Annotated in this window: 65 protein-coding genes, 1 tRNA gene and 1 riboswitch (2 of these 67 cut by a window edge); of the genes, 31 read left to right on the top strand and 35 right to left on the bottom strand. The window is 64.6% G+C overall.

Annotated features, from left to right (window positions below; translation table 11 throughout):
* Together VGV07_RS22030 and VGV07_RS22025 are read left to right on the top strand one after the other, a co-directional pair.
* Positions 1–1,258, top strand: partial view of an NAD-glutamate dehydrogenase gene (locus VGV07_RS22030; protein ID WP_326870885.1) — the 3' end only. Its footprint begins 3,518 nt before the window's first position; the window shows 1,258 of its 4,776 coding nt (coding positions 3,519–4,776); its start codon lies beyond the left edge, outside the window; the stop codon is at positions 1,256–1,258.
* Positions 1,259–1,275: 17 nt separating this feature from the next.
* Positions 1,276–1,482: a hypothetical protein gene (locus VGV07_RS22025; RefSeq protein WP_326870884.1), complete on the top strand. Its 207-nt coding sequence runs from the start codon at positions 1,276–1,278 to the stop codon at positions 1,480–1,482.
* Here VGV07_RS22025 and purH read toward each other — a convergent pair.
* From purH to htpX, 4 genes are all read right to left on the bottom strand, one after another.
* Positions 1,479–3,065, bottom strand: a complete 1,587-nt coding sequence (purH, locus tag VGV07_RS22020; protein WP_326870883.1) for a bifunctional phosphoribosylaminoimidazolecarboxamide formyltransferase/IMP cyclohydrolase — start codon at positions 3,063–3,065, stop codon at positions 1,479–1,481. The two genes, VGV07_RS22025 and purH, sit on opposite strands and share 4 nt — an antisense overlap.
* Positions 3,066–3,083: 18 nt before the next feature.
* Positions 3,084–3,165: riboswitch (ZMP/ZTP riboswitch) on the bottom strand.
* Positions 3,166–3,205: 40 nt separating this feature from the next.
* Positions 3,206–4,840, bottom strand: a complete 1,635-nt coding sequence (locus VGV07_RS22015) for a heparinase II/III family protein (protein WP_326870882.1) — start codon at positions 4,838–4,840, stop codon at positions 3,206–3,208.
* 80 nt (positions 4,841–4,920) lie between these two features.
* The gene (locus VGV07_RS22010) at positions 4,921–6,219 is read right to left on the bottom strand and encodes an RsmB/NOP family class I SAM-dependent RNA methyltransferase (RefSeq protein ID WP_326870881.1); all 1,299 of its coding nucleotides are present in this window, start codon (positions 6,217–6,219) and stop codon (positions 4,921–4,923) included.
* A 5-nt stretch (positions 6,220–6,224) separates the two neighbouring features.
* Positions 6,225–7,211: a zinc metalloprotease HtpX gene (gene htpX, locus VGV07_RS22005; protein WP_326870880.1), complete on the bottom strand. Its 987-nt coding sequence runs from the start codon at positions 7,209–7,211 to the stop codon at positions 6,225–6,227.
* A gap of 95 nt (positions 7,212–7,306) precedes the next feature.
* On the opposite strand from htpX, the gene VGV07_RS22000 reads away from it, so the two are divergent.
* Together VGV07_RS22000 and VGV07_RS21995 are read left to right on the top strand one after the other, a co-directional pair.
* Positions 7,307–7,498 (top strand): DUF1674 domain-containing protein, encoded by a 192-nt coding sequence (locus VGV07_RS22000; RefSeq protein WP_326870879.1) that lies wholly within the window; start codon positions 7,307–7,309, stop codon positions 7,496–7,498.
* A 9-nt stretch (positions 7,499–7,507) separates the two neighbouring features.
* Positions 7,508–7,786: a hypothetical protein gene (locus VGV07_RS21995; protein WP_326870878.1), complete on the top strand. Its 279-nt coding sequence runs from the start codon at positions 7,508–7,510 to the stop codon at positions 7,784–7,786.
* A gap of 16 nt (positions 7,787–7,802) precedes the next feature.
* Here VGV07_RS21995 and VGV07_RS21990 read toward each other — a convergent pair whose 3' ends face one another.
* From VGV07_RS21990 to tsaD, 5 genes are all read right to left on the bottom strand, one after another.
* Complete coding sequence (locus VGV07_RS21990; protein WP_326870877.1) at positions 7,803–8,132, bottom strand: DUF1761 domain-containing protein; 330 nt, start codon at positions 8,130–8,132, stop codon at positions 7,803–7,805.
* A 97-nt stretch (positions 8,133–8,229) separates the two neighbouring features.
* On the bottom strand, positions 8,230–8,655 hold the full coding sequence (locus VGV07_RS21985) for an EVE domain-containing protein (protein WP_326870876.1): 426 nt from the start codon (positions 8,653–8,655) through the stop codon (positions 8,230–8,232).
* 7 nt (positions 8,656–8,662) lie between these two features.
* A complete protein-coding gene (locus tag VGV07_RS21980) occupies positions 8,663–8,956 on the bottom strand; it encodes a YciI family protein (RefSeq protein ID WP_326870875.1) in 294 nt (97 codons plus the stop codon).
* Positions 8,953–9,918 carry an NAD(P)H-dependent glycerol-3-phosphate dehydrogenase gene (locus VGV07_RS21975; protein ID WP_326870874.1) on the bottom strand — a complete coding sequence of 322 codons (966 nt, stop codon included), beginning with the start codon at positions 9,916–9,918 and terminating at the stop codon, positions 8,953–8,955. The genes VGV07_RS21980 and VGV07_RS21975 overlap by 4 nt, the downstream gene beginning before the upstream one ends.
* Positions 9,908–10,966, bottom strand: a complete 1,059-nt coding sequence (tsaD, locus tag VGV07_RS21970) for a tRNA (adenosine(37)-N6)-threonylcarbamoyltransferase complex transferase subunit TsaD (RefSeq protein ID WP_326870873.1) — start codon at positions 10,964–10,966, stop codon at positions 9,908–9,910. The genes VGV07_RS21975 and tsaD overlap by 11 nt, the downstream gene beginning before the upstream one ends.
* A 70-nt stretch (positions 10,967–11,036) precedes the next feature.
* Between tsaD and hemC the strand changes: the two genes are divergently transcribed.
* From hemC to VGV07_RS21945, 5 genes are all read left to right on the top strand, one after another.
* Positions 11,037–11,972, top strand: coding sequence for a hydroxymethylbilane synthase (gene hemC, locus VGV07_RS21965; protein ID WP_326870872.1), 936 nt, complete (start codon positions 11,037–11,039; stop codon positions 11,970–11,972).
* Between the two features lie 13 nt (positions 11,973–11,985).
* Positions 11,986–12,708 carry a uroporphyrinogen-III synthase gene (locus tag VGV07_RS21960; protein ID WP_326870892.1) on the top strand — a complete coding sequence of 241 codons (723 nt, stop codon included), beginning with the start codon at positions 11,986–11,988 and terminating at the stop codon, positions 12,706–12,708.
* A gap of 21 nt (positions 12,709–12,729) precedes the next feature.
* Positions 12,730–14,046 (top strand): hypothetical protein, encoded by a 1,317-nt coding sequence (locus tag VGV07_RS21955; protein ID WP_326870871.1) that lies wholly within the window; start codon positions 12,730–12,732, stop codon positions 14,044–14,046.
* Complete coding sequence (locus VGV07_RS21950; protein WP_326870870.1) at positions 14,043–15,437, top strand: heme biosynthesis protein HemY; 1,395 nt, start codon at positions 14,043–14,045, stop codon at positions 15,435–15,437. The genes VGV07_RS21955 and VGV07_RS21950 overlap by 4 nt, the downstream gene beginning before the upstream one ends.
* Positions 15,438–15,526: 89 nt before the next feature.
* Positions 15,527–15,602, top strand: a tRNA-Thr gene (locus VGV07_RS21945).
* Positions 15,603–15,716: 114 nt separating this feature from the next.
* Here VGV07_RS21945 and VGV07_RS21940 read toward each other — a convergent pair.
* On the bottom strand, positions 15,717–16,016 hold the full coding sequence (locus VGV07_RS21940; RefSeq protein ID WP_326870869.1) for a hypothetical protein: 300 nt from the start codon (positions 16,014–16,016) through the stop codon (positions 15,717–15,719).
* 680 nt (positions 16,017–16,696) lie between these two features.
* On the opposite strand from VGV07_RS21940, the gene VGV07_RS21935 reads away from it, so the two are divergent.
* Positions 16,697–17,350: a hypothetical protein gene (locus VGV07_RS21935; RefSeq protein ID WP_326870868.1), complete on the top strand. Its 654-nt coding sequence runs from the start codon at positions 16,697–16,699 to the stop codon at positions 17,348–17,350.
* Positions 17,351–17,463: 113 nt separating this feature from the next.
* Here VGV07_RS21935 and VGV07_RS21930 read toward each other — a convergent pair whose 3' ends face one another.
* Positions 17,464–18,189: a hypothetical protein gene (locus VGV07_RS21930; protein WP_326870867.1), complete on the bottom strand. Its 726-nt coding sequence runs from the start codon at positions 18,187–18,189 to the stop codon at positions 17,464–17,466.
* 773 nt (positions 18,190–18,962) lie between these two features.
* On the opposite strand from VGV07_RS21930, the gene VGV07_RS21925 reads away from it, so the two are divergent.
* Positions 18,963–19,148, top strand: a complete 186-nt coding sequence (locus VGV07_RS21925) for a hypothetical protein (protein WP_326870866.1) — start codon at positions 18,963–18,965, stop codon at positions 19,146–19,148.
* A gap of 10 nt (positions 19,149–19,158) precedes the next feature.
* On the top strand, positions 19,159–19,467 hold the full coding sequence (locus VGV07_RS21920) for a hypothetical protein (protein ID WP_326870865.1): 309 nt from the start codon (positions 19,159–19,161) through the stop codon (positions 19,465–19,467).
* Between the two features lie 380 nt (positions 19,468–19,847).
* On the opposite strand, the gene VGV07_RS21915 is transcribed toward VGV07_RS21920, so the two are convergent.
* From VGV07_RS21915 to VGV07_RS21895, 5 genes are all read right to left on the bottom strand, one after another.
* On the bottom strand, positions 19,848–20,300 hold the full coding sequence (locus VGV07_RS21915; RefSeq protein ID WP_326870864.1) for a hypothetical protein: 453 nt from the start codon (positions 20,298–20,300) through the stop codon (positions 19,848–19,850).
* Positions 20,297–20,722: a hypothetical protein gene (locus VGV07_RS21910; RefSeq protein ID WP_326870863.1), complete on the bottom strand. Its 426-nt coding sequence runs from the start codon at positions 20,720–20,722 to the stop codon at positions 20,297–20,299. The genes VGV07_RS21915 and VGV07_RS21910 overlap by 4 nt, the downstream gene beginning before the upstream one ends.
* A gap of 3 nt (positions 20,723–20,725) precedes the next feature.
* Positions 20,726–21,052: a hypothetical protein gene (locus tag VGV07_RS21905; RefSeq protein ID WP_326870862.1), complete on the bottom strand. Its 327-nt coding sequence runs from the start codon at positions 21,050–21,052 to the stop codon at positions 20,726–20,728.
* A gap of 71 nt (positions 21,053–21,123) precedes the next feature.
* Positions 21,124–21,915, bottom strand: a complete 792-nt coding sequence (locus VGV07_RS21900) for a hypothetical protein (RefSeq protein WP_326870861.1) — start codon at positions 21,913–21,915, stop codon at positions 21,124–21,126.
* Between the two features lie 73 nt (positions 21,916–21,988).
* A complete protein-coding gene (locus VGV07_RS21895) occupies positions 21,989–22,405 on the bottom strand; it encodes a hypothetical protein (protein ID WP_326870860.1) in 417 nt (138 codons plus the stop codon).
* 85 nt (positions 22,406–22,490) lie between these two features.
* Between VGV07_RS21895 and VGV07_RS21890 the strand changes: the two genes are divergently transcribed.
* From VGV07_RS21890 to VGV07_RS21880, 3 genes are read left to right on the top strand one after another with little or no spacing between them, the layout of a single operon-like run.
* Positions 22,491–22,760: a helix-turn-helix transcriptional regulator gene (locus VGV07_RS21890; protein ID WP_326870859.1), complete on the top strand. Its 270-nt coding sequence runs from the start codon at positions 22,491–22,493 to the stop codon at positions 22,758–22,760.
* Positions 22,757–23,350 (top strand): DUF3102 domain-containing protein, encoded by a 594-nt coding sequence (locus VGV07_RS21885; RefSeq protein ID WP_326870858.1) that lies wholly within the window; start codon positions 22,757–22,759, stop codon positions 23,348–23,350. Before VGV07_RS21890 ends, VGV07_RS21885 begins: the two co-directional genes overlap by 4 nt.
* A complete protein-coding gene (locus VGV07_RS21880; protein WP_326870857.1) occupies positions 23,343–23,873 on the top strand; it encodes a hypothetical protein in 531 nt (176 codons plus the stop codon). Before VGV07_RS21885 ends, VGV07_RS21880 begins: the two co-directional genes overlap by 8 nt.
* Before the next feature lie 235 nt (positions 23,874–24,108).
* On the opposite strand, the gene VGV07_RS21875 is transcribed toward VGV07_RS21880, so the two are convergent.
* Complete coding sequence (locus tag VGV07_RS21875) at positions 24,109–24,885, bottom strand: hypothetical protein (RefSeq protein WP_326870856.1); 777 nt, start codon at positions 24,883–24,885, stop codon at positions 24,109–24,111.
* Positions 24,885–25,157: a hypothetical protein gene (locus VGV07_RS21870; protein ID WP_326870855.1), complete on the bottom strand. Its 273-nt coding sequence runs from the start codon at positions 25,155–25,157 to the stop codon at positions 24,885–24,887. Before VGV07_RS21870 ends, VGV07_RS21875 begins: the two co-directional genes overlap by 1 nt.
* Before the next feature lie 47 nt (positions 25,158–25,204).
* Here VGV07_RS21870 and VGV07_RS21865 point away from each other — a divergent pair, with 47 nt between their 5' ends.
* Complete coding sequence (locus VGV07_RS21865; protein WP_326870854.1) at positions 25,205–25,480, top strand: hypothetical protein; 276 nt, start codon at positions 25,205–25,207, stop codon at positions 25,478–25,480.
* Here the strand turns inward: VGV07_RS21865 and VGV07_RS21860 are convergent.
* From VGV07_RS21860 to VGV07_RS21845, 4 genes are all read right to left on the bottom strand, one after another.
* Positions 25,473–27,254 carry a hypothetical protein gene (locus tag VGV07_RS21860; RefSeq protein WP_326870853.1) on the bottom strand — a complete coding sequence of 594 codons (1,782 nt, stop codon included), beginning with the start codon at positions 27,252–27,254 and terminating at the stop codon, positions 25,473–25,475. The two genes, VGV07_RS21865 and VGV07_RS21860, sit on opposite strands and share 8 nt — an antisense overlap.
* Positions 27,254–28,612: a hypothetical protein gene (locus VGV07_RS21855; protein WP_326870852.1), complete on the bottom strand. Its 1,359-nt coding sequence runs from the start codon at positions 28,610–28,612 to the stop codon at positions 27,254–27,256. The genes VGV07_RS21860 and VGV07_RS21855 overlap by 1 nt, the downstream gene beginning before the upstream one ends.
* A gap of 2 nt (positions 28,613–28,614) precedes the next feature.
* The gene (locus VGV07_RS21850) at positions 28,615–28,779 is read right to left on the bottom strand and encodes a hypothetical protein (RefSeq protein ID WP_326870851.1); all 165 of its coding nucleotides are present in this window, start codon (positions 28,777–28,779) and stop codon (positions 28,615–28,617) included.
* A gap of 143 nt (positions 28,780–28,922) precedes the next feature.
* Entirely contained in the window at positions 28,923–29,516 is a 594-nt protein-coding gene (locus VGV07_RS21845; RefSeq protein WP_326870850.1) for a hypothetical protein, read from the bottom strand.
* 92 nt (positions 29,517–29,608) lie between these two features.
* Between VGV07_RS21845 and VGV07_RS21840 the strand changes: the two genes are divergently transcribed.
* Entirely contained in the window at positions 29,609–30,421 is an 813-nt protein-coding gene (locus tag VGV07_RS21840; protein WP_326870849.1) for a hypothetical protein, read from the top strand.
* Between the two features lie 8 nt (positions 30,422–30,429).
* On the opposite strand, the gene VGV07_RS21835 is transcribed toward VGV07_RS21840, so the two are convergent.
* The 7 genes from VGV07_RS21835 to VGV07_RS21805 all read right to left on the bottom strand — a co-directional run bounded on the left by VGV07_RS21835 (position 30,430) and on the right by VGV07_RS21805 (position 34,713).
* Positions 30,430–31,104, bottom strand: coding sequence for a helix-turn-helix domain-containing protein (locus tag VGV07_RS21835; RefSeq protein WP_326870848.1), 675 nt, complete (start codon positions 31,102–31,104; stop codon positions 30,430–30,432).
* Positions 31,101–31,343 carry a hypothetical protein gene (locus VGV07_RS21830; RefSeq protein WP_326870847.1) on the bottom strand — a complete coding sequence of 81 codons (243 nt, stop codon included), beginning with the start codon at positions 31,341–31,343 and terminating at the stop codon, positions 31,101–31,103. Before VGV07_RS21830 ends, VGV07_RS21835 begins: the two co-directional genes overlap by 4 nt.
* Positions 31,340–31,618, bottom strand: coding sequence for a hypothetical protein (locus VGV07_RS21825; RefSeq protein WP_326870846.1), 279 nt, complete (start codon positions 31,616–31,618; stop codon positions 31,340–31,342). The genes VGV07_RS21830 and VGV07_RS21825 overlap by 4 nt, the downstream gene beginning before the upstream one ends.
* 239 nt (positions 31,619–31,857) lie before the next feature.
* Positions 31,858–32,076 carry a hypothetical protein gene (locus VGV07_RS21820; RefSeq protein WP_326870845.1) on the bottom strand — a complete coding sequence of 73 codons (219 nt, stop codon included), beginning with the start codon at positions 32,074–32,076 and terminating at the stop codon, positions 31,858–31,860.
* Positions 32,073–32,267, bottom strand: a complete 195-nt coding sequence (locus VGV07_RS21815; protein WP_326870844.1) for a DNA-binding protein — start codon at positions 32,265–32,267, stop codon at positions 32,073–32,075. Before VGV07_RS21815 ends, VGV07_RS21820 begins: the two co-directional genes overlap by 4 nt.
* 85 nt (positions 32,268–32,352) lie before the next feature.
* Positions 32,353–33,405 (bottom strand): hypothetical protein, encoded by a 1,053-nt coding sequence (locus VGV07_RS21810; protein ID WP_326870843.1) that lies wholly within the window; start codon positions 33,403–33,405, stop codon positions 32,353–32,355.
* A 90-nt stretch (positions 33,406–33,495) separates the two neighbouring features.
* Positions 33,496–34,713 (bottom strand): site-specific integrase, encoded by a 1,218-nt coding sequence (locus VGV07_RS21805; protein ID WP_326870842.1) that lies wholly within the window; start codon positions 34,711–34,713, stop codon positions 33,496–33,498.
* A gap of 559 nt (positions 34,714–35,272) precedes the next feature.
* Here VGV07_RS21805 and VGV07_RS21800 point away from each other — a divergent pair.
* The 4 genes from VGV07_RS21800 (at position 35,273) to VGV07_RS21785 (ending at position 37,475) form a co-directional block, all read left to right on the top strand.
* On the top strand, positions 35,273–35,635 hold the full coding sequence (locus VGV07_RS21800) for a hypothetical protein (protein WP_326870841.1): 363 nt from the start codon (positions 35,273–35,275) through the stop codon (positions 35,633–35,635).
* A 46-nt stretch (positions 35,636–35,681) separates the two neighbouring features.
* A complete protein-coding gene (locus VGV07_RS21795) occupies positions 35,682–35,837 on the top strand; it encodes a hypothetical protein (protein ID WP_326870840.1) in 156 nt (51 codons plus the stop codon).
* Positions 35,834–37,108: a DUF2254 domain-containing protein gene (locus VGV07_RS21790; RefSeq protein ID WP_326870839.1), complete on the top strand. Its 1,275-nt coding sequence runs from the start codon at positions 35,834–35,836 to the stop codon at positions 37,106–37,108. Before VGV07_RS21795 ends, VGV07_RS21790 begins: the two co-directional genes overlap by 4 nt.
* Before the next feature lie 184 nt (positions 37,109–37,292).
* On the top strand, positions 37,293–37,475 hold the full coding sequence (locus VGV07_RS21785) for a hypothetical protein (RefSeq protein ID WP_326870838.1): 183 nt from the start codon (positions 37,293–37,295) through the stop codon (positions 37,473–37,475).
* A gap of 15 nt (positions 37,476–37,490) precedes the next feature.
* Here the strand turns inward: VGV07_RS21785 and VGV07_RS21780 are convergent, their stop codons facing one another.
* On the bottom strand, positions 37,491–37,733 hold the full coding sequence (locus VGV07_RS21780; protein WP_326870837.1) for a DUF2188 domain-containing protein: 243 nt from the start codon (positions 37,731–37,733) through the stop codon (positions 37,491–37,493).
* 189 nt (positions 37,734–37,922) lie between these two features.
* Here VGV07_RS21780 and VGV07_RS21775 point away from each other — a divergent pair, with 189 nt between their 5' ends.
* Entirely contained in the window at positions 37,923–39,578 is a 1,656-nt protein-coding gene (locus tag VGV07_RS21775) for a Na/Pi cotransporter family protein (protein WP_326870836.1), read from the top strand.
* A 17-nt stretch (positions 39,579–39,595) separates the two neighbouring features.
* On the opposite strand, the gene VGV07_RS21770 is transcribed toward VGV07_RS21775, so the two are convergent.
* Positions 39,596–40,342, bottom strand: coding sequence for a GntR family transcriptional regulator (locus VGV07_RS21770; RefSeq protein WP_326870835.1), 747 nt, complete (start codon positions 40,340–40,342; stop codon positions 39,596–39,598).
* A gap of 163 nt (positions 40,343–40,505) precedes the next feature.
* Between VGV07_RS21770 and VGV07_RS21765 the strand changes: the two genes are divergently transcribed.
* Positions 40,506–41,066, top strand: a complete 561-nt coding sequence (locus VGV07_RS21765) for a hypothetical protein (RefSeq protein ID WP_326870834.1) — start codon at positions 40,506–40,508, stop codon at positions 41,064–41,066.
* Here the strand turns inward: VGV07_RS21765 and VGV07_RS21760 are convergent.
* Positions 41,035–41,208, bottom strand: coding sequence for a hypothetical protein (locus VGV07_RS21760; RefSeq protein WP_326870833.1), 174 nt, complete (start codon positions 41,206–41,208; stop codon positions 41,035–41,037). The genes VGV07_RS21765 and VGV07_RS21760 overlap by 32 nt on opposite strands.
* Before the next feature lie 218 nt (positions 41,209–41,426).
* On the opposite strand from VGV07_RS21760, the gene VGV07_RS21755 reads away from it, so the two are divergent.
* The 7 genes from VGV07_RS21755 (at position 41,427) to VGV07_RS21725 (ending at position 48,928) form a co-directional block, all read left to right on the top strand.
* Positions 41,427–41,588, top strand: coding sequence for a hypothetical protein (locus tag VGV07_RS21755; RefSeq protein ID WP_326870832.1), 162 nt, complete (start codon positions 41,427–41,429; stop codon positions 41,586–41,588).
* Positions 41,589–41,678: 90 nt separating this feature from the next.
* Positions 41,679–42,533 (top strand): aminoglycoside phosphotransferase family protein, encoded by an 855-nt coding sequence (locus VGV07_RS21750; RefSeq protein ID WP_326870831.1) that lies wholly within the window; start codon positions 41,679–41,681, stop codon positions 42,531–42,533.
* 282 nt (positions 42,534–42,815) lie between these two features.
* On the top strand, positions 42,816–44,078 hold the full coding sequence (locus VGV07_RS21745) for a sugar ABC transporter substrate-binding protein (protein WP_326870830.1): 1,263 nt from the start codon (positions 42,816–42,818) through the stop codon (positions 44,076–44,078).
* Positions 44,079–44,146: 68 nt separating this feature from the next.
* Positions 44,147–45,082, top strand: coding sequence for a sugar ABC transporter permease (locus tag VGV07_RS21740; RefSeq protein WP_326870829.1), 936 nt, complete (start codon positions 44,147–44,149; stop codon positions 45,080–45,082).
* A 2-nt stretch (positions 45,083–45,084) separates the two neighbouring features.
* Complete coding sequence (locus VGV07_RS21735) at positions 45,085–45,918, top strand: carbohydrate ABC transporter permease (RefSeq protein WP_326870828.1); 834 nt, start codon at positions 45,085–45,087, stop codon at positions 45,916–45,918.
* A 12-nt stretch (positions 45,919–45,930) separates the two neighbouring features.
* Positions 45,931–46,968 carry a LacI family DNA-binding transcriptional regulator gene (locus tag VGV07_RS21730; RefSeq protein ID WP_326870827.1) on the top strand — a complete coding sequence of 346 codons (1,038 nt, stop codon included), beginning with the start codon at positions 45,931–45,933 and terminating at the stop codon, positions 46,966–46,968.
* A 55-nt stretch (positions 46,969–47,023) separates the two neighbouring features.
* A complete protein-coding gene (locus VGV07_RS21725) occupies positions 47,024–48,928 on the top strand; it encodes a glycoside hydrolase family 127 protein (protein WP_326870826.1) in 1,905 nt (634 codons plus the stop codon).
* A gap of 178 nt (positions 48,929–49,106) precedes the next feature.
* On the opposite strand, the gene VGV07_RS21720 is transcribed toward VGV07_RS21725, so the two are convergent.
* From VGV07_RS21720 to VGV07_RS21710, 3 genes are all read right to left on the bottom strand, one after another.
* Positions 49,107–49,898 carry an N-acyl amino acid synthase FeeM domain-containing protein gene (locus tag VGV07_RS21720; RefSeq protein ID WP_326870825.1) on the bottom strand — a complete coding sequence of 264 codons (792 nt, stop codon included), beginning with the start codon at positions 49,896–49,898 and terminating at the stop codon, positions 49,107–49,109.
* A gap of 152 nt (positions 49,899–50,050) precedes the next feature.
* Positions 50,051–52,381: a putative bifunctional diguanylate cyclase/phosphodiesterase gene (locus VGV07_RS21715; protein WP_326870824.1), complete on the bottom strand. Its 2,331-nt coding sequence runs from the start codon at positions 52,379–52,381 to the stop codon at positions 50,051–50,053.
* A gap of 212 nt (positions 52,382–52,593) precedes the next feature.
* Positions 52,594–53,034 carry a MarR family winged helix-turn-helix transcriptional regulator gene (locus tag VGV07_RS21710; protein WP_326870823.1) on the bottom strand — a complete coding sequence of 147 codons (441 nt, stop codon included), beginning with the start codon at positions 53,032–53,034 and terminating at the stop codon, positions 52,594–52,596.
* Between the two features lie 85 nt (positions 53,035–53,119).
* On the opposite strand from VGV07_RS21710, the gene VGV07_RS21705 reads away from it, so the two are divergent.
* Positions 53,120–53,258 carry the 5' end (the start) of a hypothetical protein gene (locus tag VGV07_RS21705; RefSeq protein ID WP_326870822.1) on the top strand. 179 nt of this gene lie beyond the right edge of the window, so only the first 139 of its 318 coding nucleotides appear in the window; its start codon is at positions 53,120–53,122; its stop codon lies off the right edge, out of view.

Raw genomic sequence — 53,258 nt, 5'->3', positions numbered from 1 at the left:
GACGACGCAGGTGCGCAACGAGTTCCTCGCCTCGATGACCGACGAGGTCGCGGCGCTGTGCCTCAAGAACAACTACCTGCAGACGCTGGCGCTGAGCGTCGAGGAAGCCCGCGGGCTCGCAGCGTTTCCCGAACACGTGGCGCTGATCGAGGCGCTCGAAGCCTCGGGCGAGTTGCACCGGGCAGTGGAGTTTTTGCCCGACAATGCGGCGCTGCGGCATCGCGCTCAGGGCGGCAAGGGGCTGACCCGGCCGGAATTGGCGGTGCTGCTGGCCTATGCCAAGAACGTCGCCAATGCGGACCTCTCAAAGACCGGCGTGCCCGACGATCCCTATCTGGGGCGCGAACTCTATCGCTATTTCCCCGACCGGCTGATCGAGACGTTCGAAGACACGGTTACCAACCACCGGCTGCGCCGGGAGGTGATCGCCACGGTGCTCAGTAACGCCATGATCAATCGCGGCGGGCCGGGCTTCGTCAACGAGATGATGACGGCATCGAGCGCCGATGCGGGGCAGGTGGCGGCGGCCTATGCGGCGGCGCGCGATGTCTATGGCACGCCCGAACTCAACCGCGACATCGACGGGCTCGACGGTGCCGTGCCGGGCAAGACCCAGCTGACGCTCTACGCCGAGGTGCAGGCGCTGCTGAAGCGCGAAACGCTGTGGTTCCTGCGGAACGGCCGGTTCGATCATGGTCTACGCCCTTTGGTCGATCGCTATCAGGATGGCATCGCACAGGTACGCTCGATGATCGGCGGGCTGGTCGGCAGCTACTTCGAGACGACGATCGGCGAGCGGACAGCACGGCTTGAAACGGCAGGCGTCAGCCGAGACATGGCACGGCGTTTCGCCGAGCTGCCGGTATTGTCGCTCGGCACGGATATCGTCCTGGTAGCGGAACGGACCCGGACGCCAGTGGCGGATACCGCGATCGCCTTCTTCGGGGTGCTCGATACGTTCAAGCTCGGGCGAGTGATCGATGAAGGCAGTGCGATCGTCTTGGCCGACAAGTTCGATCGCATGGCGCTCGACCGGGCGCTGGCCAACCTGCTGCGGGCGCAGCGAGACCTCACCGCCGATGCGCTCGCCACCAATAGTGGCGCGGTGGACACCCGGCTCAAGGCGTGGCGCGCGGCACAGCCCGAGGCGATCGGCCGGGTGGCCGAGGCCGTGCAGGGGTTGACCGAAGGCGAGATGACGGTGTCGCGTTTGAGCGTGGCGGCGGGCTTGCTCGGGGATTTGGCGCGAGCAAGTTGAAGGCGCGATAGTATGGCATGGTGCCCATGCTTGACGATGCCGTAGCGCTAGCTGCGGCGCGCAACTGCCGTGGGCTGCGCCGCAGCGGCATCAGCGTGCGAAAGACCACCGACCTGATCATCGCGAGTTTCTGCATGCTGCATGGGCACCACCTGCTGCACCAAGATCGCGACTTCGATCACTTCGAGCAGCTACTCGGTCTGAAGGTCTTCCGGCCGCGCTAGTGCCGAAAGTGGCGCATCCCGGTCATGATCATGGCGATGCCGGCGGCGTCCGCCGCGTCGATCACTGCCTGGTCGTTCATCGAACCGCCGGGCTGGATCACCGCGGTGGCGCCGGCTTCGACCGCCGCCAGCATGCCGTCGGGGAAGGGGAAGAAGGCGTCCGACGCCACCACCGAGTTTGCGGTGAGCGCGCCCTCGAGGCCGGCAGCTTCGGCGGCGTCGATGGCCTTGCGGTGGGCGACACGGCTCGAATCGAGCCGGCTCATCTGGCCGGCGCCGATGCCGACGGTAGCGCCGTCCCTGACGTAGATGATGGCATTCGACTTGACGTGCTTGGCGACCTTCATGGCGATCTTCAGGTCGCGCAGCTCGGCTTCGGTCGGCTGCTTTTTGGTCACCACCTTGAACTCGGTGTCGTCGACATTACGGTCGTCTCGGCCCTGCACCAAGAGGCCGCCGGCGAGCGACTTGACCGTCAGGCCCGGTGACTTGGGATCGGCAAGTGCGCCGGTGAGCAGCAGGCGGAGGTTTTTCTTGGCGGCAATGATGCGGATCGCTTCCTCGGTGGCGTCGGGGGAGACGATCACCTCGGTGAACACCTTGACGATCTCGGTGGCGGTCGGCCCGTCAATGGTCTGGTTCAGCGCCACGATGCCGCCGAAGGCACTGACGGGGTCGGTGCGGTGGGCCAGCTGGTAGGCCTCGATCAGCGTCTTGCCGATGGCGAAGCCGCAGGGGTTGGCGTGCTTGATGATGGCGACGGCGGGAACGGCCGGGTCGAATTCCGAGACCAGCTCGAAGGCGGCGTCGGTGTCGTTGAGGTTGTTGTAGCTCAGCGCCTTGCCCTGCACCTGGCGCGCGGTGGCGACGCCTGGGCGCTGTTCGCCGGTGGTGTAGAAGGCGGCCCACTGGTGTGGGTTCTCGCCGTAGCGCATCACTTCCTTCAGGTGGCCGGCAAAGGAGCGGTAGGGCATTTCGGCATAGCCGAGGGTGTTGGCAAACCAGCCTGAAATCACCGAGTCGTAGGCAGCGGTGCGGGCATAGGCCTTGGCGGCCAGCCGCTGGCGCAGCTCATACGGCACGCCACCCGAAGTGCGGATGTGCTCGAGCACGGCGTCATAGTCTGATGGGTCGACGATGACGGTGACATAGGCGTGGTTCTTGGCCGCCGAGCGGATCATCGCCGGGCCGCCGATATCGATGTTCTCGATGGTCTCGTCGTAGGACGCGCCCTTGGCGATGGTTTCCTCGAACGGGTAGAGGTTGACCACCACGAGATCGATGGCGCCGATCTGGTGCTCGTCCATCGAGGCTTTGTGAGTAGGGTTGTCGCGCACCGAGAGCAGGCCGCCATGCACCTTGGGGTGCAGGGTCTTCACCCGGCCATCCATCATCTCGGGGAAGCCGGTGAGATCGGAGATGTCGCGCACCGCGGCGCCGGTTCCGGCGATCAGCTTGTGGGTGCCGCCGGTCGACACCAGCTCGACCCCGAGCTCCGCCAGCCCCTTGGCGAAATCAGCCATCCCGGTCTTGTCGAACACACTGAGAAGGGCGCGCTTGATGGGAATGATGGCGTTGGACATGAGGGCTCCGTCAGGGGTTAAGGGGGCCCAGGCGAGCGGCAGCTGACGTTCGCGTTCCCCGATGGTGGCCCATCTCTTCTCGCCAGTCGCGCGAACGGGGGCCTTATTGCAGAAACGGCCGAGCTTGGAAAGATGGCCGGTCAGTTCTCTTCGAGCGTAAAAATCCAGCTGACTTCGCTGGCGTCAGAGACCAGGGTGTCGAGCACCAGCTGCTTGGTGCGGTGGAAGCCGAAATAGGCGGATTGGCGCACGCTGTCCTCCACCCGCATCTCGGCCCCTTCCCACAGAAAAGTCCAGACGGCGCCAGAGTTGAGGCGCAGCCGGACGAGGTCGTCGGTCAGTTGCACCTCGGTCTGGTGGGCGAGGTGGAAGCGGATGGCAGCAGCGCCGGAGACGCGGCTGCGGTGGCGCACGAAGCGATCCTGCCCGACCAGAGTCTTGCCCTCGGCGAGCAGTGTCAGATGCCGCTCGAGGGTGACGCCGAAGCGCTCGGCATAGCCGTGCGAGGTGATGATCAGCGTGGCGTCGGCGCTGCGCGCCTCGATTTCACTGGGGCGGCCGAGCTGGATCAGGCGTCCGGCCAGCGGTCCGGACGGCGCGATCGCCGCCGCGGACTGGGCGTTGATGGTGGGCGCGGAATGGGCGATGCCCTGCCGGAACAGCAGCGCGTCGTCATAATCGGACGGGGCCGGCCCGCAATTGCAGACCACCAGGTCGCGGCCATGGCTGAACTCGAAGGCCATGGCGCTGGCATGGGCGTGGGCGGTGAACTCAGGATCGGCGACGAGCCCGGAATCGGCGACGACGATGGAGCGGCCGGCGATCAGGCGGCCATAGCCGCCGGCGGTGCCGGTCTGGCGGGCACGAGCCGCGCTTTGCGCCTGGATCGCGACGATCAGATCGTGCGGCATCTGGCCGGTGCCGTTGAAATAGGCGGGCTCGCCGGTGCCAAGCGAGATGGCGTCGAGCGCCCGATGCATGCTCTCGGTCAGCTCTTCGAGGTCGCGCGAGGCCTGCTCGTGATCGCGTCGCAGCGCCAGCTTGATGGTGATGAGCTCGATCAGGAGCTGAATCTGGATCTTGGCCGAGCGGGTGCGGTGCAGCCCATCCTCGTCGATCTGGGTGTCGACGAGGTTGAGTACGTGGCGAACCCGCGCTTCGACCTCGGCGTTGGAACGGTCGGAGCAGAGTGCGACGCCGACCAGGGCGATGGCGACCAGCAGCGCATCCACCGGATCGGTTGCCAGCAGGGCGCGGATTTTCAGGGACGAGATCTGGGTGGAGAGCGAGCGGGCGATCTGCTGGGTCTGCTCGGGCGAGGCGCCCTCGACCAGCAGGTTGTAGTGGCGCAGCCAGTTGAGCACGCGGCGCGCAGTGAGCGCCGGCCCCCAGCTGTCGCGGTTGAAATGGCCCTCGCGCCCGATCCAGTCGAGCGTCATGGTGCGGGCGAAGCGCCGCTCCTCGTCGGTACGCGCATCGCGGAAATGGCGAAGCCAGGCAAAGGCCTGCAGGTCGTCCTGCCAGTCGTCGTGATCGACCTCGAGCGAGAATGGCGAGACGCCGTGGGTGTCGACCAGCTTCGACGCCAGCAGGTAGCGGCCCTGCATCATCTCGAGGATGGTTTCGCGGTCGGTGGGGCGGAACTCGGCGAGGGCGCCGATCAGGTCGTCGTTGCTCGGGCCGGTCCAGGTCCAGCGGATCAGCGGATTGGTGACGATGTGATCGGCCGCGGACAGCATGGTGCGGCGTGCGAGGAAACGCAGCGAATGTGCCAAGTCTACGTCCTCACATACGTTTGGCCGGCGGGCTCTGATAGGCCCGCGCGGGCGACTTGCCAATAGCGGGTGACACTATCCTAGCGGCGCCGGAAGCGCGCAACGAAGAACCCGTCGAGGGTGCCGCCCTTTTCCCCAGGAACCAGCATGCCGGGGTGGGTGCGGACGAATCCCTCTGGGGTGATGGCCTCGGGGAGGCCGGGCAGTTCGTCGGCGCCAACGGAATCGGCCACGACGTCATCACGGGCAGCGAGCCAGCGGGCCTGCTCCTCGCCCTCGCCGGGTTCCAGCGAGCAGACGCAGTAAACCAGCACGCCACCGGGAGTGAGCCACCCTAGGGCGCGCTCGATGAACCGGCGCTGAAGGGCGACCCGCCCGGCGATGTCCGCCGTGCTGCGGTGCCAGATCACCTCGGGATGCCGGCGAAAGGTGCCGGTGGCCGAGCAGGGCGCATCGAGCAGGATGCCGTCGAACTTCTGAGCCGGTTCCCAGGCCAGCGCATCGGCGGTGACGATCTCGGGCGACATGGCGAGGCGCGCAAAGTTCTGCGACATGCGGGCGACGCGGTCGGGCTCGTTGTCGATGGCGGTGACGGCATAGCCGGCATTGACCAACTGGGCGGTCTTGCCGCCCGGCGCAGCACAGAGATCGAGCACGCGGGTGCCGGGGGCGAGCTTCAGCAAGCGCGCCGGAATGGCGGCGGCAGCATCCTGCACCCACCAGCGGCCGGTCTCGAAGCCGGGGAGCGCCTCGACCGGACGGTCGCGCTCGTCGATGCGGACGGTATCGGCGAGCAGCGGCGCGGCGCCGAGCTCGTCGATCAATTGCGGTTCAACCGCCTTGAGCGTCAGGTCGAGCGGCGCGCCGTCGAGCAGGGCGCCGGCAAAATCCTCGAGCGCATCCTCGCCATAGGTGTCGCGCCACAGCGGCCCGAGCGTTTCGGGGAACAGCGCCTGGTAGGGCAGGTGGCGCAGGGCATGCGCCTCGCCCTGGGCGCGGCGCAGCACGGCGTTCATCAACTTCGAGAGATGCTGGCTGCGGGTGTCGCGCTTGCTGGCTTCGACAGCAAGGAAGATGGCGCTGTGGTCGCCCAATTCGGGCAGGAACACCAGGTGGGCGAGGCTGAGCCTGAGGATCGCCTCGAACGGTCCGGATTTCTTCGGGATGCCGCGGTCGAGGAAGCGCGCGATCATCAGGTTGAGCTGGCCGTGGCGACGCAACGACACCGTCACCAGCCGGTTGGCCAGCGCGCGGTCGCGACCGTCCTCGATCTCCGATTGCGAAAAAGGGGCGAAGTTCGCCCCCTTGAGTACCTGATCGAGCCGTTCGGCTGCGAGCAGCCTCAGCTTCAGTCCAGGCGGGTGTTTCTGTTTCTTCAACGAGCTCAGCCCCAGGGTCCGCGCGAGCTATTGCCATTCTCGCTCGAGCCTGTCGAGGGGACGCGCCAGCCACCGCCGGTATTGCGGGGGATGTTATCGCCGGTCGCCGGCTGCGGTGCGGGGCGGCGACCGGTGCGGTCGACCTGCATTTCGCCGGCGATGCGCTGCAGCTGGGCGATACGATTCTCGACATTGGGGTGGGTCGAGAACAGGTTATCCATGCGCTGCCCATTGAGCGGGTTGAAGATGTACATGTGAGCCTGCGCCGGGTTGCGCTCGGCCGGCACATTGACCGTGCGCTGCGCCAGCTGGCTGATCTTGTTGAGCGCCGAAGCAAGCGCCAGCGGGTCGTCGGAGATCTCGGCGCCGTCCTTGTCGGCCTCATATTCGCGGGTACGGCTCACTGCCATCTGCACCAGAGCCGCGGCGATGGGAGCCACGATCACCGCGATCAGCACGCCGATCGGGCCGAGCGGGTTGTCGCGCGAGTTGCCGCCGCCGAAGAACAGGCCGAACTGCGCCAGCATCGAGATGGCGCCGGCAATGGTGGCGGTCATCGTCATGGTCAGCGTGTCGCGGCTGCGGATATGGGCCAGTTCATGCGCCACCACCGCCGCGACTTCACGCGGCTCGAGGTAACGCAGCAGCCCGGCCGAGACGGCCACCGCGGCGTTCTGCGGGTTCCGGCCGGTGGCGAAGGCGTTGGGCTGCTCGGTGTTGATGACATAGAGCTTCGGCATCGGGATGCCGGCCCGCTGGGCCAGGGCCGCGACGGTATTGTGGAGGTCGGGCTGGGTGCGCGGGTCGACTTCGACGGCGTTCTGCATCCGCAGCACCATCTTGTCCGAGTTCCAGTAGGCGAACAGGTTGGTGAGCGCAGCAATGATGAAAGCGATCCACATGCCGCCGGTGCCGCCGACGAAGTAACCGACCGCCATGAAGATGGCGGTGAGGACAGCGAGCAGGACCGAAGTGCGGAGGAAGTTGAGCATTGCCGTTAAGTCTTGTACCTCGTGAGCGTCTGAACTGAAAAGAACATGGGATGGCGTGGGGTTCCCCACAAGGACCATGTCGAAACGGTAATCTTATGGACGACACCCCACAAGCCAAGCCCCCGCTCAGCCCCGCCGCGCAGCGCGCGCTCGACGAAGCCGCGGCACGCCGCGCCGAAATCGACGAAAAGGCTGCCGCCGGCAAACGCGAAAAAGGCGGCCGCGGCGGGCTCGACCCGGCCCGCTACGGCGACTGGGAAATCAAGGGCCTGACGGCGGACTTTTGACGAGGTTACATGAGCGAGAACAAGGCTCGTAAGTCTGAACTCCCTCTCAGCCTCGAAGGGAGGCAGACGGCTATCAAGAGGTTGCGTGAGATTTTCGGCGGCTCGATGCCGGCCGATTTTCAAGTTCGACCGCGAGGAAGCAAACTCTCGCAGCAAGGACGGCAGCACGGCCAGCTGATCGCCGGCCGCCTGCGGATCGTCAATCCGTTCCTTCAGGCCGCCGGCACCGCGGGGCCGCCGAACAGGCCGATGACGATGCCCTGGATCACCAGCACCGCCAGAGCGTAGCCGCCGTCGATGGCGGTCAGCCGCAGGGCAGGCCCTGATAGCGATGGTTGAGGATCAGGAAGGTAAGCACGAACCCGGCCCACATGTGCACGCCGGCGAGAATGCCGTTCCACAGGTCGGTCGAGCCGAACAGCGCCGGCGTGATCAGCGCGATGAAGTAGGCTGTCACCAGCTGCACCGCGAAGCCCCAGGCGAAAGGCGTCCAATCGGCAGCGTCGAGTTGTTCCCTGGTCTTGCCGATGGCGCTCAGCCACTGCTTGCCGAGCACGTTGTACCAGATGGCGCCAAATCCCATGCTGGCGACGGCAGCGACGACAATCGCCAGCCAGTTGACGGCAAAATGCATGATCGATCCCCCTCCCGCTTTGTGCGGAACCCGAACTTACGGCGATTTGGGGGATTTGGGGAGATGGCCAGCGCGCTGGCCATCTCAAAGCGCGGGTCTACAGACCGCCCATCTTGCAGATCAGCTTCCACTCCGCCTCGGTCACTGGCGAGACCGACAGGCGGGAGAGCTTCACCAGCGCCATGTCGGCGAGCTCGGGGGTCTTTTTGATGGTTTCGAGCGTCACAGGCTTCGGCAACTTTTTCACCGGCAGCACGTCGACGCACTCCCAGACGATCTTGCCCTTGTCGTTCGGTTCGGCGGTGGAATCGGGATGGGCCAAGGCCACCACCTTGATGATGCCGACGATCTCCTTGCCGATGTTGGAGTGGTAGAAGAACGCCTCGTCGCCGAGCTGCATTGCCTTCATGTTGTTGCGCGCGGTGTAGTTGCGCACACTGTGCCACTCCTCGGGAACGCCGCGCGCCACCACGTCATCGTAGGAATTGACGTCGGGTTCCGATTTCATCAGCCAGTAGGCCATCGCCGCCTCACTTGTTGGTATTGTTGATCCCGAGATGCCAGCGCTTGATGGTGATCTGGTCGAACACGCCGTTCACCACGAACGGATCGCTGTTGAAGATCGCCTGCGCAGCCTCGAGGTTCTCGGCTTCGATCACCACGATCGAGCCGGTCATGTCTCCATTGTCGTCGAGGAACGGGCCGGCCAGCACCAAGCGGCTGCCGAGGCTATCGAGATGCTTCAAATGTTCCGGGCGCACTTCCTGGCGGCGGGCAAGGCCGTTGGGCCGGTCATGCGCGATCAAGGCATAAAGCAAAGTCATTCCTCCCGTTTGAGCGGCCGCGACATGAGGCCCGCTACGATATCTGCAATGGTGGTGGTGCCGCCGAGCAAGAGGTTTACCGCATCGATCAGCGGGGCGTCGATCAGCAGTTGGTCGGCCAGCTGCTTCGCTACCGGTGCGGTGAGCGCCCCTTCGGCGAGCTCGGAACCCGGGCTCTCGCCACGGCCGAGGCTCACGCCGTAGCGGTAGTTGCGCGACTGCGTCGAGGTGCAGCTCAGCGTCAGGTCGCCGAGGCCCGCGAGGCCGGTGAGGGTCGAGGCGCTGCCGCCCATGCGGACGACGAGGCGGGTGAGTTCGGCGAAAGCCCGGGCCAGCAGCGCCGCGCGGGCCGAGGCGCCGAGGCCTGCGCCATCGACGGCGCCGCAGGCGAGCGCGTAGACGTTCTTCAGCGCCCCGGCGAGCTCGACGCCAAGCCGGTCGTCTGCGGCGTAGAGCCGGAAGGTCGGGCCGGCAAGGGCAGCGGCAATCGCCGAGGTTTCCGCTGGGTCGTCACCGGCAAGGGTGACGGCGGTGGGGCGGCCGGCGGCGACGTCGGCGGCGAAGCTCGGCCCGCTCAGCACATAGGGGATGGCGGTCGGCGAAACGTCGGCGAGCACCTCGCTCTGCCGCTGCAGGGTACCGTGCTCGAGACCCTTGGCGGTGAGCACCACCGGCAGGTGCGCGAGGGCGGCGGCGATCGGCTTGAGCGCGGCGCGGCTCGCCTGCGCCGGCACGGCGAGGATCACCAGGTCGGCATCGGGGAACTCGAGCGCACCGGTGATGCGGTCGGACAACTGCTGGTTGCCGAGATGCGCGCTGTTGCGCCGGTTGCGGTTGATGTCATCGATCGCCGTGGGGTCGCGGCCGACCAGCGTCACGGTGCGACCGGCAATAGCAGCGGCCTGTGCCAGCGCAGTGCCCCAGGCGCCGGCTCCGACCACGGCGATGCGCTCAAGCGCCATGGCTCAGCCTCATGTCGGCGCTATCGAGCGGCCAGCGCGCCTTGGCGGCGACATCGAGCGGGTCGGCGGCGCCGAGCGCCAGCCGTTCCGCTCCAGCCCAGGCGACCATGGCGCCATTGTCGGTGCAAAGCGGGATCGGCGGGATGATCAGCATGGCGCCGGCCTTGTCAGCCGCATCCCGCAGGGCCGCGCCGATTGCCTTGTTGGCGGCAACTCCGCCGGCAACCACCAGCCGCGGCGGCTGGCCGGGGAGCTCGGTGGCGTATCGTGCGAGCGCCGAGCGGGCGCGAACCGCGACGATCTCGGCCACGGTGCGCTGGAAGCTGGCGCAGATATCGGCGACATCCCGGTCGGTCAGCGGCGCCTGCTGCTCGGCGGCAAGGCGGACGGCTGTCTTCAATCCGGAAAAGGAGAAATCGAGCCGATCTTCCTTGAGCAGCGGCTTGGGAAACTTGAAGCGGCGGGCGTCACCCTTGGCCGCCAACTTCTCGACTTCCGGCCCGCCGGGGTTGCCGAGACCGAGGAGCTTGGCCACTTTGTCGAAGGCCTCGCCCAGGGCATCGTCGATGGTGGTGCCCCAGCGCTGATAGTCGCCCACACCCCGCACCAGCACAAACTGGCTGTGCCCGCCTGAGACCAGCAACATCAGGTAAGGGAAGGCGATGCCGTCGGTGAGCCGGGCGGTGAGCGCGTGGGCTTCGAGGTGGTTCACGGCGATCAGCGGTTTCCCCAATGCCGCGGCGATCGCCTTGGCGGTGGTGAGGCCGACCAGCACGCCGCCGATCAGCCCGGGGCCGGCAGTGGCAGCGACGGCATCGACCTCGCTGAGCTTGATGCCGGCGGTCGTCGCGGCTCGCTCGATGATGTGGTCGAGGTGGCTGACATGGGCGCGCGCCGCCAGTTCCGGTACCACGCCGCCATACGGCGCGTGCTCCTCGAGCTGGCTGCGTACGATGTTCGACAGGATGGTCGCATGCCCCGAACTATCGCGCTCGACGATCGAGGCGGCGGTTTCGTCGCAGCTGGTTTCGATGCCGAGCACTCTCATCAAACTTGTCCGCACCCTCTCCAAGGGGTAAGCCCAGCCCGGCTTTGGCCTACAATAGGTATGAACTGAAATGCAATCGGCGCCGTTCCTCCGCATCGGGACCCGTGGCTCCACGCTGGCGCTGGCCCAGGCGCGCCTGACGCAACGACTGCTGGCCGAGGCGCATGGCGTCGACCTGGAGCGCATCGAGATCCGCGTCATCACCACCAGCGGCGACAGGCTGACCGATCGGCCGCTGAGCGAGGCCGGTGGCAAGGGGCTGTTCTCGCGCGAGATCGAGGCGGCACTGGCGGCCGGCGAAATCGATCTCGGCGTCCATTCGAGCAAGGACCTGGCGTCGTGGCTGCCCGAGGGGATGGTGCTGGCGGCGTTCCTCGAACGCGAGGACGTGCGCGATGCGTTCGTCTCGCTGAGCCATAAAAGCGTTGCTGCGCTGCCCCAGGGGGCCAAGCTCGGCTCGTCCTCGATCCGTCGCGCGGCGCAGATGCTGCGTGTGCGGTCCGACCTCGAAGTGGTGCAGTTTCGCGGCAATGTCGGCACTCGGTTGGCAAAACTCGAGGCCGGAATTGCCGACGCCACGCTCCTGGCGGTGGCCGGCCTCAATCGGCTGGGCATGCAGGACAAGATCACCGCCTATCTCGATCCGCTCGAGTTCCTGCCCGCGCCGGCGCAGGGCGCTATCGGCATCGAAATCCGCGAGGCCGACAGTCGCACCGTCGCGTTGGTCGAGGTGCTCAATCACGTGCCGACTGCCACCACGATCGCTGCCGAGCGGGCGCTGCTCGCAACTCTCGACGGTTCGTGTCGAACCCCGATCGGCGCGTTTACCGAATTGAATGGGGTTTCGTGCAGGTTGACCGCCGAAATCCTCAGCCCCGACGGCCACGAATTCTATCGCGGCTCGGTTGAAGGTGCGGCCACCAATGCCGCCAAACTCGGAACGCAACTGGGTGCGACGCTGTTGGAACAGGCAGGGCCGGAGTTCCAGCGGCAGTTCAAAGGATAGACTCGTCTTGAAAATGCTCGTGACCCGGCCAGACCCCGACGCGAGCGATACCGCCGCAAGGCTCGGTGCGCTCGGGATCGAGGGTGTGCCGTGTCCGCTGCTCGTGCACCAAACGCTCGAGGGGGGCCTGCCCGACCCCAGGGGCTTTGCCGCGCTGGTGCTCACCAGTTCCAACGCGTTGCGCGCCCTCGACGAGCGCGGCGTGCTCGATCGCTATCGCAGACTTCCGGTCTACTCCGTCGGCAACCGCACGGCCGCCGTGGCGCGCGAGATGGGGTTCGAGACGGTGACCAGCGCCGATGGCGCCTTCGCCGACCTGGTCGAGCTGCTGGCGCATGCGCCGCTGGCTGGTCCGATCTTCTATCCGGCGGCGCGCGACATGTCGGCGGACCTCGGAAAGTCGCTGGCGCCGTTCGGGCGCATGGTGATCACCGCTGAAGTCTATGCCATGAATCCGGTGGCGGCGCTGCCCGATGGTCTCGTCGACCGGCTCAATGGTGGCGAGATCGACGCGGCTCTGTTTTATTCGAAGCGCACCGCACAGACCTTCGTGCGGTTGGTGGAGCGCGGGCTGGAAAAGCCGGCACGAGCGCGTTTCGGCGTGCTTTGCCTGTCCGAGGCGGTTGCCGCGCCGCTGCTCGATGCCCATTTCGTGCGGGTCGGTCTCGCCGATCATCCCAGCGAGGAGGCAATGATGGGACTTGCCTTGTCGTTCGCTCGCGACCAAAACCCATGAAGCTAAGCAAGGAAGTGCCGCATGGCTGAACGCAAGTCGGGGCCCGTCAAGCCGCCGGTCATCGAGCTCACGGCGCGGGAGGCCGAGAAGCCGGCCGCTGCGACGACGGCAAGTGGCAAGGCTGCCGAGGCTGCCGACGCCACGTCGAGCGAGGCGAGCCCCGCCGCGGAAGAACCTTTGCGTCCGTCGCCGCCTCCGCCGCCACGACCGCAGGCGCGGCTCGCCATGCCATGGAGCGCCATCTCGATTGCCGCGGTCGCCGGGGCGCTGCTCGGCGCCGGCATCGTTTATGGGCTCGGCAACTGGCTGCCGCTGCCAAACCAGCGCCCGCTGATCGCCGACCCCGCGGCACGACTCGACGCGACCGACAGCAGCCTCAGCGAAATCGAAACCCGCCTCGCCGCGCTCGAGGGGCAATCGCCGCGGCTCACGGCTCTCGAAGAGCAGGGCAAGCGCACGCAGGTCAGCCTTGATGCGACCATCGCGCAATTCGACCGCGGGTTGAACGAAGTGCGACAGGCAGTTGCGGCCCTACCGAGCGCGCCGGTTGTGGATCTCGCGCCGATCGAAGCCCAGCTGAAAGGCCTCGAGGACCGGGTGACGGCAATCGGCGCCGGTGCCTCTTCTGCCGATGCGACGGCCCTGGCGCAGACCATCAGCGATATCGAGGCCGGCATCGCCGAGTTGCGCACCCAGCTGGCGGCACTCGACCAGCGGGTGGCCGCCGCCGACAGCGCAATCGGCGGCCTCAAGGGCGATGTGTCGGAAACGCAGAGCGCCATTTCGACGCAGAACCAGTCGCTCGGCGCCGCCGATATCGGCCCCGCAGTGCGCCTGCCATTGATGGTGTCGGGGCTCGAAACTGCCATCGCCAACGGCCGGCCATTCGCGGCCGAACTCGCCGGCCTCAAGACGCTGCTGCCCGACCTCGCGGTGCCCGGACCGGTGGAGGCTGCTGCGACCGAAGGCCTGCCGCGGCCCGATGCAGTGGTGGCGCAGTTCACCGCGGCGGTGCCGAACGTGCTTGCCGGCCGCGCCGCGGTCTCTACCGGGGATATGGGCGAGGATGCGCTCGAGTGGATGAAGGGGTTATTGGCGCTTCGCCCAGTCGGCGAAGTGGCCGGTGATACACCCGAGGCGATCGTCTCGCGGCTCGAAGCGGCGGTCGGCCGGCACGATTTCAAGGCGGCGGCGGAGCTCCTGGCGCAGTTGCCGCCGGCGATGCAGGCCGGGGCCGGCCCGTCCGGCGCGGATATTGCCAAGCTCGCCGCAGCCGAAGGCTTCGTCACCGAGTTGCGCGGCCGGGCGCTGGCGCCGACGGCGGAGGCTATTCCGTGATCAGGCTCGCCTACTGGCTCATCTTCAGCCTCCTGGTGACTGCCGGGATCGCCTGGCTGATCGGCCTGCCGGGAACGCTCACCATCGAGTTCCTCGATTTCCGCATGCAACCGCGGCTGGGCGTCGCCGCGTTCCTCGCGGTGGCGGGGGTGGTGCTGATCATCCTCATCTGGGGCATCGTCAAGCGCATCATCGCGGCGCCCTACTACATCGCCCGGCAATCGCGCGAACGGCGCAAGGACGCCGGCTTCATGGCGCTGTCGGACGGCTTCATCGCGCTACAGGCGGGTGATGCCAACCGGGCCCGGCAGCTGGCGCGCGAGGCGCGTGGCAACCTGCCGCGCAATGCCGCGGCACAATTGCTCGAGGCCCGTGCCGACCTGGCGCTGGGCGACATGCATTCGGCCCGCGAGCATTACCGGGCGCTGATCACCAACCGCAAAACGGCGCTCGCCGCGCTCTCCGGCCTCTACGATCAGGCGCGCCAACAGGGGCGCCCCGATGCGGCACTGACCTTCGCGCAGAAGGCCATCGACATCTCGCCGCAGGCGCCCTGGGCGCGCGAGGCGGTGTTTGACGACCTGACCCGCAATGGCCGCTGGGACGAGGCCTACCGGATGATCGCCGACGAGCAGGCGGTGACGCGCGAGGAAAAGACCCGCAAGCGCCGCCGCCAGGCGGTGGTCGAGGCGGCGCGGGCGCAGATCGCCGAAGGCACCGACCCGCACGCGGCGCTCGAGCATGCGCTCAGTGCGCTGAAGCTGGTGCCGGATTTTGTGCCGGCGGCGCTGATCGCGGCGCGCATCTACTCCAATCGCAACGAAGCGCGGCGGGCCATGAGCCTGTTGCGACGGGTGTGGCGCGCCACGTCGCACCCCGATATCGCGACGCTGTTCGCCAACTCGCTGCCGGGCGTCTCGGCCGTGGACCGGCTTAAGCGCATCAAGGAACTGATCGATACACCGCCGCCCAACAAGGCCAGCGCGCTGGTGCTGGCACGGGCCTCGATCGATGCCTTCGACTGGGTCGGGGCCCGGCAGGCGCTGGCCGGCTATGCCAATGCCAACCCCTCGCAGGCGGTGTGCCTCCTGATGGCTGAGATCGAGGAAGGTCAATCCGGCGACAAGGGCAAGGCGCGCGACTGGCTGAACCGCGCCGTGCGCGCGCCGCGCGATCCGGTGTGGACCGCCGACGGCATCACCGCCGACGAATGGGAGCCGCTGTCGCCGGTCACCGGCAAGCTCGATGCCTTCGAATGGCGGGTGCCGACCAGCGCGGTTGCCACCCGCACCGGCATCACCACGCCGGCCCTGCCGGAAGGCGCGCCGCCGCCGGCACCGACCGAGCCAGAAAAGCCACAGGGCGGACCGCTGGCACTGCCCGAAGCCTGAGCCTGTTCGCTATGGCCTCAAGCGCACTTGCGCGTGACAGGCGTCGCTTGTATTAGACCCCGCACCAGCGCATCGCTCGCGCCGGTCAGGCCGCATTAGCTCAGTCGGTAGAGCATCTCATTCGTAATGAGGGGGTCGCTGGTTCGAATCCGGCATGCGGCACCACCTTTTCCGGGCTTCTCGGCGCTCGGCGCGCTCGATAAGTTTCCGCCAGTAAGCAGATAGTAAGCACGCACAGCCGTTTCCGGTTAGTCGTTCGCGGACTGCTCGCTGGGGCGCTCAGTCATCCCACACCGCAAATAGTTCACCTCCGAGCAACTCCACCGCGGCGACCGCGACCAATGGCACTGATTGTTTGCTGGGTTGGCGCGAGGGCCGCAATCCCCCCGGAGCATCGATGGCCCGCTCGATCGCATTGATGGCCATCCCGCAATCATCTGCTCGTGTGTGGATATCTTCAACTAAGGCCGGCCGCTGCTTTCTCGGTGAACCGCTCTTCACAATTCCCATCCTGCGCCTCTTTGCCGCGACGGCCTTTTGCGTTCGGCCCAGCAGGCTGGCCAGGTCCCGGTCGGACACGCTTTGCTCTGCCTCACGCACGGCCCTCAGATCCCAACTGAGCCATACCTTCCGGCGCAGGGTCTGGAGAGCCAACCTTCCACGTCGCGTGCTGATCGCTGTAACCGTTCTGCCAGGCAGCATTGCAGCCAGTTCGTGATTGGACCTCTGCCGATTCTTGCTGAGTATACGAAGTTCATGAGGTTGCCAGCTTGCCACTTTCCAGCGTGCCGGGTTCACGCCGAGCAGTCTGCGCCTCGCGAGGATTGCGTAACGAGTCCGGTGAGGGAGTGCTTGCTCCAGTAGCTTTATCGTTGCGCCTGCGGCTGAAACGAGTTCGAGTTCCCAGCCCTCCCAACGTGGCCAGACGTCGGGGCGCTTGGGTGCATCCAGCGGGCCCTCAACTGACCGCCCAGAACTTGCACCGCCCGGATGTGCGTCCTGTGATCCCATTTTCCGCCTCTCCATGCGTTTCGCTCGAAGTACTTGCGTGAGTTCGTCTCGGCATCGAGTTCGGCGCGCGACCAGTTGCGCTGCCTAGCTCTCTCGAGGATCTGATCGAGGAGCGCGTTGCCGGTCGGCTTGAGTGGGCGAGGTGCCCGGAAATACCCATCGGCCCGAGCACGGCCGCAGATGCCTCGCCAGGTTCGTTCGGGTAGCGCCGAAAGAAGCTCCTCTTTGGTTGCTCTGGGATACAGCCGATGAAGCTTGAACAGTTCGTTCGCGTCCCATTGTCGGGCGCCGGGCTTCGTTATGCCCATCCGTCCCGCCTTGCTGTGATGGGCTGGCCGGGTCCGCCGGGTGTTAAGAACCATTACGGCGTCGTAGTTAGGGTAGCCGTGCCGCAGGTGGCCGGCTTCAGGCTGCTCCCAAAGGGGATGGCCGTTCGGGGTGAAGCCGCGCAGCATCATCTGGCGTCGGCTATTCTCGGCGGAAATCGCGCCCCGGGCGAAGTGGCTGAGACTCATCTCCTCACCTCCTGCGCAGCACGGTCTGCCTTCTGGCGCTATTGCGGAACAGCGTCAGATGACCTTTCCTCAGTTTTTCTACCGGAGGGCGGGATGTCGCTGGACAATTCGGAGGTTCGCAAAGTGCTCGTCGACCTCCTAAGGATCGCTAGGGTTGCTATGCCTCCCCACCTGCAGGCGCAGGACATCCGCCTTATCGCCGCCGAGCAGATGATTGCCGCCCTCGATGCCGAGCCAGATGCTGACATCGTCGAAGGGCTGAACCTGTTCCTGCAGGAGGATTTCGCGCCTGCGTCAAGGTCAGAGGCGATTGCGGCCATCCTCAGGGATTGGCTTGTCGGGCACGGATATCTGCAGCCGGCGCCTGCGATTGAGGAGCGGCATTAGAGGTGCCACCAAAAGACCCTGGAGCGGGCGGCATTGGAGGGTGCGCTACCGGCGATCCCTCACACAGCTCACAACCGTCGCGTTTGAGGCGAGCGGGAACTGGCAGTGAAAATCTACGCAGCTTCGCGGAGAGTAGCGTCATTCGCGTTCAGCGGGATGATCTTTGATGCCCACTGCGACAGGAGGGCGATATCGCCAGTATCGACCTTATTCTGATCTGACAGAACCGCTACGCCGGAGACCGGCGCATCGAGTTGAGCGATATCCTGAAATTTGACGATAGCGCCGTTGATGGACACGTGGTGTGGAGTGACCAGATCAAAAACTGAGACGTGATCACCCGCGTCGATACGAGCAGCAAATTTCCGTTTCTTTGTGGATCCGCCTGCAATCTCCACATCCAAGGATACTCGATCGCGGAAGGTGTGCCGCAGGCGATCCTGTAGATTGGCCCGCAACGACTGCTCAAGGTCGACAGTCATTTTTTCGGCGGTGCGCTCAACCGCCTGCCTACTCGCTGCTGCCGCAAAGATTATCGTACTAGGTAGCCATTCGCGAGTGACACGCGCCGCAAACATCATGTGGCCATCGAACTCAACACCGTTCATCGCGGCGACCGCGGGCGCCAGCTTGAGATAAGTGCTCGCCCCCCCCATGTGCTCGGCCGCAACATAGCCGTTCCCCTGGTCGTTGACGATGAACTGGTCATCGTCGCGCCGCACCCGAATAACAACCGGTGCCCCGCCTGGGTATAGGATTGGCAGCGCGACCAGGCCGTCGCCGCCATCCAAATCGATCATAACGAGATCATGGATAACGTCGTTGAGCAACGAACGCATCTGTTCAGGTCGGGTTGTCATGCTAGCAGTCGCAGCCACGTCGGATCCTCTAACCAAAGTTCCGGGATAACGAAGCGGTCCCGCACAGAGTGCAAGATATCGTGAAAAGTTTCAAACCTTTGCTCCATGGGGAGAGCTACCGGAAGGTTAAGTTGAGGACTTAGCATGTCGAGGCCGTAGGGGACATTGTCTTGAAACGAATGCACGTGGGCGCCGGCAACTCTGGGGGGAGCAGGGGCGAACCGGCGCTGGTTTTCGTGATGCGGTGGAATTCCTACCGGGTCGAACTCAAGGCGCCCCAGATGCCACCCCTGACCGCCCAGGTTTGCAAAAAGACACGCCGCCATACCATGGAACGGACGCCCTTCGGGTACGGCGCGCGGGCCTGTGATTTCGAGGCGTAGTCCAGAGGTGATCACGCCGTCAATTGCTAGAGGGCAGACGACACGAAGGCGCTCGATCCCGTTGCCTTCAATGGGCTCCCATGTTGGGAATCCCAATGGATGCTTGGTCGTGCCATTAATGGCCGCTAGTTCCTCAAGGATTTTGGCGTGCGTCGGAATGGCGAACTACTTCCATGGCGGCCGGCTAAGACGCTGCGGGCTCCAATTTCTAGCAGCCGCAGATACCTCTCTACTCAAGTATCGACTCCTTGATTGGCCGTCGATAGGTCCTCGGTTGCTTCTTTTGCCATCCTTCGCCGCCAAAGGGGCGGGATGGCGAGTGATTTGGGGGCGGTGTAGGGTCGCGCCGAGGGCGAGGGGAGACGCGCTATGAACGGACGAATTGTCCTGATGCTGGTGCTGGTGGTGGCCTACCTCGCCGCGCCGTGGGTGCTGATCCTCTACTTGGCGGGACAGGGCCTCGTCCCCCTCGCGGCCGTGGGCTTCATCTGGATTACCGGGCTGGTCGCCCTAATCACCAACGACCGCGCGAATGCGTGGTTCAAGGGCGAGTAAGGGGGCGAGCATGGACTGGGCTTCGACCGTCAACAAGGCGCTGACTAACCAACTGATCGAGCTGTCTATGCGACAGGCTGACCGGGCAATGACGTACAGCGGCTGGACCCTCGGCGGCGTGCTACTCGCCGGCGTGAGCGTCTGGCGCGCCTTGAGCGACAGCGGTTGGTGGTGGCTCTCGGCCCTTGCCGGGGTGATCCTGTTCGTTGCCAGCGCCACGTTATGGATCAACGCGAAGGTCGAAGTTCGTTACCTCGACCGGCAGCTCGACGCGGTGGACCGCAACTGGCCGAGCGCGCCGATAGACCTTACGACCTGAGCCGGCGCTCGATCGGCCTCAGTGCTGTCGAGGCCCCTGTGGTCCCGGCCGTTGCCAACGTTAGCGCGTAAAGTCGGGCGCTCAGGCGATGCCGCGCCTCACGATGCGGCAGTATGGCCAACCACTCGCCCGGCAACAATGCGCCTTTGTCGGCATTGCAGCGCGCGCAGGCCGCCACCCGGTTCAATCTAAACCATGCCTCTGACGGGATGCTGACGAACTCGGAGAGCCTCGAGCGCGGGAACACATGATCGAGCGTCGCCAGATTGTCGGGGAACGGTCCATGCGCAGGGAAGCAGGACCGGTGCACCAGGGCGCATGAGCAGTAGAAACACCTGCGCCACCTTCGAGGAAGCAGAAAGGGCCCGTAGGCCCCTCCGCTAAACCGCAGCCTCATCGTGTTCACGGTCCGCAGAATTGATCATGTGAGCGGCGCCGTGGCTGAAAATGTCAAAGCCCCAGCCGAGCGAATATTCCAAGTCGGAGTTATCGCCCTCGCCGTCGACAATGAGCTTGCTGCCGACCATCACTGCGAGCCCACCCAGGGATGGCTCTAGGTCGCCGTTGGCTTCGTCGGCATCGCTGTCCTCATCGTCCCAATCGTTCGGCTCCCCTTCATCGAGCGGATCTCCGCCCTCTCGATCCTCGGTTTCACCAACTGAGCCAGCAAGCCACGGCTCGAGGTCGGTATCTCCATCCATCCTGTTGAGCGCTTCGATCAGCGACAGCATAGCGTCCTGTAGCTGCTCGAGCCGAGCCTCAACGACCTGACGCCATTCGACGGGATCAACGCCGCGCGGGCACCCGTGAGGGCGCAGAAAGGGCGCGTTCATCGGCCTGCGTCCCGGCGATAGATCGCCTTGAGGTCGAGATCGGTCTTGCGAAGCTGACGCAGCAACGTGTGCTGCGCCTCGTCGGCCTCTTCGCAAGCCAGCTTCCACGCGGCGCGCGTACTATTCTCGTCGTCCAGTTTCACGTCGCGAGGCGTGCGGGCGACGAGCTTGCCGTCCTCATCACGGACGGTGAGCCAAGTTGCCTCGTAGGCCTGCCACGCCAGAGCCTTGGCATCCTGTGTGCGGTTCCAGTCGCTAACCGCCGCCATCACTTCGGGCGAGACCGAGAACGACGGGCTTCCGACCTTCACGAACACTGGCTTGACCGCTTCGGCCACCGCGACCGAGGAAACGCCGGCACCGGCTGCAGCGAAGCCGAGCGCCTTGAGGACAGAACGCCTCGTGATACTACTGGTGCCCATGGCTCAACCCTCCATCGCAAGCTGACGAACGCGCGCAAAGAACGCGTCGCGGAAATCGCTGTCGCCATCGTCGGTCTCGACAACGAACTGCATCGCCAGCTCGCGCGCACCGGCAGGGGTGGATCCCGTGATGCGCTCCTGCAGGTCGAGATAGCGGGCGAAGTTTTCGTCGCCGGAGCCTTCGCGCAAGGCGAGCCATTCCGGAAAGAGGGTCGAGATAGGTGATGAGGTCCCGGCTGCCGTCACGGCACTTGCCGAGACAATGGCAGCTGTGGAGACAAGCGCGCCTATGAGTGCGCCGCGGCGAGTGATATTCTGTACCTTGTCCATTTCTGGCCTCGATGGGTTTGGGATGGAAAGGCCGGGGCCGTTGTGCCGCAACTGTCCCGGCCGCTCGCTGATCAGGCTTGCTTGGCTGGCGCCTCCTCTGCGATGCGCAGCACCGAAGCGGCGAAGTCACCGGCCCAAGGCCAAGCCTCAACACAAGTCACGCGACACCATCTTTCGACCTTGCCGAAGGCGGCGAGCGCCTGAGCGTGGATCACCACGCCGGCCATAGTCGCGGGAGGCTCGGCCATGATTGCCCCGATGTGGGCTACCAGCGCTTCGCACGCGGTTGACGCGGCCCGTTCGGCGGGCTTGTACCCGCACCAGTCCCGTATCCGTGCCGTCTCGGCGTAGTAGCGCTCTGCCACCTGTAACCGCGCTTCGCTATCTGCCAGGGTCGGGCGCCAACCATCCGCCGTGTCCGAGCCGTAGAAGTATGCGACCGAGAAAGGGCGGGCCGGGTCCTTGCGGGCGCGGCTGATAGCCTTCCGCAACGCCTCCACTGGCGTCCGGGCGTCGTCCAGCGTCCAAAGGTCCCACACCTCACCGCCATCACGCCGGAAGCCAGCTCCGGCCACGTCCCGCTCAAGCGCGTTGTGGGTGTGCGTACTCCGCAGCAGGGCCTTGGGGGCGCTCGGCCATTTCGCCATGCCGCGCCGATAGGCAGCGTTCTTTGCTGCGAGCGCGGCGACGTAGGCCGCCTCGAGGCTCGGAAGTTCATCGGCAAGGCGGAGCAGCGTCGGGCTCTCGGCCACGGCAATTGCAGCAGCGCCCGCAAGTGCCACGGTCGCGCCGGCAGCAGAGGCAGACGCCAGCCCAAGCAGCAGCCGGCGGCGGTTGAGGGTGGGGGACTGTAGTTTGAACATGGTTGGCCTCTTGGTCGGGGGAAGTTGGCCGGCGCCACCGCAACAGGGTGCCGGGGCGCTCGCTGGCGAGTGGCTACGCAGCGAGCGACTGGGATGCAGCGGCGGTGGTTTCGAGCAACTGGAGTTCGATGCCGAGGTCGGCGCGGCGCTGGCTGGTGCGGACACCCCACGGGGCGTAGTCGAGCACCTGCAGCTCGCCGCGGATTTCGACGATGCGAGCTGAACGGGCCATCGGGTCCATGCGGGCGGCAAGGTCAGCCTGCGAAGCACGGATGCGCGCCTGCAACTCAGTGGCAAGGCGGGTAGCCTCACGGGCGTTGGCGGTGCTGGCCTCGGCCTTGGCATCTTCCCATGCGCGGCGCAGCATCTTAGCGAAAAAGGGGCGGAGGAACGCACGGCTGCCAGTCTCGTCACCGGCTGCGAACACTGCGGGGCGGGCCAGACGGTAGGCGGCCCAGGCAGAGCGGAGGATTTCGGAGCGGTTGAACATCGGGACTTCCTGTTGCTCGATTTCGCTAACAGGTGTATGTATCGCATACGCTTGTATGCATTGCAACTGAAAAGCATACGCTTGTATGCGTTTTGTGGAGTTACTCGATTTGGCAAACCTGACGCCAGAGGCAAACCGCGCGGCCCGCGCCATACTGAAGTGGTCAGTCCGAGACCTGGCAGACGCGGCAGGGGTGGCGTTCACGACCGTTCATCGGTTCGAGAGCACCGGCGTAGCCACAGACACGACCAAGGCCAAACTGGTGGCGGCTTATGCTGCGGAGGATGTGGAAATCACCAACGGAGACGGTACGGGAGCGAGGCTGTTGCTTAAGAAACCGGGGGCGCCCGAATGACAACATCGAACATTGCCGGCGCCATCAACGACGCGCACGCCAACGTCGAAAAAGCCAAGCGCCAGGCCGTGGTCTTCGCCATCGAGTGCGGGAAGCTATTGGAGCAAGCGAAGGCGACGGTTCCTCATGGCAGCTGGAAACCATGGCTGGCTGAGCACTGCACGTTCTCGGAGCGCACGGCGCAGCTTTACATGAAGGTTGCGAAACATGTCGGCCACGATCCGGCAAAAGCGCAACGCGTTGCGGATTTGAGTCTGCGGGAACTGGCCGTGCTGATGGCTAAGCCCAGCCGAGACGAGCGCGAGGCCGGGGACCTGCTTGCCGTCTGGTACGGGACGGAGAACGCTTCGCGCATCCAGTTCGCCGCGGAGCTTCTGGAGCGTGGCGATATCGACCTGCGCACGTATCGCACCCTATGCGCCGCGGCCGGGATGACTGCGGAACTGGCCGCTGGGCGCGCGGCGGAGTGGCTAGCGGCGCATATCCCACCGGAACGCCATCAGGAATTCATCGCAAATCTCGGAAAGGCCGACACTGTGGAAGTGGCGCGCGAGCTGGGCGCCATACTAGGACGGCGGACGAATGCGTAACGCCCCGCTGCACGGCTCAACCGGTGAGGCCGGGCACCCGGTCGTCGGGCGCGCGAAGGTCAGTTGGGCGCGTGGGTTCTTCCGTCTTTGGGCGGTGCTCGCCGGGGTATGGCTGTTGATCTGTTCCGGCTTCCTCGTGTCGTCATTGCTCAACCCCTACGTGCCCGAACGGCTTATTGTCCGGAACTCGGAGACCCGTCAGTTTGAGTTCGTTCCTTCCTATGGAGCGCTTTACAGGGCCTTGGAAGCATCTGTCGCGAAGGGAACCTTTATCGCCCATGCGCTGGAGAATGGGCGGCTCTACGCCCGAGCGACAGTCACACCCGAACAATTGAGTGAAATGCTGGCGGGAGCCGCTCCCTTCATGGAGGGGGCCGCCGAGAGAACCAAATCGGAGGCGCGCATCACTGGACTACTAAATTGGTTTTGGGCCGCCGTCTTCTGGCCCATGGCGATCCTAGCTGTTGGTGCTGCCTTCGGTTGGGCCTTTGTGGGCTTCAAGCGAAGTGAGGGTGATCGCTGAATAGCGGCACACCGAAGAGACGTCCCAGGCGTTACAGGTCGTTGCCTGCTAGCGACTGAGCGCGGCCACAGGTTTCCCATTGATCAGCCATTGTTTTCAATGGGCGCCGTCCGGCCTGTTTCCCGCCTGTATTTACAGGACGGCGAGGGTCTGGCGAACCTCCCGAAGCAATTGCTCAAGGTCGGCTCGATCACGCCGGGCTTCCTTGGTCGCGCCGCCGTGCAGATAACGTCCATTACGCGGCCCTTCGGGTGCCCCCGACCTTGCCCCGTGGAACCGGCACACCTTCCACCCCATCACAGCCGGCCCCCTGCACCGGTTGCCGGTGCGCTTCGAGGTGGCTGAGCACTGTTTCGCGTTCGGAAAGACGCCGCACATGAGGTTGATGCTCCAATTCTTCGGACACCCCGACCCCCTCTTCGGTGTCGGCAGTCTCTTGGTGAAGGTGATAGTGCCGGTGCTCGACCACGACTTTCTGGGCGCCGCTACGGTGTTTCTTGAGGGCCTCCACCTGCGTAGTGAAGGTTCGGGCCAGGCGGTTCATTGAGCGCTCGTAGAACTCCAGCCGGTCGATTGTGCCAGCGTTGCGCATGTCGGTGGCCATGCGGACTGTGGCGCTGTGGACGGCCGCCATCTGCACCGCCAGCATGGCCTCGATCTCGTCCTTGGGTTCCACACCCTGGACCAGCGCCATGTGGCCGCGGAATACCTTGTCGTCACGGCTCGTCGTTTCGTCCTTCGATGATTGTGAGAAGGCAGCCACGTGGGCGATGAGCAGGCGGGCGAAGTCCCAGTCGTGCGTGCCGATCGAGGCGTAGAACACGTCCGAGCCGGCGCCCTTCGGGTCGGGATGGTCAAGGGCAATCTTGGCCTCGAGAACCCCGTCCACTTCCGAGTAGGTCGTGCCCATCTTCGGGCGCGGCTTGAGTTTCTCGCGCGCCCTGACACCTTCAGCAATGGCGCGCTCTGTTTCGCTCGGCTGATAGGGATCTTTAGTAGCCACCTCGGTCATCAGTGCACCGCGGTCATGGTGGCGAGGAAGTCCCGCCAGGCGATCATATTGCCGATCGGGTCTTGGTCGGGATCGACTATAGCGGGCACTGCAACGCCTGCCTGCTGGAGCGGAATGCGCAACGCGTCAACCATCCGGATCTTGGTCATGGCATCGTCGCCACTGCCGGGATCAAGAAGCCACGGCAAGTCGCCATGCAACTGACCCACCATCTGGCGTGTCCACCAATAGGCGAAACCGATGTCGTCCTGCAGCTCGAGGTCAGGCAGCATGGACGCCTTCCTTGCCGAACGCCTCGAGGCGGAGCACATTCCAGGCCATGAGCGAGCAACGCCCCGAGATAGAGTTACCGCGGCATGAATATCGCCGGGCCTTTGACCGCCCGTTGGCGAGCCCGAAGCATCTGCGCATCGCTTTCGCTGGCTTTCTGCTAGCAGCAATTGCCGGCAGCTTGTTCTGCGGGCTGGTTGTCCCGCACCTCTGGTGGCTACAGCTGTTCGTGATACCTATCGCGATGTATGCCGGGGCGACGCTCGCCGGTTTGTGGCCTAATTTCTTCTTCGGCAACGATCCGTCGAAGGACGATTTCACCTAGCCACTCCGTATCCCTGCAGCAGCCCTGCGAGGCCTCGGCGCTGATCCTCGAAAGCTGGATTGGCAGCGTTCACCGAGACAGTGCGGAAGGTGCCATCGATCATCGGCGGTGCTTTCCGAGGAAGCTGGGGCAGCCCATTGGGCAGCGCCGCCTGAGCGCGAACGGCATCGGCTGCCTGAGAGGCACTCCGGTTCAGAGAGCCGCCGGCGATCCTGCCCGCCGTTGCCTTGCCTACGCCAGCAACCGCCGCGCCGATCGGGCCGCCCGCGACCAGGCCGAGCACGGAAGCGGGGATCGACCCGCCCGACGCCAGATCCTGCATGAAACCCTGGATCGTTCCACCCTGCACATAGCGTTCCATTGCCGACAACTCGGCATCGGCGAACCCGCGCCGCTTCTTGTCGCTCTTGAGGATCTTGACGAACTCGCCGCGAAGCCCTTTCGCGAACCCGTCCTGGTGCAGGCCGGCGTCATAGATGGCCTTCTCGATGGTCGAGGTCTTTTTGAACCGGGCCCAATCCTTTCGTGCTTCGCCCCATAGCCGCACGGCGTCCATGCCGGCCTTGCCGTTGGTGCTGAATGCCTGAACAGGCAGGTTCTCGAAGAAGTCGTCGAGTTGCTTCACCATGGCCATGCCGATAGCGGCCTCAGCCGGGTCGTTCGATTTCGCGGCATTGCGGAAGGTGCGGTTGAGGGTCATCGCCTGCTTCACCGTCATTGCACCGTTTGCGCCGAACTGACCGAGCGCATCGAGGGCGCCAGCGAGTTTGGGGTACCCACCCACCAACTGGCCCGACTGGAGCAGGATACCCTCATTGACGAGCATCGAGCGAATGTCATGGCTCAACAGGTTGATCGCCTTGCCGTCGACAACGGCGCCAGTTCTTTCTGCCGCCTTATAGCCCGCTCGCGCCTTCGTCTTGATCGCTGATGAGGTCGGGGCTGTGCCGATTGCGGCCCTGGTGGCTGATGAGGCTGCTCGGTTCGCCGGGATGGAAAGCACCTTCTGTGCCCCACGAGCGACCAGCGGCGCGGCTACTCCAGCGCCTGCTCCTACGAGCGCCCCTATACCGGCCGCCGGTAGTCGCTGATCCAGCCCGCCATCGGTTGAGCCGAACCCATATGCTCCGCCTGATGCTGCGGCCCCGGTCAGGCCCTTGAGCGTCTGAAATGCGGCTGGCGCCTGCGAACCGAGCGCCATCGCGCTCTTGGCCGCCATACCACCGGTGCCGAGACCGCCAGCTACCTCCGCCAGCGTGCCCCAGCCACCCAGCTGCTCGCGTCCCAGGTCACGCCGCGCTGCCTCTAGCTCCTGCCGCACAGCATAGACATCACCCATGCCGGGCCCCTTTCCGCCGAATAGCTGGCCAATGCCTGCGCCGAGCGCATCCATGCCCGCTGTCATCTCGTCGGTCGCGCCGAAAAATAGGCCGTGCTGGCTGAGCTGGGTGGCGTCGTACGGTGCGAGAGGGCCCGCGTTCGAGATGCCGGGGATCAGCGTCGGCTGTCGCTCGGTTACGCCCTGGCGGAACTTGGCAGCATTTGTCTGCGGCGCGACGAGCGCGCGATACTTCTCCAAGGCGGCGTCGTAGCGCTCCTGAGCGGTCGGCTCTGTTGCCTCGTTCTCGACGATGGGATCATTCGCCCAGAATTGGCCGCCGCCTGACGCTGGCATCGCGCCCGCTGCAGCCATCGGCATTGCGCCGGGCAACGGCCCCGACTTCGGTGCACCGGCCGGTGAGACGATCGGATCAGCTTCCCAGAAATTGGCCATCAGGGTTTCACCCGCACTGTCCCGTCTGGGGCGACGTACTGCGTGCCGGACGGAAGCGCCTGATATTGGGCAGCGTCGGTGATCTGCTGGGGCTGCTGGCCGAAGGCTGGGAACTGCTCGGGCTGCCTGATGAAGCGGCTCGGATCGACGCCGTAGCCTGCCGCCCGGTCGGTGAACTGGCTATTGATGTCCGTTAGGTTCCCCGCCGCCGCGCCGTACAGCTTTTCGGCGTTGGCGAGAAACTCCTGCCGTTGGGTTTCCGGCAAGCGCTGGCCGTTGAGCAGGCGGGACACCATTCCCTGGACCTGCTCGCCGAAGTCACCGGCCTGCGCCGCCATGGCAAACTCGCTCTCGCGGACAACCGAGCCGGGATCGAGCATGCGCATGTAGCCGTAGAGCATGGCCATGTCGCCGGCCCCGGACTGCTGCTGAGCGCTCTCGCGAACACGCTCGTATCCACCCTTCACCGCCTCGTAGGTCTTGGCAGGATCGGAGTTGGCGTACTGCGCATAGAGGTCCTTTTCGAACCCGAACAGTTCCTTGAGGTCGGGGGCGTTGGCTCCGGGAGCCGATAGCCATTCGCCCGAGCCGGTGTTGAACAGGTTCCCGTCCCCGGCATTGATGAACTTGTCCGGGCTCCGCTCCAGTTTGTACGCTTCGGCAAAGGGCAAGGCCCCGGCCTCGACCGCAGCGCGCAACTCGGGATCATTGATGAAGGTCGCGTTGCCCTTGTTCTTCGCGCTGATCTTGGCCTGTTCGGCGAGTTGGCTCCGTCGCTCAGACCAGGCCTTGAATGCGTCGTTCTGATCGAGATAGCCGCCCTCGAGCCCTTCGAGGATATCGGCATAGTCGGGGCCTGCATTCTTCAGGTTGAACAGCAAGCCGTTCTTGCTCCCCTGGCCCTTTGCCCATTCCGACGCCTTCATCCGGCGTTCGTCATCCATGGCCGTAAAGCGGGGCAGTTGGGAGAAATCCATGCCATCGCTGAGGAGCGCTGACCCGATACCTTGAAGCAGCCCGCGGTTCTCGGCCGTCCACTTTCCGACGCCGCTGTCAGCGCCGAAAATGGCGCCGAGGATGCCGGGTCGGGCCGCGTACGGATTTTCCGAGGCCGCGGCCATCGCTCCGACCGAAGTGTCGGTGGGCTGCATCTGGGCCGAATATTCCTGCACCTGACCTGACGACGGCGGGCGCGTCGTCGGACTAGCGCCCGCCAACGTCGGCAACTGGCTGATGTCACTGCCCCGGTTCGCGCCCGCCAACAACAGTTCGAGGAGGCCTTGAGGCTGGGCGGTGCTGTAACCGCCAGGGCGCAGGGCGCGGGCGAGTGGCATCGGCGCGGTGAGTGCGGTGGCCATGGCTATGCCGCCTGCACTTCGCGCTGCAGCGCTTGTCGGACCAGCTCAGAGGCAGTGACACCGCGCTTGGCGGCGGCCTCGAAAGCCGCGTGCTTTTCGGCCGGTGTGATCGCGACCTTCAGCAGCTCCGAGAGGGGCTGACGGGTCGGCAGAGTGGAAGTGCGCATCGCTGGGCATCCTTAGGCAAATCAGGCCTAAGAACTGTACCACGAAGAAGAAACGACAGCAAATTCAATAACTTACAGTGCATACGGATGCTAGCCGATGTCAGCGGCTATCTACTGGTTGCGGGCTGCGCGTTCGACCTGGCTCAGGTCAGCAGTTCTTCACCGAAACCTTTGCCGTCCTCCCTACGGTAGAAGAACTTCACATTGACCTCGAACAGCTCGGCCGTCCTGAACAGCGTGTCCCGAAGCCGGGCTCGATTGATCTTCTCGGAGTCCTTGAGGAACAGTAGGTGGTAGAGCGAGGCCCAGAAGATCGCGGCCTTGTGGAAGTGGATATCGTCCACGGGCCCGATCACCGAAAAGCAGTCCGTTTTCGGAATCAGGTAACCCGCCATGTCCTCGTGCACCATGGAGCAGGCGGAAAGGAAGAGCCGCTTGTTCTGGAGGTGAGGCTTCAGGAGATCGGCCAACTCATCGTAGTCGATCTCGTCAAGGTTCGTCGTGCACATGCCCTCGGGGTCGCCATGCGCGGAGATGTGCAGGTATCGATACCGAGATCGGCCGAACTCTCGGATAGCGTCCTCGAACTGAGCGCGTGTCCTGACGTACCGGTATTCGGGCAGCTTCCCGTGCAGGCGAAGCATGTTGGAGATTATGCTGCCTTCGAACCTGCCATTGCCCTCATCATCAGGATCGAGGCTCTCGATGATGAAAACATCCGGCCTTGTCTTGAGCACTCACCCCTCCGTCTCCGTATGTCGGTGCGCTATGGATACGGTATCGATAGGACAGCCGCAAACTGGCGCGGTGCATGCCACCGGAGAAAGTCATGACCGAGTTCGAAGGCGCCGACGATTTCGACTATGACGACGGTCATCAGGAGCCGTCCTTTGAGCCATACGATCTAACTGCCGCGCTGCTCGGTCTGAAAATGCTGGGCGAGGACATGTATCTTTCGATGCAGGCCAACAACATCGGTGTCGTCGATAACTTTCTGAACGACGTCGAATCGCAAACGCTTCAGGAGATGGCCGCGGAGGACAGGACGCCGACGACTGCATTCTTCCTCCAGGCGCAGACCCAGATGTGGATTTTTGCGGTCTACGAGTTGATGCGAACCTGGCGGCAGCGAGCGAGCGACATGGTCAAGTGGCACGACAACCGTTTGCTCGACCAGATGATATCTAAGTACCGGAAGCCACTTAGGTATAAGCACTACGGGCGCGAGATGTTCGCCAACCAGCTCCAAGAACTGAAGGACGACCCGGCGGTGGTCAGCGCCTTGCGAGCAGACCTGCTTAAGACCGAGCAGCCGTTCAAATGGATGGAACTGCTGAGGATGACGCTAGCTAAGCACGAGGTCGCGAAGGTCCCCGGTTCAATTGCCTTCGCTCCTGGGTATGGACGGATTAGCAACTGGACGGGGTCAATTCAGTACGAGATCTCGAACGACGTCGCAGTGTTTGGCACTTTGAGCCGGCGAGACATCGCGAACTCGTTCCGGGCTGTTCCGACAAACCCGCTCCCGAGCGAAAGCGACATGGCGAGTTTCAGGCAGTTCCTCAAGGATATGAACGCTCTCGAGGATCCTTTCGAAAGCGTGGTGCCCACAGAGGCGCCGGACACTGCTCCGGACGAGTGACCCGACCATCACGCATCTCCTCGATCCATTCGCTGCAGCCTAGGGGTGACGAGGAGCGCCGGTGCACCGCGCGGTTGCACGCTGCTCGTGTGGGCGGCCTCGCGCAACCGCGCTCCACCACGTTCCTGCCCACCACCCCCCTGGTAAACTACTAGTGGTGTCGTGGTGGAACCGTCGTTTGGGCTCTCGGGTGTCGTGGTGGAACCGTAGGGCCGGTTACTGTTTGATACCTGCTCCACCACGACACCCGTTCGGTTCCGTGTCGACACCCGATGGGGTTTCCTGGTGGAACCGGCTTCTGATTTTCGCCAGCGCGCAAACTCCTTCGTCGGCATCACGCCGGTGACGTCGCACCTGAATTCTGTGAGCCGCCATTCGGTGGCGTGCCGATGTTTCAGACGGAACGCGCCCTGCTTCACCATCACCACGAACCCGTGGTCCTGAAGCTTGTCCAGCGCGCGCATCGAGGTCTGCTTGCTGACGCCCAAGTCGTCGGCGATCTCGGCCAGCGAGTACGGTATGCGGCCGTTGTTGCTGTCAGGGCCACCGTAGCGTCGAGCGAGCTGCAGGTAGACGCAGCGGGCCACGCAGTCGAGATCGCGCCAAGCCTCGGTGTCCGTGAGCCAGTGGTAGAGCCGCACATGGCGCGACTCTTTCTCTTTCATGCGTTTCACCGCGCTCATGGCCGCACCCCGTCGTGGCCAGCGACCAGATCCTTGACGGGCTCGTGCAGCTCGAAGTCGATCCGGGCCCGCTCGGCCTCCACGATTGCCTCGTGGTAACTGTGACCGAGCCAGACCCCAAGCCGTCCGCCGTCGACTTCGACGATATCGACCCAGAACACCCGATTGCCTGTGACGACGCCGGCGACCTTGGTGATGCCGGAGTCGAGCTCAACATGGTGAGGACGCCAGTCGGTCATTTCGACGCCCTCCGGAGTTCGGCATGGAGTTGCTGGTGGTGCTTGCGGCAGAACCAGCGGACGATCAGTGGCTGCGCGTAGTCGTCGTGATGAGCGTCGACACGGAAACTGCCGCACACCTCGCACTTGCCGCGTTTCAGTTCGCGGCGACGAAGGGCGACAGCAACGGCGCGATGGGCGCGAAGCTTGTTGCGGTTCTTGGCGTTCCACTTGTTCTGAGCGGGCCATACCTTCTCCGCTTCACCGCCGACTTCGTTGATATCGATGGTGGTCATCAGCGCGCCTCCTGATGACCGAGGCCGGCCAGCTCGGCGAGCCTGTTGCAGACGCTGGGCGACAGCCTCGTCCTCCTGAAGATAACCAGCCCGGCGCGGGTGAAATCGGTCAGGGGGAAGGGTTGATGATGTGCAGAATTCTTGCGGCCGAGGCCGCCTTCGGGCATAAGCGTTTTAGTCATTCGACGACTACCACGGGACCGGGGCGTGCCAGCCTTTGGTCCCGTTCCTTTTGCTGGTTAGGACTGGCTGGTGGACGTGCGGACGCGGTCCTCGAGGAACTTGTCGAGGTCTGTCTGGCGGTATCCGATTTTCTGAGGCGAGAGGCGGATGAAGGTGGGGCCGTTGCCGGCGATCCGCATACGAGCCAGAGTCGAGATCGACAGCGTTAGATATTCCGCGGTCTGGATGGGCGTCAGCAGGGCGCCGCGAATGCCCTCGTGCGCGTCCGTCATCATGCCGCACTCCGCGGCGAGAATGTCGGCAGGCTGTCGAGGTAAGCTTGCGCGTCGGCAGCCAACACAATGGTGCGGTTGCCACTCTTGCGAGCTTTAAGCCGGCCAGCTCTGATTTCCTCGTACGCCTTCGTCCTGCCGATGCCGGCAATTTTCAGGAAGTCGGGGAGCTGGTATGCGAGGGGATGATGCATTTGAGTCCGTCCGTGTCCGAGTGAACACGGCGAACCTGAGTGTCCCGGCGAACCCGAAAAAGTCCTCCGAAAAGCCCCCGAAACCTTATTTTCGGGGCGAAACCTCGCGATGCCGATCGCGGATTCTGTTCTCTATTGTCTTTGGGGTGAGCGGCGGCAGGCCCTTGTGGTTGGCGGTGAACCAGTCGTGAAGAATGTCCGCCTGCTTGCCGACAGACTGCACGACCTCAGGCGGGGATAACCGCGCGCGACGTTCGAACTCTTCCAGCACCACATACATCGACGAAGGGCGTCCTGGTGCGCCGGTCTGTGAAAGGGTGGATAGCGCCTCGTTTCGCCAAAGCGACTGGACCTCGGTGCGCCTAAAGGTGATCCGCGAAAACACCACGCTGCCGACCCGCAGTCGTTCGTCTAGTCCATTGCCAAACTCTAGCTGGCCATAAGTCCAATCGGATGGTTTCAGCTGAACGGGTTGGCCCGTCTCGGAGGACATTGCGGTCGCGAGGATGTCCCCGTTCTCTCCTGCACTGGCCAATCGTTTGTATGCATCCTGACTGTCGAAATGTGCCGGATCGTCCTCATCGTCGTCCTCGTCGATCATCTGGCCCACGGCCAGGAGGGCGAGGGATGCGTCGGGCCAGCCATGCGCTCGTCGCCAAGCGCTCATTTGCCACCTGACACGCTCGATGTCAGTTGTCCCAATCCATGCGCAGACCATGGGGATGGTCCATGTCGGCATGGACGCCGGATCATCGAAGTCCTTCGGGTTCGGGAGCGGTTGCCAGCCGTTGTGATCGAGCCATTGCCGAAAGCTGCTTTCCCGGACGAAAAGCGTGCGGCCTACGTAGCTCGACCACTCCGGTGGAGCGTGTGTCGGTACGGCGTCGTGCAGGATCTCGAGTTCAGTGAACCCTTCTACCGACCAGAGATGCGGCGGAACCTCAAACTCCCCCTGCCGATCCGGGTATCTCACACTCGCTCGAAGCTGATCGTGTGCCATGGCATACTTGAACTGGGCGAGGTGCTCGTCGGTCAGCTTCTGCTTTTCGGCGATCTCTGACGGCTCGGGCCAGGTGTCATTGTAAGTCTCGAAGGCCCGCCGGAGCGAGATATAGCCTGTCGGCTGAGGGTCGTTCACGTCGCTACCTCTGCGAACACCTGATGGCGCACGGGGAAGCCGGAGGTGTGCCCGGCTTGTCGGATGGCCGTCCTATCCCCGTGCTTCTCGCTATGCGGATGGCCCTCGCTTGAGCGGGTACACGTTGTCGTCGGTCGGATCGGATGCCGGCGTCGGCTTTGGTGAAAGGCGGTCCGCGATCCGCTTGGCGATGGCATCGGCAGCCACACGCTGAGGATCATTGGCTAGGTGGGCGTAGCGCTTTGTCGTCTGGGGCTGGGTGTGGCCGAGCAGGGTACCGACCATCACGAGTGAGGCGCCGCCCTCGACACCTACGCTGGCGAAGGTGTGGCGGAGATCGTGGAGCCGGACGTCATCCAGCCCCGCCGCCTTCCGAATAGCGCGCCATGGCTTCTGGATGTTGACCAGGTGCGCCTTCTCGATGTCGCCGACGATGATGAAGGGATTGTCCTTCACCTTGGCGAGCCCATTGAGCACCTCGAGCGCGGGCGCGTTGAGGTGGAGCGTTTTCCGACCGGTCTTGGAGTCGGGAAGGCGGATAGTGCCTTTCGCGAGATCGACCCACGACCACTCGGCAGTCAGAATTTCGCTAACGCGGGCGCCGGTGAACAGCAGCAGCCGGATTGCCGCGACGACGTACTGGCGTTCGTCAGCGGCAAGCGCTTTCCCTAGGTTGCCGAGTTCGTCGGGTGCAAGGAACCGCTCGCGCTTCACCTCGTCGTACCGTTCGACGTATCGGCAGGGGTTCTCGCCGGCAGGGCGCAGCCCAGTTTTCTCGGCCCAGCTGAACAGCTTCGAAAGGATCGCGATGACCTTGTTCGCCATGGTCGGAGTATCGCTCAGGTCCTGATGAAGTTGCTCCATGTCGGCTCGGCCGATGTCGCCGATCGGACGACGCCGGAGCTTCTCGGGCACGTGGAGCTTGAGGGCGCGCTTATACTCCTCGGCGGTTCGGTCTTTGGTCTTGAGGTCGACGTGAGCTTTCTCGAAGCTAGTGATCGTCTCGCCGAAGGTCTTCTCGGCTTTGCGCCGATCGCGTTCTTCTGCCGGGTCCTTGCCTGTCTTGACCATGCCCAGCAATTCCTTGGCACGGGTGCGAGCCTCGTCGCAGGTTACTGGACCCAGGTGGCCGAGCGTCACTCGACGCGTCCGCCCCTTGGCGCCGCCAACACGATACTGGATCAGGAAGACCTTCTTGCCGGCCGGCGTGATCTTGACGCCGAAGCCGGTGAGCTCGTCGTCCCAGAGGTAGGCGTCCTTGTCCTGCTTGACCGCGGTATCAACGATCCGCTTCGTGAGGCGAGGCATGTGTGGGTCCTGCTTACTGGAGCAAATCGGCTAGTAAGCAGATAGTAGGCATGTCGCGTTCAATCGGCAAGCATCGGCTGATACCAGTTGATCCCGGAACCCCAGATATCAGCGACCTTGTGATATCGGCTGATACCGGCTAATTCCGGCTGATCCCACTAACCCCCACATTCGTAATGAGGGGGTCGCTGGTTCGAATCCGGCATGCGGCACCACCCTTTCCGTTCTGTCGACCAGCAGGGGCAAGCGCACGGATCTGTCCGGGTCAGGCGTTTGCGGATTTGGTCCTCTGACATCCGATTTGCCGCCTTTGGCTTGAGATCGCCCCGATCCCGGCGACTATCGCCACGACCCGGTCGCCTCGACAGTCCGCTCGGACCGCCGCACTTCGCCGTTCGATGCAACGGCGTGCACGGTCCCGTCTCCGTTCCGCCATCCAGGGGTTAAGGACACGGCGCAACCATGCACTCCGCCGTCCGTTGACCAACAGGTGCCTCGACCGAGGCGGCAACGAAAGGACAAGATCATGGCAGTGGGCCAAAGCAGCGGAAGCGGCGCAATGACCAACCTGAACGATGATAAAGTCCGGAAGGACGACATCCTCAGCAATCGCGACAAGGCGCAGCGCCGCTCGGGGCAGAGCCTCGATGGCACCGGCGTGCAGGTGGCTGAGTACAAGAACGTACCGACCAACCAGCGCCCGGCATCGGATGAAGCATCGCGCGGAGACGTGCCGGAAACCATCACGACCGAGGAGACAGAGACGAGGGACGGCGCCGAGAAAGCCGAGAAGACCGACCGTCCGGGCTTCGACCTTGGAGGCTCCACCGGCGATACTTCGGCAGGTAAGGGCCTTGGCCTTGGTACGGACGCGAAGGAAGATCGAGAAGGCTGGAAACTTCCGCGCGGCAAACAAGGTTGACCAGCGCGCTCGCTACTCCCTCCGCGTGGGTTGATTGGAATACCGGATGAGCTGGACGGACCTGTTGTTCCAGGGCTCGAACGGGTTGGTACGCACTGCGGTTGTGGGCTTGCCGGCCTATGTGCTTTCCCGGGTCGCGGGCGAGCGTACGCTGGTCAAGGTGCTCAGCGCACCGCTTGGTCCAGTAGGTGACAGATCGTGACACAGTTGTCGTTCTATCTTCGTCAACTGCTGAACAAGATGTGGTTCTTGCCCGCCGCGTTCTCGGCCTTTGCAATGCTGACGATCGGGCTGGCGTTCTACGTCGCGCGGTGGGCTCCGGACGAGTTGCCGTTGACGATCTCGCAGCAGGCCATCCAGTCGGTCCTCGAGATTCTGGCCACGAGCCTGTTGACGGTTTCCGTCTTCGCGCTCTCGACGCTGGTCAGCGCGCTGTCCTCCGCCTCGGCGGCGACTTCGCCGCGTGCGGTCGCGCTGATCATCGGGGACCGGGGTGCGCAGACGTCGATCTCGGTGTTCATCGGCGCGTTCCTGTTCTCGATCCTTGCGATCCTGGGGCTGTCTGCGGGCATTTACAGCTCGGCGGGTCGCATGCTGCTGTTCTCCGTTACGCTGGCTGTGGTTGCAGTGGTCATCGCCGCCCTGATCCGGTGGATCGCCCAGATCTCCAATATCGGCCGGGTGGGTCACACTATAAGCCGAGTGGAGGAAGCCACCGCCGCGGCCCTGCAATTGCTGGAGAAGCACCCGCTATTCGACGGTCACCCCCTCGAGGGAGCGCCCGTGGGCCAACCCGTTCGCGCCGACAAGCTTGGCCATGTCCAGCATTTCGATGCGGCGCGGTTGCAGAAGCTTGCTGAGAAGCACGAGCTCCGGATCGCCGTCACGGCGAGACCGGGCACCTACGTCTCACCTCTGCGTCCGCTGATGCACGTGGAGGGGCATCTCGAAGACGAGTTGGCCGCCGAGCTGGTGGATGCCTTTGTTATCGGGGACCAACGCAGTTTCGAGAGCGATCCGCGCTTCGGTTTCATTGTACTGGCGGAGATCGCGGACCGGGCACTATCGCCAGCCGTCAACGATCCGGGTACCGCCATCAGCGTAATCGGCACGGTTACCCGGCTGCTGGTTCATTGGCAGCCGGGCAAGACCGAAGGCGATGTGGTTTACGATCGCCTGTCCATTCTGGCGCTGGCGCCTCAGGATCTGCTTGAGGACGCATTCCGACCCATCGGGCGTGACGGCGCTGCGACGATCGAAGTCGTGGTGCGCCTGCTTGTCAGCCTCGAGGTGATTTCGACTGTGAATCAGCATCTGCGTCCCGCCGCTCTTGCCGTTGCACGTGATGCGGCCGGTCGGGCACGCAAGGCGCTCAGCGCTCCGGCCGACCTTGAAACGCTGGAGGGTGCCGCGAAGTTCGCTGAGCTGGCGGCCGGAGTGACAGACATCAGCGGCGTTGAAGCTCGTCCGTGATCGCCACCTGTCGATCGCCCCTTGCAGAAGAGGCTCTCCCGGTCTTGCGCGCGTCCATGCGAGTGGAGCCGATGCGCTGCGTCGGCGTCAGGCGTTGCCCTCGGCGGCTCGCGGCCACATCGAGCATTGCAGCTTGCCTAACAGCCGCCCCGCGGGTGACAAGACCCGACCACGGAGAGCCTCAATGCTAGCGACGAGCGAAATTGCCAAACTGAAGCGCGAGATCGCCACGTTGCGCGACATTGTCGGGCAGAGTCGGCCGGGCACCAAGAACCCGATGAGTTCGGCGGAACGGCGGTCGCTCAAGTCGGAGATCGATCGCTGTATCCTCGAACTCGACGAACTGAGGGGCAAGCTGTCGCAATAGCGGCGGTTTGGCTGGTCAGTCGTCCTTGACCTCGGTATCGGGACGGTCGGTGCCCTCGGCGATTTCCTGATGCCAGACGCCGCGCGCGTCTTCGTACTCGATGCCGTCGGTGGCGCCGGCGACGCGCTGGCGCCGGGCGGCGGCTTCGGCGGCCTCGTGCGCGGCGGTGTGGGTGCGGAAGGTCTCCGACAGCACGTCGCCCACTTTGTAGGCCCAGCCCCCGTCATGCTGGACGACTTCATACTTCACTGTGGTCATGGCGGCTCTCCTTGGGATGCACTGGCAATGTAGGGTGCGCGGCCTATTGTTGCGAGCATGGCCGTCACTCCGGTCTGCCGCCTCAAATCTCTCGTATTCGCGCGGGATTCATGACGAACGCGCCGAAGCAGCCTATTGTTGCAGATCAACGCGCGTGTTGCGCATCAATTGAGATGAAAGGGCCAGCCTGTGACCGCCTATCTCTTCCTGTTGCATGTCGCGGGGGCCGTGACGCTGATGCTGTGGGCGGTGCATATGGTGCATACCGGTACCGAGCGCGGCTGGCGCCCGGAGATCACCGGGCTGCTGCGGGCGACGAACGGGCCGGTGCGCAGCGCCGCAGTCGGCGCCGGGCTCGGGCTGGCGCTGCAGAGCTCTACCGCGGCGGGAATGCTTGCCGCTGCCTTCGCCTCGCGCGGCATGTTCGCGCTGGCGACGGGGCTCGCCATCGTGCTTGGCGCCAATTTCGGTTCGGCGCTGGTGGTGCTGATCCTCAGCCTCAATCTGAGCCTGCTGCCGCCGGTGCTGCTGGTGATGGGTGGGCTGCTGTTCTTCAAGGGCAAGTCACGCCGGGTGAAGCAGAGCGGTCGGGCGCTGGTCGGGCTCGGACTGATCTTCGTGTCGCTGCAGCTGCTCAGCGAGGCGACAGCGCCACTCGGCAACAGCGCGGTGCTGCCGGCGGTGGTTGCCTATCTCGGCAGGGAGCCGCTGACGGCGCTGCTCGCCGGGGCGGCGATCGCCTGGCTGTTCCATTCGTCGGTGGCGACCATCCTGTTGCTGGTGGTGCTGTCACAGCACGGGGTGCTGCCGTTCGAGGCGGCGGCGCCGCTGCTGCTCGGCGCCAATATCGGCACGGCGATCGGGCCTTTCGTGTTGACGCGGAACAGCAGCATAGAAGCCAGGCGGCTGATGGCGGGGAACCTGATCACCCGGCTCGCCGGCGCGGTGCTGGCGCTGGCGGTGATGCTGTTGGGCGGCTCGGCGCTGGCGGCGGGCTTCAGCCCGGTGCAGCAGCTGGTCGGATTGCACCTCATCTTCAACGTGGCGCTGCTGCTCGTTGGCCTGCCGCTGACCTCGGCAACCGCGCGGCTGATGGAGCGGCTGATCCGCGCGCCGGCGATGAGCGACCCGGCTGCCGCCATCGGGGTGCCGCCCAGCTGCCTCGACGAGACGGCCGTGGGCGATCCGGGCATGGCGCTGGCTTCGACCACTCGCGAGCTGCTGCGCATGGCTGAGATCGTCGGCCGGATGTTCGAGCCGGTGATGGAAATCTATAAGGCCGGCGACGCGGAAAAGATCCGCCAGGCCCGGCTGATGGAAGCGGCGATCGACCAGGCACAGAGCGACATCAAGCTCTACCTGGCGCGGGTGTCGTTCGACGGCGACAGCAACAGCGCGCGGCGCGGACAGGATCTCGCGGCTATCGCCGTCAATCTCGAATATGTCGGCGACGCCATCACCAAAACGCTGCTGCGGCTTGCCGAAGTGCGGCGCGAACAGCGGCTCGCGTTCTCGCCCACCGGCTGGCGCGAACTGGCGGAACTGCACAGCCAGGTGGTCGAAAACATGCAGCTGGCGCGCAACGTGCTCGTCACTCGCGACCTCAACCAGGCGCGCAAGCTGGTGGTCGAAAAGACCCGGATGCGCGAGGCGGTGGCGGCGAGCCAGCGCCAGCACCTGCAGCGGCTGAAGGACGGCACCGAGGCGAGCCTCGCCACCTCCAACCTCCACCTCGAGACGCTGCGCGCCATGAAGACCATCAACTCGTTGATGGCCTCGATCGGCTACCTGGTGCTCGAGGAAGCCGGCGAGGTGCTCGACCACCGGCTGAAGCCGGCGGGCTAGAACCGCCTCGGCAGAGTTCAGCCGCCGGGCTGCGGGCCCGGGCCGCGGCGATAGACGCGCAACTCGATCACCTCGGGTACGTGCCACTCGAGCGACAGCATCACCGGGCGGCCGGCTGTGTCGTGGTCGACCTGCCGCAGGTGTTGCAGCGGCGCGCCCACCGGCACCTTTAGCAATTCGGCAAGTTCGGCATCGGCGTTGACCGGGGCCAGCACGGCCCGGGCGTGATCGACGGTGTGGCCGCGTTCGGCGAGGAGCTTGTAGAGCGAGTCGCCAAAGGCCGCGAGGTCGGTGCTCTCGTCGGCGATATCGGTCGCTAGGCTGTCGATGGAGAACACCGCCGGCCGGCCGTCGGCGCTGCGCACGCGGCGGATCACCACCACGTCGGACCCCGGCGCGAGGTTCAGCGCCGCTACCACCTGGTCCTCGGCCTTCACACGCTTGGCGCCCAGCACCTGTTTGGTGACGCTGAGGCCGGTGCTTTCGAGATACTCGGTGTAGCTGAAGTTGGTATCGAGCGAGTTGCGCAGCCGCGGGCCTTCCGTGACGTAAGTGCCCGAGCCCTGGCGGCGGACGACGTAGCCATCCTCGATCAGGCCACGCACCGCTTCACGCAGGGTGATGCGGCTTACCGCGAAGCGGGCGCAGAGCGCATCCTCGTTGGGCAGTTTCGAGCCGGGCGGGAACTCGCCTTCGATGATGGCGCGCCTGAGCTCGGAGCGGACGACGTCGGGCAGCAGCGGGCGCGTTCTGGCTTGCAGCATGGGGATCTCAGGCGGGCTGGCAACGGCAATTGATTAGTCGTCTCATGTTCAGAAAGGCCGGGCAACCGGATTGCTGAGGTTGGGCGCAACTGTCGCGGGTTGCGGGGGGCAAGGCAAATCCGGCATGGTAGCGGGCAAACCAATGGCCGGGGTTTGAGGCACGATGAGTTACGACGCGCTGGTGTGGCTGCTGGTCGGCCTCGGGATCGGAGTCGCAGGGAGCCTGATGCTGTTGCTCGGCTATTCGATGCTGGAGTATGGGCGACTGAGCCGGCGCTTCCGCGAGGCGCGCGCCGCAGTAGCGGCGGCAGCAACGCCGGACGTCGCGGTTGTTCCCCCTGCGCCCAGGACCTCGTTGCTGGCGCGACCCGTTGCAGGGCCGGTGGTGGAAACAAAACCCGTCGCCAAAGTCGCAACCGAGGTGAAGCCGACGGTGACGCCAAGGCCGACCGCCGAGGCCAAGCCGGCTCGTCCGGCTTTGGCTGTTGTCCCCAAAGCGGGCCGCCAGCCGGCTGAGCTTGCCAAGGCTGCGCCTCCGGTCGCGGTTGAGGCCAAGCCGGCCGCGGTGTCAGCGTCGAAAGCTCTTTCCACGCCGCTGCCCAAGCGGCCGCAAAGCGTCGATGCGATCTTCGCCGAAGCATTCGCTCACGATCGGCTGACGGTGTTGCCGGAGCCGGACGAAACGGCCGCCGCTAAGCCCGAGGCCGGAAAACCGCCAGCGTGAGCGCGCCGAGCGCCAGAAACAGGCTGCCGAGCAGCCGGCTGTCGCCGACCGAAAGGCGGATATATGGCACCCATTGCCGGTAGTACGGAAACAGAAGAATGAGGATGGCAACAAGGAGTGCTGCCAGGCCTACGGACCGCATATTGCCCCTCCGCGGTTGCGGAAACACTGACACAGCCGATGACGCTTAAATTCCGGTTCGGAGAGTATCCGCTCAAACCGTTAACGGAAATTATGCTTTGTGCATCGAAGCCCGATCACCGGAAACTGAAGTCCCGGTCACGCAACTCCGCCTCGGCTACGGGCGTTTCTTCGCGCAACGGCGTGGGAATAACTCCACGCGGCCAAGGAGACGTCATCATGCACAAGGCAGAACTCGATCGCCTGCTGGAGAAGACCGTCGCCGATGCGCTCGGCGTTCGTATGCCAACCCACCGGCGGGCGCAGCCGGACAAGGCCAAGCATCATGCCAAGGCGCCACGCCGCCACAAGCAAATGGTGCGGGAACTGCACCCGGCTTGATTGGACTTTCTCTCCGCCTCGTCTAGATTCTTGCCCGCTTGATGGGGAGTCGTGACGATGGAGGGGGTGCCGGCAGCGGAGATGGCGCGATTGCGCGCGCTCGTCATCGGCACCCTGCCGCAATTCGCGGGTGGTAACTTCGTCTCGCTTACCGAAGGCTGGGACAGCGTCGCGCTCGAGTGCGACGGCTGGATTTTCAAGTTTGCGCGCCATGCGGAGGCCGAGGCCAGGCTCAGGCGCGAGGCGGCGCTGCTGGCCTTCCTCAAGCCACGTGTCACCATGCCGCTGCCGCAGATGGTGTTGCATGAGGGGCCGGTACCGTTCTCGCAGCACCTGAAGCTACCGGGTGCTTCGCTGGAAAAGCCGCAATACCTTGCCCTCGACGAAGGCCGTCGCAACGCGCTCGCAACGCGGATGGCGCAGCTTTATGCAGAACTCCACGCGCTGCCGCTCAATCGCATGCAGGCGGTGGGCGCGGTCGGGGTCGATCCGTGGATGAGCCCCGACGAAATCATCGCGCGGACCGAGGAGCGGCTGCCTCGTGGCTACAAGGGGTTCATGAAGCGTACGGTCGCTGCCTATCGCAAGCTCAGCATCGCCGGCGACGAGCTGGTTTACGGCTATTTCGACGGCCATGGCTGGAATATGGCGTTCGACCACGAGACCGGCATGCTCAACGGGGTGTTCGATTTTGCCGACTCGGGTTTCGGCTCGCGCCATCGCGACCTCAGCTATTCCAACTGGATCTCCGCCGACCTGACGCTGAGGATCATCGATCGCTACGAGGAACTGGCGCGGGTCAAGGTCAACCGCGAACTGGTGATGCTCTATTCATCGGCCCTTCGCCTGGCCGAGTTTGCCGAGGGGTTTCTGCCCGATGAACAGGCGACGGCCAACGTCGTCGACTGGGTGGCAGAGCTGAAGCAGCTCGGACTGAGCCAGTAGGCCCTACCTGCACGGTGCTGCAGGGCGTGCCCGGCACGCGTTGCTCTGCCCGGACGACCCCCGCGGGGAGAGCGGCGGTGCAGCGTGCGAAAAGCTTTTCCTGATCTCTTGCGCGTGACAGGAAAACATGCGACCTAAGACTGAGAAAAGCTTTTCCTGCCTGGTCAACTCATCAACAAGATCCGAGTGGCGGGCGGCAGCGAGGGCTTTTTTGTGGCTGTTTGCCGGGAGGAACCTGCTTGGCAGGACCGGAGGATGGCATCGGCAATTGGGAGGGAACTGATGAGAATGCCAAGACTGTGGCAGATGGCGCTTGCCGCGCTGATGCTGACGACGCCGGTGGTGGCGCAGAGCACCGATCCGCTCGGCGTGGATGATGGCACCGAGCTGACGCTGTGGACGCGCGCTGCGACGCAGGTGCGGGTGGACCAGCTGGTGCAGGCCTATAATGCCTCGCACAAGAACCAGGTCACGGCTACCTACGTGGTGACCGACGATTACCAGACCAAGATCGGCGCCGCGGCTGCCGCCAACGGCTTGCCGGACCTGTTCTCGGCCGACGTGGTGTTCATGCCGAACTGGACCTCTGCCGGCCTGTTCCAGGACATCACGGCCCGTATCGATGCCATGCCCAACATCGACAAGGTGGCGCCAGCCGGCATCAATGTTGCGACCTGGGAGGGCAAGAAATACGGCATGCCGTTCATCGCCGACCTGTCGGTGTGGATGTGGAACAAGAAGCTTTACAAGCAGGCTGGCCTCGACCCCGAAAAGGGCCCGACCTCGCTGCAGGAATTCGCCGACCAGGCCCGTGCGGTCGCCAAGCTCGGCGGCGATATCCACGGCACGTATTTCGGCGGCAATTGCGGCGGTTGCAACGCTTTCACCTGGTTCCCGATCGCCTGGGCCGACGGTGAGACGATCATGAACCCCGAAGGCACCGAGGCGCACTTCAACAGCGACGAGTGGAAGTCGATCTTCAAGGTCTTCCACGACCTCGTTGCCGACGGCACCGTGATGATGCCGGAAAGCAAGGATGAGGCCGGCCCGACCTGGACCTCGTTCTTCCCCAAGGGCGTCATCGGCGTGCAGCCGATGCCGGCGACGCAGATTTCTGCGCTGGTCGGTACCGGACTCGATGATGCCGACATCGGCGTAGCGCCGATCGCCGGCCTCAAGGGCGGCCAGTCGACCTTCGTAGGCGGCGACGACATTGGTATCTCGCGCGACAGCAAGAAGGCCGATGCGGCGTGGAACTTCATCGCCTGGGTGCAGTCCGAGGAAGCCCAGGTCGAGGTGGTGGCCAAGAACGGCAACGTGCTGACCCGCACCGATCTCGCCGACAACAAGTACATCACCGATCCGCGCGTCAAGCTATTCAACACCGTGGGGGCCAACGGCCAGACGCCGCTCGGCAAGAACTTCGGCGCCACCTTCAACGACCCGCAGGGGCCGTGGATCGTGCTGTTCCGTGACGCCGTGTTCGGCGACGCGGCGAACCTCGAGGCCAACAACCAGGCCATGACCGACTCGCTCAGCGAGTAACTTGCAGCGCCCGTCGGTCCGGCGCCCTGCTGTGGGGCCGGACCGATATGTCGAGGTGGGGATATGAAGTGACGATAACGTCGATCTCTGAGGCCGCGCCGGCGGAACGACCGGTCCGGCGCTCACGTATCAACCTGCGCCGCCAGTTGACCGGATTTGCCTACACGATCCCGACGCTGGTGTTCATCGTGGTGTTCTTCCTCACCCCACTGGTGCTGGTGGTGAAGATGTCGCTGAGCAAGTACGGCCTGCTGACCGGCGACGAGGGTTTCAACTTCCCCAGAAACTACGTCTCGATCTGGCGTAACCCGCTGTTCTGGCCGGCGGTTTGGTTCACCGTCCAATACACGGTGCTGGTGACCGTGATGCTGCTCGGGCTCGGGCTTGGGCTGGCGCTGCTGGTGCAAACGGTCACCCGCTGGTCGGCGTTCCTCAGGACGGTGTTCCTGCTGCCGGTGTCGCTCGGCCTCGCCGCTGCATCGCTGCTGGCCTACGGCTTCTATTCGCCCGCCATCGGCCCGATCAGCCCACCACTCGAAGCGCTGGGCCTGATCGACAACCCGATCGCCTTCCTCGGCACGTCGCTGGCGGCGCTGCTGTCGACAACCTTCCTCGTCGTCTGGAAGTTCGCAGGTTTCTACATGCTGGTGCTGACGGTGGGGCTGCAGGGCATTCCCGACGACCTGTATGAGGCGGCCTCGCTCGATGGCGCGTCCAGCTGGCAGAACTTCCGCCATATCACGCTGCCGCTGCTCAGGCCCTCGCTGTCGCTGGCGACGATCCTGTGCGTCACCGGATCACTGCTGGCTTTCGACCAGTTCTTCATCCTGACCAAGGGCGCCCCCGACAACACCACGGTGACGGCGGTGCAGGTGATCTATCGCGAGGCGTTCCAGCGACAGAACCTCGGCACTGCCGCGGCGCTGTCGATCCTCGTGCTGATCGTCCTGGTGCTGATCAACATATTGCAGTTCCGCTTCCTGCGCGGATCGGAGCGAGACTGACCATGATCGCCGGCAAGCAAGACTCCGCCCTCGGCCGCACCCCGTACTACGTCCTGACCGGTGGGCTCGCCATCATCTTCCTGTTCCCGCTGGTCTGGAGCTTTTACGCCTCTGTCAGTCCGCAGGCGGGCACGGCGCAGAGCGAGGGCTTCGGCTGGGGCAATTACCAGACGATGTTCGATTTCGGCGCCGGCCTGCCGACCGTGGCGGGCAACAGCGCGGTGATCTCCATCCTCACCGTCGCCATCACTTTGATCATTTCGACGCTGGGCGGCTACGCTTTCGCCCGCTTCAAGTTCTGGGGCAAGGACGCGCTGTTTCTCCTGACCCTGTCGATCCTGATGGTGCCCTACGCCACGTTGCTGATCCCGCTCTACGTGATGCTCAATGCGGTGGGGCTCTCCAACTCGCTGGTCGGCGTGGCGCTGATGATCGCCATGTTCCAGCTGCCGTTCGCCACCTACATGATGCGCATCTCGTTCGAGGCGATCCCGCGCGAGCTCGAGGAATCGGCGCAGATCGATGGCTGCAGCAGCTTCGGCGTGCTGTGGCGAATCATGCTGCCCTCGGTGGTGCCGGGGCTGGTGACGGTGGGGCTGTTCGCCTTCCTCGCCGCATGGAACGACTTCTTCGCTCCGCTGATCCTGCTCACCGATCCACTGAAGCAACCGCTGCCGGTGACGGTTGCCAATCTCAGACAGCAGACCATGGGGGTCATCAACTATGGCGCCACTGAAGCCGGTGTGGTTGTCATGGCGCTTCCCTGCATCATCCTGTTCCTGTTGCTGCAGCGCTATTACGTGCGCGGCTTCATGTCGGGCGCGGTGAAGGGGTAGAGGGCCAGCCGCATGACCGACGAACGCATCTCCGAGCGCACTGGCCGACACGGCCCGACCATCCGCGATGTCGCGCGGATTGCCGGGGTGTCCATCGGCACGGCCTCGAAGGCGCTCAACGCCAATGGGCGGCTGCGGCAGGAGACCCGCGACAAGGTGATGGCGGTGGCCCGGGAGATCGGTTATCGGCCCAACGACATGGCGCAGAGCCTGCACCGGACGCGCTCGATGACGGTGGGAGTGCTCTCCACCGACTCGTTCGGCCGCTTCACCCTGCCGATCTTCAAGGCGCTGGAGGAGGAGTTCGCCGACCAGGGCATCGCCATTTTCATGTGCAATGCCACCGACGATCCGGAGCGCGAGCGGCAGCATCTCGACCAATTGCTCGGCAAGCGCATCGATGGCCTCGTCGTGACCGCCCGTCGCTCCGACAAGCGCTCGCCGGTGGGACCGCTGCCGCCGGGCCTGCCGGTCATCTATGTGTTCTCGCAGGCCGATGACGAAGAGTCCCTTTCGCTGGTGCCCGACGACGAGAGCGGGGCGCGGCTGGCGGTCAGGCATCTGGCGGAGGTCGGCTGCACGCGCATTGCCTGCGTGACCGGCCCCGAACACTTCGAGTCGGTGACGTTGCGCCGACGCGGCTACTCGCAGTCCCTGCGCGAGGCGGGGCTTCCGGAACATCCCGAATACTACCTGCCAGGACCCTGGTCGGAGGCCTGGGGCCGCGAGGCGGTGGGACTGCTGTTCGACGGCAAGGCCGAGCGGCCCGATGGGTTGTTTTGCGGCAATGACCAGATCGCCCGCGGCGCCGCCGAAGCGTTGCGCGAGCGCGCCATCGACGTGCCGGGACAGGTGGCGATCGTCGGGTTCGACAACTGGAACGTCATGACCGATGCGGCCCGTCCGCCGCTTTCAAGCGTCGACATGAACCTGGCGGCGCTCGGCCATGAGGCAGGGCGGTTGCTGATGGACATGATCGGCGGCGAAACCATCCGCGGCTTGCGTCGACTTCCGTGCACGCTGGTTGTGCGGGACTCGAGCAGTCGATGAAGCATCATCATGCCCGCCCGCTCTGCCTGCGGGTGCGGCCCAGAGGAGACTAAGATTGAGCCAATACCACCCCGTACGGTTCGTGAATGTGCGCCTTGAGGGCGATTTCTGGAAGGAACGGCTCGATACCGTTCTCGCCCGCACCATTCCGAGTCAGCATGCCAAGCTGAAGGAATATACGGCGCTCGACATGCTGAAGCTGCCGAACCCGCCGCCGCCGCTGCGCTTTCCGCGCCATGCCAACGGGTTCACCGTGCAGGTGTTCTGGGATTCCGATATCGGCAAATGGATCGAGGCCGCGTCCTATGCGCTGAGCCATCGCCGCGATGAAGCCATCGAGGCCAAGATCGAAGCGATCATCGATGACTTCGAGAGGGCACAGGCGCCGGACGGTTACCTGAACTCGTGGTACCTCGGTCGCGAGCCGGAGAAGCGCTGGAGCAACCTGCGCGACAACCACGAGCTCTATAATGCGGGCCATATGCTCGAGGGCGCCATAGCCTACTACGAGACCACCGGCCGCCGCCGTTGGCTTGACGTCATGGAGCGCTATGTCGAGCATATCCGGCAGACCTTCGGGACCGGCCCGGGCCAGAAGCGCGGCTATGACGGGCACCAGGAGATCGAGATCGCGCTGATCAAGCTCTACCACCTGACCAAGGAAAAAAAGCACCTCGACCTCGCCGCCTATTTCATCAACGAGCGCGGCAACCCCAACCCGCATTATTTCGATGTCGAGCGCGAGGAGCGCGAGAAGAAGGGCTGGGAGTACCAGCGCTACGTACAGGGCACCTACGAGTACAGCCAGTCGCACAAGCCAGTGCGTGAGCAGGACAAGGTAGTCGGGCACGCGGTGCGCGCCATGTACATGTATACCGCCATGGCCGACCTCGCGGTCGAGCTCAACGACGCGGGGCTGAAGGCGGCGTGCGAAACGTTGTGGAACGACGTGATGGAGACCAAGATGTATGTGACGGCGGGCCTCGGGCCGTCGGCGCATAACGAGGGCTTCACCTTCGATTTCGACCTGCCCAACCAGACCGCCTATGCCGAGACCTGCGCCTCGGTGGCGCTGATCTTCTGGGCGCAGCGCATGCTGCACCTCGATCTCGACGGCAGATATGCCGACGTGCTGGAGACGGCGCTCTACAACGGCGCGCTCTCGGGCCTCAGCCGCGACGGCGAGCACTATTTCTACATGAACCCGCTTGAGAGCAACGGCACGCCGACCCGCTGGGACTGGCACACCTGTCCGTGCTGCACGATGAATGTCAGTCGGCTCGTCGCTTCGGTCGGTGGCTACTTCGTCTCGACGGCGCCCGACGGCATTGCCTTCCACCTCTATGGCGGGATCTCGAGCAAGCTCGATGTCGGCGGCACGGAAGTGGCAGTGCGCGAGGTGTCGAACTATCCATGGTCGGGCGACATCGCCATCGAGATCGACCCGGCGACCGAGAAGGCGTTCGAGGTCAAGCTCCGTATCCCCGGCTGGTGCAAGGGCGCGACGGCGAAAATCAATGGCGAGGCGGTGCGCCTAGCCCCGGTCAACGGCTATGCCACGATCAGCCGAACCTGGAAGCAGGGCGACAAGATCAGCCTCGAGCTGCCGATGCCGGTCGAGCGCGTCTATGCCAACCCGCATGTGGTGATGGATGTCGGCCGCGTGGCGCTGACCCGTGGCCCCTTGGTCTACTGCCTCGAGGAAGCCGACAATCCCGGTGGCACGGTGCAGCGCTTCAAGCTGCCGCGCCAGAGCGAGATCGCCGTCAAGCAAGCGAGCCTGTTCGACGGCATCGTCCAGCTGACGGCCAGCGGCAAGGCGGTGGACGAGGCCGAATTCAAGCCGCTCTACCGCACCAGCCCGCCCAAGGAGGCTCCGGCAACGCTCACGGCGCTGCCCTACTACCTCTGGGCCAACCGCGGGCAGGGCTCGATGGTGGTGTGGATTCCGGAGGCTTGAGGCCTGACGCACCAGGGCGCCGACTGCAGCAGACGGCCCCCTCCCATCCTCCCCCATGAAGGGGGAGGTGCCGCATCGAGTGATTGGCACTATCGAAGACGGAGCCTCGACTCTTCACCTCCCCCTTTATGGGGGAGGATGGGAGGGGGCCGTCTCTATCGGTCAGGAGAAGGCTGGCCTATTCCGCCGCCTGGCCGCCGAACTGCGATTCCAGCAGCGCCCGCTCGTAGGCCAGCCGCGAGCTGGCGCGCTGCGGGGCCTCGAAGTGCTCGTCCATGGCGCGGGCGAACAGTTTCTCGCGCTCTTCCTCGGTCGACATGAAGAACGGGTAGCGCCGGAGCGTCGCCGGCAGCTTGGTGTTCACGTAGGCGCCATAGAGCGCCACCGGGAAGGCGAGGCCGGGATAGACCCGGACGTCGGACATTTCCTCCGAGCCGAACACCCGACGGTAGAACGCGGTGTGCTCGGGTCGGACCAGCGCCAGGCAGGCATCGGCCTTGAAGAACAGCGACGCCATCACCGCGATCCTGAGCGTCAGGAACGGCAGGGCCGGGTAGGCGAGCGAGGCTTCGTAGTCGGCGGTGAAGCGCGAAGGATCGATGAAGGTTTCGCCGCGTGCGAGCAGCGGCTCAAGCACATCAGGGCAACTCTTCATCGACGGGCCGAAAGGATGTTTGGCGCTGACATGATGCAGCCGGATAGAACTGACCAGTTCGCCGTCGATGTGAACACCAAAACTCATGCCGTTTGGTGCAGTATCCAGATCATCTACGACAATGCCCGCATCATTGAACGGCACGGACTCTTCGCGACGATAAGCTTCGTAGCGCAGACGATAGATCGGATTGTCGGTGACATCCATGCGGACGCGCGAATACTCAACGCGGTCCAGTATCTCCATCAGCGTGCCGGCGAAGCGAGACACCGGTGCAGCCGACGTCGCTGCCGAACCTTCCAAGTCCGAACGCATAGGGAACTCCGCAACTTTCGAAGGGAGTTTAACCTTTCGTTAGGCATAATAAAATTGCCAAATGCGCACGGCCGCCGCTCCATCTACGCATAAGCGCGGACACTCGGCGTGGCGATGGTGAATCCCTCAAGTGTCAGAAGAGTTTAGGCGTCTTAACCACGTTTGCGGTTTGTCGTACCAACGGTCAGGACGCGCTCCAACGTGGCGCGGGCGGCCATGCGGTCGATGAGTTCGGACACCTCGCGACGCGGCAGCGGCACGCCGAACAGGTAGCCCTGGATCTGGTCGACCTTGGAATGGGTGGCGATCAGGTTGAGCTGCTCTTCGGTCTCGACGCCTTCGGCGGTGACGGTGAGGTTGATGTCCTTGCCGAGCTGGGCGACGTTGCTGAGCAGCTTCAGCGAGCGCGGGTTTTCGGCGATGTCCATGACAAAGCTGCGGTCGATCTTCAGCTTGGTGAAGGGCAGGGCCTGCAGGTAGCTCAGCGAGGAATAGCCGGTGCCGAAATCGTCGAGCGCGATGCCGATGCCTTGCTTGGCGAGCTTGGCGAGGATCTTGGTGGCAGCGGCGCGTTCCTCGATCACCGCGGTTTCGGTGACCTCGATCTCCAGCCGATGCGGTGCGAGACCCGAGGTGGCGAGCGCGGTCTTCACCATGGCGGCGACGTCGGCATTGCGGAAATCGCGGGCGGAGATGTTGACCGACACCGACACTTCCTCGGGCCAGTTGCGGCATTCGGCGGTGGCGGTCGCCAGCACCCAGCGACTGATCTCGGAGATGAGGCCGGTTTCCTCGGCGATCGGAATGAACAGCGAGGGCGGGATCGAGCCGAGCTCGGGGTGGTGCCAGCGCGCCAGCGCCTCGCAGCTCACCACGCGCTTCGACTTCAGGTCGACGATCGGCTGGAACACCAGCGACAAAGCGCCATCGGCCACGGTCTGCTTCAGCTCGGCCTTCAGCCGCTGGCGATAGCGGTAGTCGGTGTCCATCTCGTCGTGGAACACCTGACTGCGGCCCTTGCCGAGCGCCTTGGCCTTGTAGAGCGCGAGGTCCGCCTTGGTCATCAGCGCATCGAGATCGTCGCTGCCATCGGTGAGCGTCACCACGCCAACCGAGACATTGACCGAGAAGACCTCGCCTTCGACCTCGAACGGGCCGCGGAAGCCGCCAAGGATCGCCTCAGGGTCGGTGACGGTGTCGGAAAGCTGCACGCCACCCGAGCGATAGACGACGTATTCATCGCCGCCCAGCCGGGCGACGAGGCTGTCGCGGCCCAGCACGCGGGTCAGTCGTTCCGAGGTCTCGATCAGCACGCGATCGCCGATCAGGTGCCCCAGGGTATCGTTGACATGCTTGAAGTCGTCGATATCGACGATCATCAGCATGGCCATGTCGTTGGGGCGCTTGTCGCCATGGTGGCGGCGGCGCTCGAGATCGGCTTCGACCTGCTCGGTGAAATAGGCGCGGTTCGGCAGCCCGGTGAGGGTGTCGTAATGCGCCATGTAGTTGATGCGCTCCTCGGCCTTGACGCGCTCGGTGATGTCTTCGAACAGCAGCACGGTCTTGTCGAGGCGGGACGACACGGTCACTTCGCAGAACTGACCGTCGGAAAGCCGCAGCACGACCTTACCGCCATCGCCGGCATCGACCGTATCCATCAGCTGGCTGGCCGAGCGCTGCGGAATGGTGCCGCGCGCTGCGGCCGCCGAGATCATCGCGGCAAACGGCCGGCCAGCCCAGTTGCCCGGCATGAAGCTCGAAAACACCAGCTCGGCGCGATCGTTGGCGACGGCAATGAGGCCGTTCTCGTCGAGCATGCATAGGCCGTGCTGCATGGTTTCGAGCGCGGTGTCGAGCTCGGAGGCGAGGCGGGTGGCTTCGATGCGGCCATGCACGGCGCGCAGCAGAATGGCGCGGATATTGGCCGAAACCTTGCGCAGCGAGACGACGAAGGCGATCAGCACCACGCTCAGCATGGCGGTGTGCAGCGCGCCGTCGAACAGCATGCCGATAGCCATGCCGGCGCCGATCAGGATCACCTGGCTGGTGACCAGGCGATCAATGTCGAAGTTGCGGCCGGCGACGCCGACCAGGACGGCAACAGTGACCGAGAGCGAACTCATCTCGGCGAACGGGGTGTTCACCACGAGGAAGCTGTAGCTCATCCAGAAGGCGTAAAGCCCGGCGATGGCAGCGGCGCCGATGGTGGCGCGCGCCTCCCAACGGGTCGCGGTCAGCACATCGTCGTCGGCAAGGCCGTTGCGCTCGAAGGCGCGCATGTCGATGTCGCGGGCAATGCCGACAATGGCAAATCCGATGGCGACGGCAAGCAGCACCCACGAGTTGCCTTCGATGCCGGCGACCGCGGCAACGAGCGCCGACGACAGGGCGCCAAGCATCATGACGCGCCGGTCCGCATAGAGCGACCGGATCATCGAAACATAGTCGACTGGCGGCAGTGACTTGTGCGCTGGCTCGAACATAGACCTCACCAAGGTGTGATGATTGTGCCCGGAGAGGCGTTAATGCCTGCTTTCAGGCCAGTGCGTGGCGCCCCCTGTGGGTCGGGGCGAAGGGCGGTTCCAGCGCGCCAATTGCGCGAATGGTTTATGCTTTCTTGGACCGATCAGTGGCAATCGCTGCATCCCTTGCGGCTCTCTCTCGCGGCGCGTCGTGCGGCGACACCCGACGCAGGTCAGCCGGCAAGCCTGGCCAGCGCCGCGGCCAGCGCCGCAAATGCCTCCGGTCCCAGCCTGTCGCGATACTGGCTCTCGATCAGCCGCTTGACCTTGTTGCGTTCGGCAAAGTCCCGCAGCCCCAGCTCGGTCAGGACAATCCGCTTGGCGCGCCCATCAGCAGGGTCGGGAACGCGGTCGACCACGCCCTGCGCCTCGAGCTGGTCAACCAGCTGCTGCACCGCCTGCTTGCTGAGTCCCATGCGTTCGGTGAGCAGCGCCTGCGAGATGCCGGAGGGGCCAAGATGCGCCAGCACCTCGCCGGCGGCGCTCTGGTGCCAAGGGTAGCCGCGGGCCGCCAGTTCCTCCCGCATGCGGTGGCGCCAGTCATGCGCCGCTCGCCACAGGGCGAGGCCGATATGGTCGATGCTGGCGAGATCATCGTCAAGATGCTTGACCAAGTCCGTTCCTAAAGCTAAATCGTCAAGCCGCTTGACTAGCACGGCATGCAGCCGGTCGCCAGCAGGCCTCAGAAAGGATGCACAGATGATCATCACCGACAAAACCACCCTCACGGCGCTGCTGGTAGGCAGCACGCACTATGTGGCGATGGCGCCGGGCAAGGAGGCGGCGATCTACTACCGCACCGCCAGCGAGGCGTTCATGGCGCTGCCCGACGGGACGC

This window comes from Devosia sp. (genome assembly GCF_035944845.1).
GTDB lineage: Bacteria > Pseudomonadota > Alphaproteobacteria > Rhizobiales > Devosiaceae > Devosia_A.
Note: the sequence above shows the minus strand (reverse complement) of the source record. Positions and strands in the feature narration are given on the sequence as shown.

Bases quoted from the DNA above. Each gene is read 5' to 3' on its own strand.
- VGV07_RS21890 (WP_326870859.1), top strand. From the start codon at position 22,491: ATGCGTTTTGTGGAGTTACTCGATTTGGCAAACCTGACGCCAGAGGCA.
- VGV07_RS21735 (WP_326870828.1), top strand. From the start codon at position 45,085: ATGATCGCCGGCAAGCAAGACTCCGCCCTCGGCCGCACCCCGTACTAC.
- VGV07_RS21780 (WP_326870837.1), bottom strand. From the start codon at position 37,733: ATGACCACAGTGAAGTATGAAGTCGTCCAGCATGACGGGGGCTGGGCC.
- VGV07_RS21905 (WP_326870862.1), bottom strand. From the start codon at position 21,052: ATGGACAAGGTACAGAATATCACTCGCCGCGGCGCACTCATAGGCGCG.
- VGV07_RS21925 (WP_326870866.1), top strand. From the start codon at position 18,963: ATGAACGGACGAATTGTCCTGATGCTGGTGCTGGTGGTGGCCTACCTC.
- VGV07_RS21830 (WP_326870847.1), bottom strand. From the start codon at position 31,343: ATGACCGACTGGCGTCCTCACCATGTTGAGCTCGACTCCGGCATCACC.
- VGV07_RS21755 (WP_326870832.1), top strand. From the start codon at position 41,427: ATGCACAAGGCAGAACTCGATCGCCTGCTGGAGAAGACCGTCGCCGAT.
- VGV07_RS21835 (WP_326870848.1), bottom strand. From the start codon at position 31,104: ATGAGCGCGGTGAAACGCATGAAAGAGAAAGAGTCGCGCCATGTGCGG.
- hemC (WP_326870872.1), top strand. From the start codon at position 11,037: ATGCAATCGGCGCCGTTCCTCCGCATCGGGACCCGTGGCTCCACGCTG.
- VGV07_RS21795 (WP_326870840.1), top strand. From the start codon at position 35,682: ATGAGCTGGACGGACCTGTTGTTCCAGGGCTCGAACGGGTTGGTACGC.
- VGV07_RS21935 (WP_326870868.1), top strand. From the start codon at position 16,697: ATGAAGCTTGAACAGTTCGTTCGCGTCCCATTGTCGGGCGCCGGGCTT.
- VGV07_RS21730 (WP_326870827.1), top strand. From the start codon at position 45,931: ATGACCGACGAACGCATCTCCGAGCGCACTGGCCGACACGGCCCGACC.
- VGV07_RS21930 (WP_326870867.1), bottom strand. From the start codon at position 18,189: ATGCGTTCGTTGCTCAACGACGTTATCCATGATCTCGTTATGATCGAT.
- VGV07_RS21715 (WP_326870824.1), bottom strand. From the start codon at position 52,381: ATGTTCGAGCCAGCGCACAAGTCACTGCCGCCAGTCGACTATGTTTCG.
- VGV07_RS21990 (WP_326870877.1), bottom strand. From the start codon at position 8,132: ATGCATTTTGCCGTCAACTGGCTGGCGATTGTCGTCGCTGCCGTCGCC.
- VGV07_RS21955 (WP_326870871.1), top strand. From the start codon at position 12,730: ATGGCTGAACGCAAGTCGGGGCCCGTCAAGCCGCCGGTCATCGAGCTC.
- VGV07_RS21765 (WP_326870834.1), top strand. From the start codon at position 40,506: ATGAGTTACGACGCGCTGGTGTGGCTGCTGGTCGGCCTCGGGATCGGA.
- VGV07_RS21875 (WP_326870856.1), bottom strand. From the start codon at position 24,885: ATGACCGAGGTGGCTACTAAAGATCCCTATCAGCCGAGCGAAACAGAG.
- VGV07_RS21980 (WP_326870875.1), bottom strand. From the start codon at position 8,956: ATGACTTTGCTTTATGCCTTGATCGCGCATGACCGGCCCAACGGCCTT.
- VGV07_RS21860 (WP_326870853.1), bottom strand. From the start codon at position 27,254: ATGGCCAATTTCTGGGAAGCTGATCCGATCGTCTCACCGGCCGGTGCA.
- htpX (WP_326870880.1), bottom strand. From the start codon at position 7,211: ATGCTCAACTTCCTCCGCACTTCGGTCCTGCTCGCTGTCCTCACCGCC.
- VGV07_RS21840 (WP_326870849.1), top strand. From the start codon at position 29,609: ATGACCGAGTTCGAAGGCGCCGACGATTTCGACTATGACGACGGTCAT.
- VGV07_RS21985 (WP_326870876.1), bottom strand. From the start codon at position 8,655: ATGGCCTACTGGCTGATGAAATCGGAACCCGACGTCAATTCCTACGAT.
- VGV07_RS21815 (WP_326870844.1), bottom strand. From the start codon at position 32,267: ATGCATCATCCCCTCGCATACCAGCTCCCCGACTTCCTGAAAATTGCC.
- VGV07_RS21910 (WP_326870863.1), bottom strand. From the start codon at position 20,722: ATGGGCACCAGTAGTATCACGAGGCGTTCTGTCCTCAAGGCGCTCGGC.
- VGV07_RS21920 (WP_326870865.1), top strand. From the start codon at position 19,159: ATGGACTGGGCTTCGACCGTCAACAAGGCGCTGACTAACCAACTGATC.
- VGV07_RS21885 (WP_326870858.1), top strand. From the start codon at position 22,757: ATGACAACATCGAACATTGCCGGCGCCATCAACGACGCGCACGCCAAC.
- VGV07_RS21825 (WP_326870846.1), bottom strand. From the start codon at position 31,618: ATGACCACCATCGATATCAACGAAGTCGGCGGTGAAGCGGAGAAGGTA.
- VGV07_RS21745 (WP_326870830.1), top strand. From the start codon at position 42,816: ATGAGAATGCCAAGACTGTGGCAGATGGCGCTTGCCGCGCTGATGCTG.
- VGV07_RS21720 (WP_326870825.1), bottom strand. From the start codon at position 49,898: ATGCGTTCGGACTTGGAAGGTTCGGCAGCGACGTCGGCTGCACCGGTG.
- VGV07_RS21785 (WP_326870838.1), top strand. From the start codon at position 37,293: ATGCTAGCGACGAGCGAAATTGCCAAACTGAAGCGCGAGATCGCCACG.
- VGV07_RS21820 (WP_326870845.1), bottom strand. From the start codon at position 32,076: ATGATGACGGACGCGCACGAGGGCATTCGCGGCGCCCTGCTGACGCCC.
- VGV07_RS21880 (WP_326870857.1), top strand. From the start codon at position 23,343: ATGCGTAACGCCCCGCTGCACGGCTCAACCGGTGAGGCCGGGCACCCG.
- VGV07_RS21855 (WP_326870852.1), bottom strand. From the start codon at position 28,612: ATGGCCACCGCACTCACCGCGCCGATGCCACTCGCCCGCGCCCTGCGC.
- VGV07_RS21960 (WP_326870892.1), top strand. From the start codon at position 11,986: ATGCTCGTGACCCGGCCAGACCCCGACGCGAGCGATACCGCCGCAAGG.
- tsaD (WP_326870873.1), bottom strand. From the start codon at position 10,966: ATGAGAGTGCTCGGCATCGAAACCAGCTGCGACGAAACCGCCGCCTCG.
- purH (WP_326870883.1), bottom strand. From the start codon at position 3,065: ATGTCCAACGCCATCATTCCCATCAAGCGCGCCCTTCTCAGTGTGTTC.
- VGV07_RS21865 (WP_326870854.1), top strand. From the start codon at position 25,205: ATGAGCGAGCAACGCCCCGAGATAGAGTTACCGCGGCATGAATATCGC.
- VGV07_RS22025 (WP_326870884.1), top strand. From the start codon at position 1,276: ATGGTGCCCATGCTTGACGATGCCGTAGCGCTAGCTGCGGCGCGCAAC.
- VGV07_RS21850 (WP_326870851.1), bottom strand. From the start codon at position 28,779: ATGCGCACTTCCACTCTGCCGACCCGTCAGCCCCTCTCGGAGCTGCTG.
- VGV07_RS21895 (WP_326870860.1), bottom strand. From the start codon at position 22,405: ATGTTCAACCGCTCCGAAATCCTCCGCTCTGCCTGGGCCGCCTACCGT.
- VGV07_RS21805 (WP_326870842.1), bottom strand. From the start codon at position 34,713: ATGCCTCGCCTCACGAAGCGGATCGTTGATACCGCGGTCAAGCAGGAC.
- VGV07_RS21915 (WP_326870864.1), bottom strand. From the start codon at position 20,300: ATGAACGCGCCCTTTCTGCGCCCTCACGGGTGCCCGCGCGGCGTTGAT.
- VGV07_RS21995 (WP_326870878.1), top strand. From the start codon at position 7,508: ATGAGCGAGAACAAGGCTCGTAAGTCTGAACTCCCTCTCAGCCTCGAA.
- VGV07_RS21900 (WP_326870861.1), bottom strand. From the start codon at position 21,915: ATGTTCAAACTACAGTCCCCCACCCTCAACCGCCGCCGGCTGCTGCTT.
- VGV07_RS21800 (WP_326870841.1), top strand. From the start codon at position 35,273: ATGACCAACCTGAACGATGATAAAGTCCGGAAGGACGACATCCTCAGC.
- VGV07_RS21760 (WP_326870833.1), bottom strand. From the start codon at position 41,208: ATGCGGTCCGTAGGCCTGGCAGCACTCCTTGTTGCCATCCTCATTCTT.
- VGV07_RS22000 (WP_326870879.1), top strand. From the start codon at position 7,307: ATGGACGACACCCCACAAGCCAAGCCCCCGCTCAGCCCCGCCGCGCAG.
- VGV07_RS21975 (WP_326870874.1), bottom strand. From the start codon at position 9,918: ATGGCGCTTGAGCGCATCGCCGTGGTCGGAGCCGGCGCCTGGGGCACT.
- VGV07_RS21770 (WP_326870835.1), bottom strand. From the start codon at position 40,342: ATGCTGCAAGCCAGAACGCGCCCGCTGCTGCCCGACGTCGTCCGCTCC.
- VGV07_RS21870 (WP_326870855.1), bottom strand. From the start codon at position 25,157: ATGCTGCCTGACCTCGAGCTGCAGGACGACATCGGTTTCGCCTATTGG.